Here is a 57,671-nt window from a genome sequence, read left to right as displayed (position 1 = left end):
GAGGGCGGCGCGGAGAGGTGGGAGGTCGCGTTCGGGTGTGAAGGCGGACCAGTCGGCTGTGGTCAGCGTCTGCAGCGCCGCGTCGGGGTCCTCGGTGAGGTTGCCGGTGAAGATCATGGCGCCGGACCCTAACGGAGATGTACGACAACCGATGGGGTTGGCAGGTGGTTGCCAATGATCACTGGTGTGGAGCGGGCCGGTCGCCGACGGAGAGGTGCGGCGGTTCTGCCGGACGGTCGCGGGGCGGGACGACGCCGGGGCGGTTAGGGCATAGGGGGAGTTAGGGGCGGCCGAAACGTATGGGCCGTGGCGGACGATCTTTGGGGTAGTGGAGCGAGTCGTGTCCGGATGCGGAAAGTTCAGTTATTCCGGTAAACCGACTTTGGTGGTAAGGCGTCTGGCGATCTGACAATTTCCGTTCATTTCGGTGAATCAGATGAAATATTCTGACATCCGGAAAGGCTTAGTGTGTCTGTGTGATTACGCACCGTTATCGTCTCGTCAATGTGACCAATCCGTAGCCGTTCGCGATGACGACAGGCACGATCAGTGCGGGCATCATGCCTATCGTGAGCGAGGGAAGCGTCGCCGACGCCAAAATTGGGGTAAGGCTCGCGTCGAGACTTCCGGCACGGACGGATGACTCCGACCTAAGAGAACTGACGAGCCTCGCCGTTGCGGGTGATCGCTCTGCGATCGAATCCCTGCTTGGCGAGTTGCGGCCGATGGTCGTGCGCTATTGCCGTGCCAGGCTGGGCCGGGTTTCCGGGCAATATCACATTGCCGATGATGTGGCTCAGGAGGTGTGCATCGCAGTCTTGTCGGCCCTGCCGAGGTATCGCGACATGGGTCGCCCATTCGCCTCGTTCGTCTTCGGGATCGCGTCGCACAAGGTGGCCGACGCACTGCGCAGTTCGGTGCGCTCCGCCGTACCCACGCAGGATCTCCCGGACGGACCCGACGACGGGCCCGGACCGGAGGAGACGGTCGTGCGGTACATCGAGGTCGAGCACGCGCGCCGGCTGCTCGCCCGGCTCCCGGCCAACCAGCGTGAGCTGCTGCTGCTCCGGGTGGTCTCGGGGCTGTCGGCCGAGGAGACCGGTAATGTACTCGGCATGTCACCAGGAGCGGTCCGCGTCGCCCAGCACCGGGCACTGGCCAGGTTGCGGCAGATGGCGGAGCTGGAGTCCGCTTGACGCCGGAGCCGCGACCAGCCTCCGGCGGCGCTCCTCCCGAGGGGAAACGGTCCGGCACCTCGCCGACCGGCCCCTCGGCGTGCGCGCACTCAGGCACGGCGGGCCCGGTGGAGATCGCCGGGCACCGGCTGTCGGAGGTCGCGATCCTGGGGACCGACGGGGCGCACGACACGGGTGTCGCGCCGGAGGACCGTACGGACGAGCTGCTCGACGCGCTCGCCAAGGGCGGGCGGCCGGAGACCGGCGACCGGGCCCTGGAACTACTGGCCGCGCTGCTCGACGACGTCGACGATCAGCGGCGTTCCTCGGTGTCCATGACCCCGTCCACGTAACCCCTGGCGTACTCCCAGGTCACGTAGTCCGTCGGGTCGGGACGGAAGGCCGGTTCGTGCACCTGCGGCTGGCCCTGGTCGATCATCTGGCGGAGGTTGCCGCGCAGCAGCTCCCAGTCGAAGAAGTGCTGCTCGCCGCACTCCGGGCAGTCGAGGACGAGGCCGAGCACGCCCTGGGGTTCGAGGAGGGTACGGAACACCTCCACGTCGGCCAGGTCCGTGATGGCCTCGTCGCGTTCGGCCGAGGTCAGCGGGGCGGGGTCGTCGTACTCGCCCATGGCCGACGACGGGTCGTTCGGGTCGTCGGCGAACGGGTCGCGTGGCGCGTCATCCAGCACCTTCCCACCATATGCCGCTCACCGCCCGCGCTCCCGCAGGCGTTCGGCCGAGTCGGTCATGACAGCCAGCCCCGGCGGGCCGCCTCGACGCCCGCGTGGAAGCGGGACTGGGTGCCGAGTTCCGCCATGGCGTCGGCGAAGCGGGCGCGGACCGTGCGCACCGACACGCCGAGCTGCCTGGCGATCGAGTCGTCGCACATGCCCTGCGCGGCGAGTCTGAGCACCTGGAGCATGCTGTCGCCCCTGCGTCCCCACGGCATCGGGAAGGAGCGGCTCCACAGCTCCTCGAACAGCGAGCCGAGCACCCCGGCGACGACCGGTGCCCGTACCAGATAGAAGTTGTAGGCGTGGTCAGGCAGGCCGCCGCCCCACTGGGCGGGCAGGCCGGCGGCGGCGGTGCCCACGGTCATGAACCAGCTCGGCACCCGGTCCAGGGTGCGGACCTGGCCACCGTCCTCGCTGAGGCGGGTCAGCCGCTCGCGGACGCCGGGCAGCGGCAGCGTGGAGACCGGTACGACGGTCCGCACGCGCATGAGGCCCCGGCGCTGGGCCTCGATCCACGGGTCGGCGAACTTGCCCACGAAGTCGGTCATCGTGCGCTCGTCGGGGATGGCGATCATGAGCTCCAGCGGCGGCGACTGCACCGCCATGCCGACCACGCTCTCGTACAGGACGTCGGCGCCGCTGACGAGCTCGACCGGGAACGGTCCGCTCTGGTAGTCGCGCCCGGCGTCGTAGTCGTGGATGAGGCCGCGGATCGAGCTGAGCGCCGAGTCGATGCGCCTGCTCTCCTCGGCGAGCCGGTCGAGGCGGTCGGCGATGAGGCGGCCGAGCGCGGCCGCCGGGTGCCTGGCGTGGTACTTGCCCGACCGCACGTCCACCACCCCCAGCTTGACGAGGTCCTTGAGCTGGTCGCCGACGGCGTCCTCCGGGCCGTTCATCGCCTCGGCCAGCTCGGCCAGGGTGGCCCGGTGGAGCCGGAGCACGGCGGTGTACAGCGAGGACTGGGCCGGGTCGAGGCCGAGCGTCTCAAGCGGGTCGAGGGCGGAAGTCGGGTCGTTGCGCATGTGTGGGGGCTCCGTAGGGGGACGGGCGTGCCGCGAGGATAGCCCCTAGATGCGCCCGTGTCCGGGGGTTGCGGTGACTGCTGGGGACTGGGTGCAACTTCGTGCAATTGCACGTTTTCACATTGCGGGTGTGCCGATGGGTGACGCAGGCTTGACCCAGCGTCGGCATCCGCGGCCCGGGTAGTGCTGCCATCAGGACGCGGAGGGGGGTCCGGTGGCGTGGAGCGCCCCGGTCCAGGATGCCGGTGGCTTGGGGAACCGGTCGGAACACCGACCGCCCGGTTCCCCAAGCGCTCGCGATGAAGCCGGGAGACGGCGGTCCGTGGGGGGCCGCCGCCTTCCCCCTTTTCCCGCAGAGCGAAGTGTTGAAACGGTACCCAAGCCTGCGCGTTTGGATGGAGGGCCTAGACTTGCCCCATCAGCGGATCGGCAGGAGGGGGCCGCAGCATGTCCAAGTTCACCGAGGTGGGGTTGACGTTCGACGACGTGCTCCTGGTGCCCGGATACTCCGATCTGCAACCGGGTGAGGCCGACACGACCTCCCGGCTCTCGCGCAACATCACGCTGTCGATCCCGCTGGCCTCCGCCGCGATGGACACCGTCACCGAGGCGCGCATGGCCGTCGCGATGGCCCGCCAGGGCGGCATCGGCATCCTGCACCGCAACCTGTCGGTCGAGGAGCAGGCCCAGCAGGTCGATCTGGTCAAGCGGTCAGAGGCCGGCATGGTCACCAACCCGGTCACCTGTACCCCCGGCCACACGCTGGCCGACGTCGAGCGCCTTTGCGCGACGTACCGGATCTCCGGTGTGCCCGTCACCGACGAGCGGGGCATTCTCGTCGGCATCGTGACCAACCGCGACATGCGCTTCGAGACCGACCAGTCCCGCCCGGTGCGCGAGGTCATGACCCCGATGCCCCTGGTCACCGCGCCGGTGGGGGTCTCGCGCGACGAGGCGTTCCGGCTGCTGGCCGAGAACAAGATCGAGAAGCTGCCGCTGATCGACCCCGACGGACGGCTGCGCGGCCTCATCACGGTCAAGGACTTCACCAAGAGCGAGCAGTACCCCCTGGCCACCAAGGACAGCGACGGCCGCCTGGTCGTCGGCGCCGCCGTGGGCGTCGGCCCGGACGCGGAGGTCCGCGCCAAGGCCCTCGTCGAGGCCGGGGTCGATGTGATCATCGTGGACGTCGCCCACGGCCACTCCAAGGGCCTGGCCGACATGATCGCCGTCGTCAAGGCGGGCAGCGGCGTCGACGTCATCGGCGGCAACATCGCCACCCGCGCCGGCGCCCAGATGCTGGTCGACGCGGGCGCCGACGCCGTCAAGGTGGGCGTCGGCCCCGGCTCCATCTGCACCACCCGGGTCGTGGCAGGGGTGGGCGCTCCCCAGGTCACCGCCATCCACCAGGCGGCGCTCGCCTGCGGCCCCGCCGGGGTCCCGGTCATCGGCGACGGCGGCCTGCAGTACTCCGGCGACATCGCCAAGGCCATCGCGGCGGGCGCCGACACCGTCATGCTCGGTTCGCTGCTCGCCGGGTGCGAGGAGTCCCCGGGAGAGCTGATCTTCATCAACGGCAAGCAGTTCAAGTCGTACCGGGGCATGGGCTCGCTCGGCGCGGTCCGCAACCGCGAGCGCGGCGGCACCTCCTTCAGCAAGGACAGGTACGCCCAGGCCGACGTCGGCGGCGAGGACAAGTACATCCCCGAGGGCATCGAGGGCCAGGTCCCCTACCGAGGCCCGGTCTCCGCCGTCGCCCACCAGCTCGTGGGCGGCCTGCGCCAGGGCATGTGGTATTCCGGCTGCCGCACGATCGCGCAGATGCACTCCGACTGCGAACTCATGCCGATCACGTCGGCGGGCCTCAAGGAGAGCCACCCGCACGACATCCAGATGACGGTTGAAGCTCCCAACTACCACAGAAGGTAAATCATGACTCAGGTGGAGATCGGCCGGGGCAAGACGGGCCGCCGGGCATACGCGCTCGACGAGATCGGCCTCGTGCCCTCCCGGCGTACTCGTGACCCGGAGGAGGTCTCGATCGCCTGGCAGATCGACGCTTACCGGTTCGAGCTGCCCGTCGTGGTCGCGCCCATGGACAGTGTCGTCTCGCCGGCCACGGCGATCGAGATCGGACGGCTCGGCGGGCTCGCGCCGCTCGACCTGGAGGGCCTGTGGACCCGCTACGAGGACCCGCTGCCGCTTCTTGAGGAGTGCGCCGCCCTCGACGCCGCTGCCGCCACCAAGCGCCTGCAGGAGATCTACGCGGCGCCGATCCAGGAAGAGCTGATCGGCCGCCGCATCGAGGAGATCAGGGCCGCGGGCGTGACGGCGGCGGTGCGGCTGTCGCCGCAGCGGACCGTCCAGTACCACAAGGCGGTCATCGACGCCGGAGTGGACATCTTCGTCATCCGGGGCACCACGGTCTCCGCCGAGCACGTCTCCGGCAAGGCCGAGCCGCTCAACCTCAAGCAGTTCATCTACGAACTCGACGTGCCGGTGATCGTCGGCGGGTGCGCGACGCACACGGCGGCGCTGCACCTGATGCGTACGGGGGCGGCGGGGGTGCTCGTGGGCTTCGGCGGCGGGGCCTCCCACACCACCCGCAACGTGCTGGGGGTGGCCGTCCCGATGGCCACCGCGATCTCCGACGTGGCGGCGGCGCGGCGCGACTACATGGACGAGTCCGGCGGGCGGTACGTCCACGTGATCGCCGACGGCGGCATGGGCACCTCGGGCGACATCGCCAAGGCCATCGCGTGCGGGGCCGACGCGGTCATGGTGGGCTCGCCGCTGGCACGGGCGATCGAGGCGCCGGGGCACGGGTTCCACTGGGGGTCGGAGGCGCACCACGCCGACCTGCCGCGTGGCCGCCGGGTCGAGTTCGGTCAGGTGGGGACTCTGGAGCAGATTCTGCACGGGCCGTCCAGCGTGGCCGACGGGTCGATGAACCTGATGGGCGCGCTCAAGCGCACGATGGCGTCCACGGGTTACTCCGACATCAAGGAGTTCCAGCGCGTCGAGGTCGTCGTCGCGCCGGTTCAGCGCTGACCTTCGCGAGAGCCGCCCGCCGTACCGGTGGGCGGCTCTTCGCGTCTCATTCATAGTACTCTGCTGGAAGTGGTATTAATGTAGTACTACGAATGGGGTTGCAGTGATGAGGACGAATCCGGAACGTCGCCGGGCGCTGGTCGACGCGGCCATCGAGGTCCTGGCGAGGGACGGGGCGAGGGGGCTGACCTTCCGCGCCGTCGATGTGGCTGCGAGCGTGCCCGTCGGCACGGCGTCCAACTACTTCAGCAACCGCGACGACCTGCTGACCCAGGCCGGAGGGCGCATCTACGAACGGCTGCTGCCCGACGACGCCACGATGGCGCAGAGCCGGTCGGGCACCCAGGACCGGGCCAAGTACGCCGAGCTGATGCATGAGCTGGTCGAACGCATCACCGCCTTCAACACCGGCTTCCTCGCCCTGCTCGAACTCCGGCTGGAGGCCACTCGCCGCCCGGCGCTGCGTTCCGTGCTCACCGAACGGGTGCGTCAGGACATGGAGGTCAACGTCGCCTACCACGCCGCCTCCGGCCTGCCGGGCGACGCCGACGCGGTGATCATGCTCTACATGGCGCTCAACTGGCTCATCGTCGACCGGTTGACCCTGCCCGACCTGCTCACCCCCGAGCGTTCGCGCGAACTGGTGAGCATTCTGGTCGAGCGGCTGGTGCCCGAGGGCTAGGACGGGCTAGGACAGGACGCTCAGCAGGTGGCCGACCTCGCGGGCGACGGCCTCGCGACCGGCCTTGACGTACTTGCGGCTGTCGACCACCTTCGGGTCGCCCGCCAGGTAGTCGCGGATCGCGCCCGTGAACGCCTTGTTCAGGTGGGTGGCGATGTTGATCTTCTTCATGCCGTGCGCGACGGCCGCGCGGAGCGTCTCGTCCGGCACCCCCGACGAGCCGTGCAGCACCAGCGGCACCGGCACCGCCGCCCGCAGTTCGGCGATGAGCTCCAGGTCGAGGACGGCGTCCTTGGTGGTCATCGCGTGCGAGGTGCCCACCGCCACGGCCAGCGCGTCCACGCCGGTACGGGCCACGTAGTCGACCGCCTCGTGCGGCTTGGTCCTGGCGCCCGGCGCGTGCACGCCGTCCTTGCCGCCGACCTCGCCCAGCTCGGCCTCCACCCAGACGCCGCGCGCGTGGCAGTAGGCGGCCACCTCGGCGGTGACGGCCACGTTCTCCTCGTCGGGCAGCGCGGAGGCGTCGAACATCACCGAGCCCAGGCCCAGCTCCACCGCCTCCTCGACCAGGCTCCGATCGGTGGCGTGGTCCAGGTGCACGGCCACGGGGACGGCGGCCTGCCGCGCCACCGCGAGCGAGGCGAGCGCGATGGGGGCGAGGGCGCCGTGGTAGCGGACGCAGTTCTCGCTGATCTGCAGGACCACCGGCAGGCCGAGCGCCTCGGCCCCGGCCACGATCGCGGTCGCGTGCTCCAACTGGATCACGTTGAACGCGCCGACACCGGCGGGTGCTCCGGCGACGATGTCACCGATTCCGGCGAGAGGCATGAGGAACTCCTGACGACACGAGTTACGGGTGGGTGGAGACGCTGATCTTGGGGTGGACGTCGGCGAACACGGCCCGGTCGAAGTCGCCCGCCACCGGGGCGGCCACCGCCGCGGCGCCCAGGGCCGCGGCGCGGCGCAGCCGTTCCGGCCACCCGTCCGCCTCGACCAGCCCCAGTGCCAGCCCGGCCACGAGCGCGTCGCCCGCACCGGTCGGGTTGCCCCGCACGGCGTACGGCATCCGCGCCTGGAAGTCGCCCTCCGGGGTGACGGCGAGCAGCCCGTCGGCCCCCATGGAGACGACCACGGCCCCTGCCCCCTCGGCCCGCAGCGCCTGCGCGCCCTCTGCCGGGGTGCCGCCGGGGACGGCGCGGGCCAGCTCCTCGTGGTTGGGCTTGACGATGGCAGGGCGACCGCCCGGCGCGTGGCGCAGCGGCTCGCCGTCGGCGTCGACCAGGGCGGGGACGCCGAGACGAGCGGCGATCCCGGCGAGGACGGCGTAATAGTCGGAGGGCACGCCGAGAGGCAGGCTCCCGGAGATCACGACCGCGGCGGCACCCTCCACCGCCTTCTCATAGCTTTTCGCGAAATTTCGTAGCTCGTCGGCGGTCACCGGCGGACCCGGCTCGTTGAACAGCGCCGTACGGTCACCGTCCGAGACCGCCAGCGTGGTGCGTGACTCGGCCGCGACGTCCGTGAACCCGTGCGCCAGCCCGGCCGCGTCGAGGTCGTCGCGGATCGCCCGGCCCGTGAGCCCGCCCGCGAGCCCGGTCGCGACCACGTCCTGGCCCAGCGCGGCCAGCACTCTGGCGACGTTGACGCCCTTGCCACCCGCGCGCCGGTGCACGTGCCGTACCCGGTTGACCCCGGCCCAGTCGACGTCAGGCGTGTCGTAGGTGACGTCGAGGGCGGCGTTGAGGGTGACAGTGACGATCATCAGGGCTCCGTGATCCAGGCGCCTCGGCGCATGACACCGGCGACGTTCAGTTCGTCGTCCAGGATGACCAGGTCGGCCAGCAGACCGGCGGCGACGGTGCCGAGCCGGTCGCCGAGGCCGAGCGCGCGGGCGGGGGTGGCCGAGGTGACCTGGACGGCCTCGGGCAGCGTCAGCCCGACCTCGCGCACGGCCCGGCGGAAGGCCACGTCCATCGTGAGGGTGCTGCCCGCGATGGAACCGCCCTCGATGAGCCGTACCTCGCCGTTCGCGACGTTGGCGGCCATGGTGCCGAGCATGTAGACGCCGTCGGGCAGGCCGGTGGCGACCATGGCGTCGGTGATCAGCGCCGTGCGGCCGGGGCCCGCGACCTCGTAGGCCAGCCGGATCATCGCGGGGTGCACGTGCACGCCGTCGTTGATGAGCTCGACGGTCACCCGCTCGTCCTCCAGCAGCGCGGCGATCGGGCCCGGCGCGCGGTGGCCGAGAGGGGGCAGCGCGTTGTACAGGTGGGTGGCGACGGAGGCGCCGGCGTCGATGCCCGCGAGCGTCTGCTCGAACGTGGCGTCACTGTGCCCGAGGGCCGCGATCACGCCGGAGGCGACGGCCTCGCGGATCGTGTCGAGCGCGCCGGGCAGTTCGGGGGCGATCGTGAGCATGCGCACGTGCCCGCGCCCGGCCTTCACCAGCCCGGCGAACTCGGCGGGCGAGGGGTCGCGCAGCGCCTGCGGGTCGTGGGCGCCGCACCGGTCCTTGGAGATGTAAGGGCCCTCGAAGTGGATGCCGGCCAGCAGGCCGTCCTCGCACAGCTCGGCGAGCGCGGCGGCGGCGCGGGACAGGTCGTCGATCGCTCCGCTGACCAGGCTGGCCATCATCGTGGTGGTGCCGTGGCGCTGGTGCAGGGCGATGGCGTCGCGCGCGGTCTCCGGCTCACCCTCGGGGAAGGAACCGCCCGCGCCGCCGTGGTTGTGGATGTCGACGAAGCCGGGCACGACGTACCGCCCGCCGAGACTGTGCCCGGCGCGCGGAGCGGCCCCCTGGCCGACGTGGGTGATGCGGCCGTCTTCGATGGTCAGCCACCCGTCGTGGACCCCGTCGGGGGTCACGATGCGGGCGTCGGACAGTGTGATGCTCATGGAGAAAGGATCACAGATCGCGTGAGGTGCAGGGGCTCGTCGGGGTCGAGCCCCCGCGCGAAGGCCCGCGCGACCGCGACGCGCTGTGCTCTGACCAGCTCGGCCATGGGGTCGAGGCCGGTGGAGAAGAAGGTGCCGCCGGTGGCCTCGACCTGCTCGCGCAGGCCCTCGGGGGCCTCGCCGAGCATCCAGGTGACGCGGCCGGGGCCGGCGATGCTGATCGGGCCGTGGCGGTACTCCATGGCGGGGTAGGCCTCGGTCCAGGAGCGGGAGGCCTCGCGCATCTTGAGCGCGGCCTCCTGGGCCAGGCCGACGGACCAGCCGGCGCCGAGGAAGCTGAACTGCTCGGCCTCGACGAGCGCGTCGGGCAGCGGCTCGGACAGGGCGCGCTCGGCGTCGGCGATCGCCTGGGTGAGGTCCTCGCCGAGGCTGGCGCGGAGCATCGCGAGCTGCGTGGTGGCGAAGCGGGTCTGCACGACGGACTTCTCGTCGGCGTAGTCGAGCACGATCACCTGGTCGGCGGCGGCCATGATCGGCGTGTTGGGGTCGGCGGTGATGGCCGTGGTCTTCGTGTCGCGGACCTTGCCGAGCAGTTCGAGGACCTCGGTGGTGGTGCCGGAGCGGGTCAGCGCGAGCACGCGGTCGTACCTGCGGCCGACGGGGGCCTCGGAGGCGGCGAAGGCGTCGGTCTCGCCGAGCCCGGCGCCCTCGCGCAGGGTGGCGTAGGCCATGGCGATGAACCAGGAGGTCCCGCACCCGATGACCGCGACCCGCTCGCCCGGTCGCGGCAGCGCGTCGGCGGGCACGTCGCGGACCGCACGGCGCCAGCAGTCGGGCTGAGAGGCGATCTCCGCCTCGGTGTGGGTGGTCACCACTTACCTCCGATAGTCTGATTGTTTCTGCTGTTTTTATATCAGAACAGTGCAGGAATGTGCACTGTTGGATCTCGGCTCCCAGCTTGTGCCACGCTTGCTCCTGACCGATCATCGAGGAGGCCCGTCGTGTCCAGATACGAGCGGTGGAACGCGATACTCGAGTTGCTCGCTCAGGAAGGCCGGCTCTCCGTCGAAGAGGCCGCTCAGGCGCTCGACGTGTCCACCGCCACGATCCGCCGCGACTTCGACCAACTGGCGCAGCAGCAGATGCTCATGCGCACGCGGGGCGGGGCGGTCGCGCAGAGCGTCAGCTACGACCTGCCTCTGCGGTACAAAACGGCCAGGCACGCCGACGAGAAGCACCGGATCGCGGCGGCGGCGGCCGAACTGGTGGCGCCGGGGGCGGTGGTCGGCATGAACGGGGGGACCACGACGTCCGAGCTGGCGCGCACGCTGGCGACCCGGTCGACGCTGGAGAGCGGGTTCACGATCGTGACGAACGCGCTGAACATCGCGTCGGAGCTGACGGTGCGGCAGCACGTCAAGATCGTGGTGACGGGCGGGGTGGCGCGGCAGCAGTCGTACGAGCTGATCGGACCGCTGGCGGGGGGCGTGCTGGAGCAGGTGACGCTGGACGTGGCGTTCCTGGGGGTGGACGCGCTGGACGTGGAGCTGGGGGCGTCGGCGCACCACGAGGGGGAGGCGAGCGTCAACCACCTGCTGATCAGCCGGGCGGATCAGGTGGTGGTCGTGGCGGACTCCTCGAAGATCGGCAAGCGGGCGTTCGCGCGGATCTGCCCGCTGTCGCAGATCGGCACACTGGTGACAGACGAACAGCTTTCCGACGCCCTCTACACCCGCCTCTCGGAGGCGGGCGTCAAGGTGATCCGCGCCTAGGTTCGCTGTCGCCGTAAAACTTCCTCTGTCACGGCTGCAGCCCACCTCCCCGCCACCCGCCGCACTCCGGCCGGCGGCCTCCAGGAACACGCTCCTCCCCGCCGCGCCGTCCCGCCGTGACGACTCCGCTCTTGCCCACGGCCGGGGCCCGCGTCGCCCGCCGTACCGGCGGCGCCGAACTCCACCACCCACCTTCTCGCCGCGCGGCGCCGGAAGACAACGCTGCGCGTGGCTTCGCGCCGCGCCGGAGCGGGTGACCCCTGCGAGACGCCGGCGGGCAGCCAGGCGGATGGCCGGTTGGCTTGGTGCCGTGCCGGAGGGCGGTCGGGCGGGGTGGGTCGGTGGGGTTCCGGGGTGTGCAGAGTGGGAAATTTGGTCATATGTGCATGGAACTCGCGAGAAATGAACTTGTTTTGAAAGTTTGTCGGCACGGCGGGCAAATTCCGCCTAAGGTGCCCGGTATGAAGTGGTGGGCGCCTGGGTGCGTTCGCCGGTGTTCGTCGTCGTACGCCGGGCGAGGTGGCGATGTGGGCCGAGGGACGGGTCCGGCAGACGGGGAATAGGGTCAGAGAACGGACTTAGGACACGGGGAGGGTTGATGGGCAAGGGCGCGCTTGGACCCGGCGAGCGGGTGGCGGCACTGGAGGCCATGACCGCGCAGGAGCTCGACCTGGTAGTCGTCGGAGGAGGCGTGGTGGGCGCCGGGGTGGCGCTCGACGCCGTCACCCGAGGTCTCGACGTCGGCCTGCTGGAGGCCCGCGACTTCGCCTCCGGCACCTCCTCCCGCTCCTCCAAACTCATCCACGGCGGCCTGCGCTACCTGGAGCAGCTCAACTTCGAGCTGGTGCGCGAGGCGCTCCAGGAGCGGGCGCTGCTGCTGCAGCGGATCGCGCCGCACCTGGTACGGCCGGTGCCGTTTCTGTTCCCGATGACGCACTTCGGGTGGGAGCGGCCGTACGTCGGCGCCGGCGTGGCGCTCTACGACACGCTCGGCTTCGCCTCCGGCCTCAACCGAGGCGTCCCCGGCCACCGGCACCTGTCGCGCAGCCGGGCGTTGCGCCTGGCGCCGGCGCTGAAGAAGAGCTCCTTCACCGGCGCCGTGCAGTACTGGGACGCCCAGGTCGACGACGCCCGCTACGTGATGACGATGCTGCGCACGGCCGCGGGCTACGGCGCGCACGTGGCGCAGCGGACCCAGGTGATCGACTTCCTGCGCGAGGGCGAGCGCGTCACCGGCGTGCGGGTGCGCGACCTGGAGTCCGGCGCCGAGTTCGACGTGCGGGCGCAGCAGGTGGTCAACGCCACCGGCGTGTGGACCGACGACATCCAGGAACTGGTCGGCGGGCGCGGGCAGATCCACGTGCGCTCCTCGAAGGGCATCCACCTGGTGGTGCCGCGCGACCGCATCCACTCCCGCACCGGGATCATCCTGCGCACCGAGAAGTCGGTGCTCTTCGTGATCCCCTGGGGACGCCACTGGATCATCGGCACCACCGACACCGAGTGGACGCTCGACAAGGCCCACCCGGCCGCCTCCCGCGTCGACATCGACTACCTGCTCGACCACGTCAACGCCGTCCTGTCGGTGCCGCTCAGCCGCGACGACGTCGAAGGCGTGTACGCCGGACTGCGTCCGCTGCTGTCCGGCGAGTCCGAGGAGACCTCCAAGCTGTCGCGCGAGCACGTGGTCGCCCACCCGGTGCCCGGCCTGGTCATGATCGCCGGTGGTAAGTACACGACCTACCGGGTCATGGCCAAGGACGCCGTCGACGCCGTCGCCCACGGGCTCGACCAGCGGGTCCCGCGCTCGTGCACCGACCGGGTCCCGCTCGTCGGCGCCGAGGGCTACCAGGCGCTGTGGAACTCCAGGCATCGCATCGCCCACGAGTCCGGGCTGCACGTGGCCAGGATCGAGCACCTGCTGCAACGCTACGGTTCCCTCATCGACGAGGTCCTCGCCCTCGTCGAACGCGACCCCACCCTGGGCCGTCCGCTCAACGGCGCCGACGACTACCTGCGCGCCGAGATCGTCTACGCCGCCACGCACGAGGGCGCCCGCCATCTCAACGACGTCCTCACCCGGCGTACCCACATCTCGATCGAGACCTTCCATCGCGGCCTCGCGGTCGCGCAGGAGGCCGCCGAACTGATGGCCGAGCCGCTCGGCTGGGACGGCGAGCACGTCAAACGCGAGGTCGAGTACTACAGCAAGCGCGTCGAGGCCGAACGGCTGTCGCAGGAACAGGACACCGACCAGGAGGCCGACGCCATCAGGCTCGGCGCGCCCGAGATCGTCCCCCTGCCGGACAGAACGTAGCCGAGGCCGAGCACTGCGCCTGAGATCGCCTCTGCTGGGCGGAACGTGGCCGACGCCCGGGGAGTAAGTATTCGTAATACGTAGGGCCTACGTATGGCGGTGGTCACTGGTCGTGATCGATGTTTCTGTTGATCCCGATCAGGAGGACCCTATGCGACGACGCATCCCGGTACTCGCCACCCTCATCGGCGCCCTGGCCTTATCCGGCACGGGCGTCGCGGCAGGCCAGCAGGTCAACGAGGCCGCTCCCGCCACGCCCGTGGTGCACGGTGACGATCACGGCAAGCCGGATATGGACAACAGACAGGGCGAGGTCAGCCCGCCCGCGACAGCCAGGCGGAGCAGCGCCCAGGACGTCCGTTGGAACGCTCTCGGCACCGCCTCGGTGGTGACGTCGGCGCAGCCGCTGGCCGAGGGCCTGCCCGCCGACCCCGAGCAGGCGGCCCGCGCCTACCTCGGAGCCAACCCCGACCTGTTCGGCGAGGCGCTCGACTCGCTGGAGAAGGTGGCCGTCAACCCGATCGGCGGCGGCCACGCCGTACTGCTGCGGCAGAAGTTCGGCGACCTGCCCGCGGGCGCCGACGGCATGGTCGCGGTCGGCGTCGTGGACGGCAAGGCGATCTACGCCACCTCCTCCCTGGCCAGGACGGCGGCGGCGCCCCCGGCGGCGGCCATCGACGAGCGGCGCGCGCTGGAGATCGCGGCGCAGGACGCCGAGATCGACCTGGCCACCGCCACGACCAAGCAGGCGAGCGCGGTCGCCGTACCCGCCGCGCAGGGCGTGCACCGCGCCTACCAGGTGACGATCATCGGCAAGGACGCCGGGTACACCACGCACGTGGACGCCGTCAGCGGCGCGATCCTGCTGCGGGAGAACCTGGTAGACCAGTTCGACCCGGAATGGTCGGTCTTCCCGGCCAACCCGCCCGCCGACTACTCCTCGCGTGACACCCGCCGGAAGTGGTGCACCGAGCCGGGGCCGGGCTGTGACCTGGTCGTCGGTGGCGACCCCGCGACCGGCAAGGCGTGGGACGTCGACCACGGCACCGACCAGTCCACCTCCAGCAGCCTCGGCAACGCGGCCAGGACGTTCGAGAACCGGGCCAGTCCGGACCCGTTCAGCGTCGGCACCCGAAGCAACGTGAGCACGCCGAGCCGCAAGTACTCCTACCCGTGGAAGAACGCCTGGTACGAGGCCAAGTGCGACCCGGCGGTCCTCGACCAGCCCGGTGAGGCGGACCTGGAGGCCGCGGTCTCGAACCTGGGCGCGATGCACAACCGGATGCACAACTGGTCGTACCGGCTCGGATTCACCGAGACCGCGTGGAACATGCAGGTCAGCAACGGCGACCGGGGCGGCCTCGGCGGCGACCCCGAGCAGGGCAACGCCCAGGCGGGCGCGCGGGTGCTGAGCGTGCGCGACAACGCCAACCAGATCACCGGCCCCGACGGGGTCGCGCCGATCACGAACATGTACATGTGGCAGCCGATCGCGGGCGCGTTCTACTCGCCCTGCGTGGACGGCGACTACGACATGTCGGTCATCGGGCACGAGTACACGCACGCCATCTCCAACCGCATGGTCGCCGGCCCGAACGCCGGTCTGAGCGGGCTGCAGGCCGGGGCGATGGGCGAGAGCATCTCCGACCTGTTCGCCATGGAGTACCTCTACGAGTACGGTTTCCGCCCGCGCGGCGAGACGCCGTTCGTGACGGGCGGCTACGCCACGGGCGACGACGAACGCGGCATCCGCAACTACGACATGTCGAAGGCCGACCTCAACTACAGCAACATCGCCTACGACCTGGTCGGCCAGCAGGTGCACGCGGACGGCGAGATCTGGTCCTCGACCCAGTACGACGTGCGCAAGGCGTTCGTCAAGAGGTACGGCGACGCCTCGGCCCGCGTGCAGCGTGACTGCGCCGACGGCCGCCGCGCGCTGGACAAGTGCCCGGGCAACCGCCGCTGGGTGCAACTGCACTTCGACGCCTTCCTGCTGACGGCGGCGGGCACGCTGAGCATGGTGGACATGCGCGACGCCATGCTGGCGGCCGACCGCATCCGCTTCGGCGGCGCCAACCAGGACATCATGTGGACCGCCTTCGCCGAGCACGGCCTGGGCGAGGGCGCCTCCAGCCGGGGCCAGAGCGACCCGGACCCGGTGCCGAGCTTCGCCACCTCCCACGCGAAGACCGCCAAGCTCACGCTGAAGCCGTACGGCGCGGCCAAGGACGCGGCCGTCCGCCTGTACGTCGGCGACTACGAGAGCCGCGTGGTGCCGATGGCCGACACCGACCCGGCCACCGCCACGGGCGACAGCTTCGAGATCGTGCCCGGTAAGTACGACTTCCTCGCGGTCGCGCCGGGCTTCGGCCACAAGCGCTTCTCGCTGTCGGTGCGTCCCGGCGAGACGACGCTGCCGTTGTCGCTGTCGCGCAACCACGCCTCGGCGGCGGCCGGCGCGACGGCCTCCGGCGACGGCGTCAACCACGCCAAGCTGATCGACGAGACCGAGGGCACCAACTGGGCCTCGCACACCGCGCCGGTCGCGGGCCGCAACGTGGTCGTGGACCTCGCGGGCACCGATCCGGTGAAGGTCGGGCGGGTGCAGGTGAGCGCGATGCTGCGGCCGAACATCGGTGACGCGGCCGACCCGGGCGGCCAGAATCGGTTCTCGGCGCTGCGCTCGTTCGAGATCCTCGCCTGTGACGCGAGCGCCGGCACCGACTGCTCGAACCCGGCGAACTTCCGCAAGATCTACACCAGCGACGAGGACGCCTTCGAGACGGCCCGGCCCCGTCCGCGCGGCGCCGACCTGCTGATCGACTCGTTCAACGTGCGTGACACCAAGGCCACCCACCTGGCGCTGCGCACGCTGTCGAGCCAGTGCACCGGCAACCCGGTGTACGCCGGCGAGCAGGACAACGACCCCAATTCCAACACCGACTGCGCGACGGCGAGTCCGGCGGCGGGCCAGATCCGCGCCGCCGAGTTGCAGGCGTTCAGTCACTGATCCGCGGTGGTCCTCCCCGGTCTTCGGGCCGGGGAGGACCGTCCCCTGTTGACACTAAGTACATGTACACGCAAGCATAAGCGTGGCAAATATTGCATGTACATAAATAGGGGCTGCCTCATGCGGGTCTTCGTCACAGGTGCCACGGGTTTCATCGGCGGATCGGTCGCCGAACGGCTGGTCCGGGAAGGACATCGGGTCAGCGGCCTGGCCAGGACACCGGAGAAAGCCGAGGTGCTGGCCGGATTCGGGGTGACCCCGGTGCTCGGCACCCTGGACGACGCGGACGTGCTGGCCGAGCAGGCCCGCGCCGCCGACGCCGTCGTCAACGCCGCCGACAGCGACCACAGGGGAGCGGTGGAGGCACTGGTCGAGGCCCTCGCGGGCACCGACAGGCCGTTCCTGCACACCAGCGGGTCGAGCATCGTGGGCACGGACTCCCGGGGCGAGCGATCGGAGGAGGTCTTCACCGAGGACATCCTCGCGCCGGGCGCACCGTGGCGCCCCGCCGAGGACAAACGGGCGCGGGTGGCGATCGACCGGTACGTCCTCGACGCGGCCGCGCGCGGCGTCCGCTCGGTGGTGCTGTGCAACACGCTCATCTACGGCCACGGCCGTGGGCCGGGGCGCGACAGCGTACAGATCCCGGCCCTGGTGCGCCAGGCGCGCGAGAACGGGGTCGTCCGCACGGTCGGCGCCGGTCGCAACATCTGGTCCACCGTCCATATCGACGACGTCGCCGACCTGTACGCGCGCGCCCTCGGCGCCGCGCCCGCCGGGACCTTCGCCTTCGTCGAGAACGGCGAGGCGTCCTTCGGCGACCTGGCCGCCGCCGTCGCCACGGCGCTCGGGCTGGGACCGGCCGAGCCGTGGGACGTGGAGTCCGCCGTCGCCTACTGGGGCCACGAGCCCGCCGTCTACGCGCTCGGCTCCAACAGCCGGGTCAGGGGCGAGCGCGCCCGCGCCGACCTCGGCTGGCGTCCGCGTCACACCTCGGCGGTCGACTGGGTGAGGGCCGGACTCGTGGAGTGAGAACCCGGATCGGTGAGCAGGCCGCCGAGGTCCTTCGGCAACTGCCGGCGCGAGGTCAGGCCGAGCTTGCGCAGCGCGTTGGCGACGTGCACCTCGACCGTGCGCGGCGACAGGAACAACGTCTCGGCGATCTCCCGGTTGGTCAGCCCCTCGGCCGCCAGCCTGATGACCTGCTCTTCCCTCGGTGAGACCGCGCCGCGCGGCTCGGCCGGGGCCTCGACCCGGTGGTGCAACCTGCGCCGGGTGGCCGGGGTGATCGACTCGTACACGGCCTGGCGGGCCAGCGGCTGGCGCAGGCCGTACGTGCGCCTGGGGTACTCGCGCAGCAGACCGCGCCGCAGGGCTTCGGCGAGCCCGCGTTCGGCCTGCTCGGGCGGCAGCCCCGCGACAGCGGCCAGCGACGGCTCGCCGGAGGGCTCGTCGAGTACGGCGGCCGCCTGCACGACCCGCCGCCCCGCCGCCGACAGTCCCTCCAACCGCACCAGTACGGCGTCGCGCACGGCGGGCGGGGTGGCGCCGGGCAGGCCGCCGTCGGCGAGCGCGCGGGCCAGTTCCTCGATCGCGAACGGCACGCCGAGCGTCGAGCGCCACAGATCGGGCGGCTCCGGATACCCGGCCAGCAGGTGCTTGCCGAGCAGCGCGGTCTCCTGCTCGTCGAGCGGGCCGAGGGTGAGCTGGGTGTGCGTGACGTCGGGCGAGAGCTGCGACCGCAGGGCGGCGAGCGGGAAGGCCAGGTCCTCCGGCCGGTAGGTGAGCACCAGCGCGGCCCGTTCCGGCAGGCGGCGCGACAGGAACGACAGCAGTTCGCGGCTGTCGTCGTCGATCCAGTGCACGTCCTCCACGACCAGCGTCACCGGCTGGAGCGCGTCGAGCAGCGCGAGCACGGCCCGGAACAGACGATGCCGCTCGACCTGCGCGTCCTGGACGGGCGGCGGGGCGAGCGGCAGTAGCGGGCCGAACTCGGGCAGCAGCGGGCGCAGCGCGCCGGTGACCGGGTTGAGGCCCGGCGGCGGGCTGGACCCGCTGAGCGCCTCCACGACCGGCCCGAATGGGAAGCGCATGGGATGGCAACGGCCGACCAGCAGGGGCCGGCCGAGTTCGCGCAGCAGGCTGGTCTTCCCGACGCCCGCCTCGCCGCCGAGCAGGACCACGGAGGGTGGGCGCGCGAGGAGCTCCGTCAGGCGACGGAGCTCGCGTTCCCGGCCCACGAAAGGCATCAGTCCCCCCAACATCACGTGTCAGGTGATTTTTCACTAATGGTTGGGGACTGTCCAGATCTGCCTATATCAGTGGGATCCACGATTGCTTGTCCAGCGAGTCCATGGCGTTGACCTGGAAGCCGGCGGCCGAGAGCGTCCACAGCGAGTCGCCGATCACCAGTGTGCGCTGGATGCCCGGCTGGTATGAGTGCTCCTGCTGCTTCTGCTTCGGGTGGGTGATCATGCCGAGTTCGGTGACGCCGTTCTGCTCGACCTTGAGGGCCATCGCGCCGGTCCGGGTGTTCTGCTCGTGGCCGACCAGCGGGATCACCGTGAGGCCCGTCTTCGGCCAGTACAGGAACGCGTGCGGGTCCCACTCGGCCTCCGAGCCCGCGTTCTTCCGGAAGAACTGCGACAGTCTGCGGGGGTTCGCCGGGTCCGAGACGTCGAACAGCGACAACTGCGTGCCGAGCGTCCTGCCCTTGTCGCTGGCCTCCTGGCCGAGGCCGATCAGCCGGCCCTCGCCCGCCGGGTGCAGGTAGGCGGAGTAACCGGTGATCTTCAGCTCGCCCGTCACCTTCGGGGCGGCCGGGTCGCGCAGGTCCAGCGTGTACAGGGGGTCCACCTGGCGGAAGGTGACCACGTAGCCGACCGGGCCGATGAACCGGACCGAGTAGATGCGCTCGTCCTTGCCGAGGCCGCCGACCTCGCCGACCTTCCGCATGTCGCCGGCGTTCAGGACGTACACGGCGCTCTCGCTGGTCTTCGGCGTCGTGGTGGTCGTGGCCACGCGCAGGTGGCCGTCGTGCTCCGACAGCGAGTACTGGTTCAGCAGCCGTCCGGGGACCTTGCCCGAGGCCGTGTACTTCGGCGCGCCCGGCTGGGTGAGGTCGAAGCGGTGGATCTCGGTCTCCTCCGGCGGGAGGGACGGGGCCGGCTCCGGCGACGCCTCCAGCGTGATCGTCGGCGGCGGAGCGGCGCTCTCGGTGATCGTGGTGACCGGCTCGTCAGGAGGAGCGGCCACACCCCCGGCGCCCGATGGGGTGCTTGATGGGGTACTGGTCTCGGGTGCCAGGTCGGTCACCGGCATCGGCTGGACGGGCGGCCACCACCACTGCGGGTTGCTGGCCACGTACAGGGTCTGGCCGGTGCCGTACACCGTCTCGCCGTCGGCGGCCAGGCTGATCGGCGAGGTGCCCGCCGCGCCGACTCCCTGGGCCAGGTCCACGGTGTGCACGGTCAGCATCGAGGTCCCGGTGTACTGCGCCGGGTGGCTCACCTGGTCGCACTTCACCGTCTCCGTCCTGCTCTTACCGGACTCGTCGGTGATCTCGATCTTGGGCAGCCACGCTTCGACCGGCGCCTGCCGTACCGTCTGCTGGTTGACCCGGCGGCGCTCCTCCTCCGTGACGTTCGGGGCCGAGGTCTGCGGGAAGACCACCTCGGGCGCGGTACGGGTCACCCAGCGCACCGTCGAGCCGACCATGCGGGCGTCCACGTGGGTGCCGTTCGGGCGGACGGTGCCGATCACCTTGGGCTCGCCCGACAGGTCCACCAGGATGTAGCTCGTCTCCATCTGCGGGGCGAAGCCCATCTTGGCGTCGGCGGCCGCCGGCATCCCCTGCATGATCACCAGGGCGCGGTCGCCGGAGACGAGCAGCTTGGCGTCGCCGTACCAGCCGCCCTGCTGCTGCTTCTCCACCAGCCGCAGTTCCTGCGTGACCTTCCTGGAGCCGGTGTCGATCACCTTCAGGACCCCGTTGGAGACCGTGAAGACGCGCCTGCCGTCGGTCTTGACCAGATCCGGCTCATCGACCCCGGCCTCGTGCACGTTGGTCGTCGAGTGCTCGGGCGCGGCCTCCGCCTTGGCCATGCGAGGGGAGGCGTCCGCCATCGCCAGGTCGCGGCCGCCGTACGTCTGGATCCCGCCGAAGCCCCACGGGCCCACGTTCTCCGCCGCCTTCGCGCGCAGCCCGCTCAGCAGGTCGTCGCAGCCGCTGTAGGCGACCAGGCGCACCTCGCCCTGCTTGAACGCCTTCAGCGGCGGGTCCTCCGCCGAGGACGAGGTGCAGGCGGCGGCGGTGGCCAGGGCGGCGACCGCCGCCGCCGTACGGATCAGCGTCTTCATGTCCTCATGACGGATGGCCGCGACCGGTGGTTCAGGAGCCCCGACTCGGCGAGAAGACGGGGGCGAAACGTACGTCGTCGGACACGTCGAGCAGCTTCCTGGTGAGTTTGCCGGAGAAGTCCACGACCTGGATCTCGTCGCGGACGCCGTCGTCCTGCTCCCAGCAGTACAGGTGGGTGTCGTCGTACCAGCCGAGGACCTGGTCGCAGGGGGACTCGAAGCGTTTGACCCGTTTGCCGGTGTCGCTGTCCCACAGGCAGTGGTCGCCGTCGTTGCCGCCGGGACAGTTCGTGACGAACCGGGTGCCGTTGGGGGAGAAGACGTTCTGGATGCCGGAGGGCAGTTCGCCGACCCTGGGGACGTCGCGGGTGCGCCGGCCGTCCGCGTCGAAGAAGCGCAGCCCCGCGTACTTGCCGTAGACGCTGATGACCCCCTTCTCCTCGGCGTCCCAGCCGAAGCTCTCCTCGCCGAGCTGGAAGTTGTCGACGCGGGTGGTCCTGGCCTTGCCGGTGGCCACGTCCACGATCGAGAAGCCCCGGTACTTCCACTCCCCGTCCGAGCCCTTGCTCTCGACGCTGAGCAGCAGCCGCTTGCTGTCGCTCGACCAGTCCAGGATCGGGCTGGCCTCCGGCCTGCTCACCGTCTTGACCGTGGAGCGGCCGCCGTCGGCGACGTCGACGATCACGATGTAGTCGAAGCCGTCGTCGGCGTAGTCGTCGCCACGGAAGGCCAGGAACCTGCCGTCGGGGGACAGCCTGGTCTCCATGTTCTTCGCATACCGCTGGAAGGCGCTGCGCGGGCGGTCCCTGGCGTAGTCGATCCACCGCTTCTGGTTCTCGTTGTAGAGCGAGTAACTGGTCAGGCTGATCGGGTCGGTCTCGCTCTCGTGCAGGTTGACGGCGGCGCCGGGCAGCTTCACCACCTCCACCGCGTCGGGGGAGCGCCGGGTGGGCGCGGGTGTGGCGGTCCGCTGGCGGCTCGCCGTCTCCGAGGGGGTGGCCGAGGGCGGCCTGTTCAGCTCGTCCCACGGGATGGCGAGGGCGACCGCGCCGACCAGGGCCAGGGCGACCGCGACGGAGGCGCCGATGAGCAGCGGCGCCCTCCTGCGGCGCCGGGGCGGCGGGAGGGTCGGGCTCCCGCCCGTCCACCCGGGCGGGCCGTGGTGCCCCCGGCCCGGGTGGCTCGTGCCCGGATTGCCCAGGCCCTGATTTCCGGGGCCCTGATTTCCCGGGCCCGGGTACGGCCCGCGGGCGGGCGGCCCGCCCCGCGCGTCGGCCATCCTGGCGCCCTCGGCCAGCATGACGCCGCCCGAGACCGGGTGCTGGAGCAGCGCCATCATCACCTGCTCCGCCGTCGGACGCAGTGCCGGATCCTTCTGCAGGCACGCCGCCGCCACCTCGCGCAGCGCCCCGTCGAGCGTGCCCAGGTCGGGTGGCGCGTTGAGCACCCGGTTGATCACGGCGGGCATGGTGTCGCTGCCGAACGGGGCCCGTCCCGTGGCCGCGTACACCATCGTGCCCGCCCACGCGAACAGGTCGGCGGCCGGTCCGACCGGCCGGCCCATGAACTGCTCCGGCGGCATGTACGACGGAGTCCCGACCGCCACCCCGGTCAACGTCGAGGTCGCGTCGAGCGCCCTGGCGATGCCGAAGTCGATCACCCGGGGCCCGTCGCCGCCCAGGATGACGTTGGCCGGCTTGAAGTCGCGGTGCACGATGCCCGCCTGGTGGATGGCGGCCAGGGCGGTGGCGGTGCCGATGGCCAGCCGGTGCAGCGAGGAGCCGGAGCGCGGCCCCTGCTCGTTGACGACCTGCTGCAGCGAGAAGCCCTCGATGTACTCGCTGACGATGTAAGGCCGTTCGCTCTCGACGCCCTTGGCCAGCACGGCGGCCGTGCAGAAGGGCGCCACCTGCTCGGCGGCCTGGACCTCGCGCATGAACCGTTCGACGCTGACCTGGTCGCCCGCGAGCTCCGAGCGCAGCCATTTGACCGCGACGTTGGCCCCCGAGGCGTCGGTCGCCAGATACACGACACCCTGGCCGCCTTCGCCGAGCCGACCCAGGATCCGGTACGAACCCAGACGTTCCGGGTCTCCATGTTTGAGAGGCGAGAAACGCGGCATGTTTAAAATTCTGGACCCATTTCTGTGTCCGAACCAAAACTACCCACGGGTAGCAATGCCGGAATATCATCGCTCCATGAACGTGACCAGGCAGATCACCGCTCCGTTCACCGGTGAGCCCATCGCCGAACTGGCCATCGCCGACGGCGACGCCGTACGGGCCGCCTATGAGAAGGCCAGGCGGGCGCAGCTCGCCTGGGCCCGGCTGCCGGTCGCCGAGCGGGCCCGGCCGTTCCTGCGCCTGCACGACGCGATCCTCGACCGGCGCGACGAGATCCTCGACGTGGTCCAGAACGAGACCGGCAAGGCCCGCAAGCACGCCTTCGAGGAGGTGCTGGACGTCGCCGGGTGCGCGCTCCACTACGCCCGCCGCGCCCCCGCGCTGCTCGCGCCGGCCGCCCGCAGGGGCATCTTCCCCGTGGTCACCCAGGTCACCGAGCTGCGTCAGCCCAAGGGCGTGGTCGCGCTGATCACCCCGTGGAACTACCCGCTGTCGCTGGGCGTCACCGACGCGATCCCGGCGCTGCTGGCGGGCAACGCGCTGGTGCACAAGCCCGACACCCAGACCGCCCTGTCCACGATCTGGACGGTCAACCTGCTCGTCGAACTGGGCATGCCGCGCGAGATCTGGCAGGTCGTCCTGGGTGAGCCCGCCGAGATCGGCGACGCGCTGCTCGACGGCGCCGACTACGTGGCCTTCACCGGCTCGACCAGGGGTGGCCGCAAGATCGCCGAGGAGGCCGCCAAGCGGCTCATCGGCTGCTCGCTCGAACTCGGCGGCAAGAACCCGATGCTGGTGCTCGACGACGCCGACCTCGACGTGACCGTCCACGGCGCCATCCGGGCGAGCTTCACCAACGCGGGGCAGCTGTGCCTGTCGACCGAGCGCCTGTACGTCCACGAGTCCCTCTTCGACGGGTTCGCCGCCCGCCTGGCCCAGCAGACCGGCAACCTGAAGCTCGGCGCCGGGCACGACTGGTCGGTGCAGATGGGCTCGCTGACCTCGCAGCGGCAGCTCGACACCGTCGCGGCGCACGTCGAGGACGCCGTCGCCAAGGGCGCCACGGTCCTCGCCGGCGGCCGGTCCAGACCCGACCTCGGCCCGTTCTTCTACGAGCCCACGGTCCTCACCGGCGTCACCGAGGACATGCGGCTGTGCCGCAACGAGACCTTCGGCCCGGTCGTCGCCCTCTACCCGTTCGCCACCGACGACGAGGCCGTCGAGCGCGCCAACGACACGATCTACGGCCTCAACGCCTCCGTGTGGACCCGCGACCGGGCGCGCGGCCGCGCCGTCGCGGCCCGCCTGCGCGCGGGCACGGTCAACATCAACGAGGGGTACGCCTCGGCGTACGCGTCCTACGATGCCCCCATGGGCGGCATGAAGGCGTCGGGACTCGGCCGCAGGCACGGCCAGGAGGGCCTTTACCGCTTCACCGAGTCGCAGACCGTCGCCGCGCAGAGCACCCTGCTGGGCTTCGAGGCACCGCTCGGGCTGGGCAACGACACCTGGGCCGAGGTGCTGTCCACGGCGCTGAAGACGATGCGCAGGCTGCGTCTGAAGTGAGCGGATCGGGGCCGAGGGGTCAGGACCCTGTGAGCGGGTGTGAGACCCAGACGTTGGGCTCCACGTAGACCGCGTAATCGTGTTCGACGTCGCAGTGGACCGGCACCAGCGCCCCCGGTACGGTCACCATGCCCGTCGTGTCGAAGGGCAGGCCGGTCCAGCCGCGCCACTCGGCGAGGGTGCCGGAGATCGTCATCGACCGGGGCGCGACCTTGACGATCCGCCCGCCGAGCCGCACGTGGACGCGCAGCCAGGCGTCGTGCGGCAGTCCGTCATCGCGGGTGCGGTAGGCGTACTCGGTCATGGGGGTGCCGGGTTCGAGGTGTTTCCGGTTGGGCCGGACGGGGGCGACCAGTTCGGCGAAGCCGCGTGCGGCGGCGGTGTCGCGCATGGCGCGGACCATGTGCTGCGAGACGCCGGTGCCGAGGCGGTCCTTCCTGATGGTGATCTCCAGGGCGGACACCAGGTCGGGCGAGGTGCCGGTCTCCCTGGCCAGCCAGCCTCGCCTGATCACCGCGTCCCAGCCGTCGTCGGGGAGTTCGCCCTTGCCGGTGAAGGGGATCATGCAACCGCGCGCGACCAGCCTGCCTGGTTCGGCCGAGTCATCGGCCACCAGGACGTAGTCGGCGAAGCGGGTATCCGCGACGGGATAGTAGAAGTCCGCGAGCGGGTCGTTGAACATGAACTCTTTCCAGGCATGGTCCATGTCCCACAGGTTCGCGGCGAATTCGGGGCGTTCGGCGAGCGTGGTGATGCGGAGCGACATGCCGACCATTCTTCACAGGTCGGGCGGTCGGTGCACGGCTGATTCGTGGCCGGGGAGTGTACGGTCCTCCCATGACCGATCTCCATCCCCGCATCCGCGCCGTCACCGACCTGACGGTGGCGGAGGCCCGCGAGATGGGCGGCCGGCACGAGTACGACGGCCGGATCCAGGACCTCTCTCCCGAGGGTGTGCGTGCCGGTCTGTCCCGGCTCGGTCACGGTGAGCCCCCGGCCGACGCCGCCCACCTGGTGATCTTCGAGACGGCCCTCCGGGTCCAGCTCGGCGAGATCGAGCTCCACCGCCGCAACCCCCTGCTCCACCTGTCCAACCTCGACCTGGCCTGCTACGACCGCGACTACGCCCCGGAGGCGGAGCGGCAGGCGGCCAGGGCGGCCCATCTGGCGCTGTGGCCGGAGGCGGTCCGCCACGCCATCGCCTCGCTCGACCAGGTCGCGGCGCCGGTGGCCAGGGCGCTGGCCGGGGCCGTGGAAGGGCTGTCGGCGGGCGTCGAGGACGGTGCGGCGCGCAGGGCGCACGCGCTCCTGGTCGCCCACGTGCAGCGGGCGGCCGCCGTCGGCAACCCGGACGCCGCCCTCGGCGGGCAGGCGCTGGCCCGGCTGATGGGCAGCGCCGAGGGTCTCGACGTCGATCTCGGCAGGCTGGCCGAGCGCGCCGACGCCGAGCGCGACCGCCTCCACGCCCTGCTCGCCGAGGCCTGCGCCCGGCTGGGTGCCGTGGGCAAGCCGCTGGAGGTGGCTCGCGAGCTGGTCAAACGACACCCCGGCCGCGACGGCGTGATCGAGGCGGCCCGGATCGGCACGGAGAAGGCCATCGCCTTCACCCGTGAGAAGAACCTGGTGCCCTACCACGACGGCGAGTGCCTGGTCGGCCTCGCGCCCGAGTCGCGCCGGTGGGCGATGGCGATGATGAGCTGGAACTCCCCGGGCGAGCGCGAGGGCCCGTCCTGGTACCACATCACCCCGCCGGACCCCTCCTGGCCGCAGCAGGAGCAGGAGGAGTGGCTGGAGGTCTTCAGCGAGACCACCCTGCCCGCCATCAACGTCCACGAGGTGGCGCCCGGTCACTTCTCCCACGGGCGCGCGCTGCGGCACGTGTCCACGGACGTACGGCGGCTGCTGCACTCGCTGTCGTTCGTCGAAGGATGGGCGCACTACGCGGAGGAGCTGTGCGTCGAGGAGGGCTTCGAGGCCGACGACCCGCGCTTCGAGATCGGCGTGTGGCTGGAGGCGCTGGTGCGGGTGACGCGGCTGGCGTGCGCGATCGGCGTCCACACGCGGCAGCTCTCGGTCGAGGAGGGTGCGCGCCGCTTCGAGGCCGACACCCACCTGTCGGGCCCTGCGGCGCGGTCGGAGGCGCTACGGGCCGCGTTCGACCCGACGTACGGGCGTTACACGTGGGGCAAACTGCTCATCATGGACCTGCGCGAGCAGGCCAGGAAGGAGTGGGGCGCCGCCTTCACCGTGCAGCGCTTCCACCGGGCGCTGCTGGAACTCGGCTCCCCGCCGCTGGCCCTCATCCGGACGATCCTCTGAAAGGCGGAGGGTCCGGCGAGCTCGCGGGTGACGGCCGATAGACTGGGCGTTATCCAATCATTCCTGCTGGGGGGCTCGTGTCTGAGTTTGACACTGTGCTGGTCGTCGATTTCGGTGCGCAGTACGCGCAGCTCATCGCCAGGCGAGTGCGCGAGTGCCACGTCTACTCCGAGATCGTCCCGTCGACGATGCCCGTCGAGGAGATGCTGGCCAAGAAGCCGAAGGCGATCATCCTGTCCGGCGGTCCCTCCTCCGTGTACGCCGAAGGCGCCCCTGCCGTCCCCGACGGCCTGTTTGAGACCGGGGTGCCCACGTTCGGCATCTGCTACGGCTTCCAGGCCATGGCTCGCGCGCTCGGCGGCGAGGTCGCCCGCACCGGTGTGGCCGAGTACGGCGGCACCGCCCTCGACGTCCTCCAGGAGGGCGTGCTGTTCGCCGGGCTGCCCGACAAGCAGAAGGTGTGGATGTCCCACGGCGACAGCGTCGCCGCCGCCCCGGTCGGCTTCGCGGTGACGGCCACCACCGACGTGACCCCGGTGGCCGCCTTCGAGGACCGCACCCGAGGGCTGTACGGCGTGCAGTTCCACCCGGAGGTGCTGCACTCCGAGCACGGCCAGGCGGTGCTCAAGCACTTCCTCGACGCGGCGGGCTGCCGGCCGACGTGGACGATGCTCAACATCGTCGAGGAGTCCGTCGAGGCCGTGCGCAGGAAGGTGGGCGAGGGCCGGGCGATCTGCGCCCTGTCCGGCGGCGTTGACTCCGCGGTCGCGGCCGCGATCGTGCAGCGGGCCATCGGCGACCGGCTGACCTGCGTCTTCGTCGATCACGGGCTGCTGCGCAAGGGCGAGGCCGAGCAGGTCGAGCGTGACTTCGTGGCGGCGACCGGCGTGAAGCTGCGCGTGGTCGACGCTTCCGAGCGCTTCCTGAAGGCGCTCGACGGCGTCACGGACCCGGAGGAGAAGCGCAAGATCATCGGCCGGGAGTTCATCCGCGTCTTCGAGGACGAGCAGCGCGCGATCCTCGCCGACGGCCCGGTCGACTTCCTGGTGCAGGGCACTCTCTACCCCGACGTGGTCGAGTCCGGCGGCGGCACCGGCACCGCCAACATCAAGTCGCACCACAACGTGGGCGGCCTGCCGGAGGACCTCCGCTTCGACCTGGTCGAGCCGCTGCGCACGCTGTTCAAGGACGAGGTGCGCCGCGCGGGCGAGGAACTCGGGCTGCCCGCCGCGATGGTGTGGCGCCAGCCGTTCCCCGGCCCGGGGCTCGGCATCCGGATCGTGGGCGCGGTCACGCGCGAGCGGCTCGACCTGCTGCGCGAGGCCGACGCCATCGCCCGCGAGGAACTCTCGCGCGCGGGCCTCGACCGTGACATCTGGCAGTGCCCGGTGGTGCTGCTGGCCGACGTGCGCTCGGTGGGCGTCCAGGGCGACGGCCGCACCTACGGTCACCCGGTGGTGCTGCGCCCGGTGACCTCCGAGGACGCGATGACCGCCGACTGGGCCCGGGTCCCCTACGACGTGCTGTCGCGCATCTCGACGCGCATCACCAACGAGGTGCGCGAGGTCAACCGGGTGGTGCTCGACGTGACGAGCAAGCCGCCGGGCACCATCGAGTGGGAGTAGTCACCTCCCGCGTCTGAACGAGACGACGAGCAGGGGCAGCAGCAGCATGCCGATGAGGATCGGCGAGGCCATGTACCTGAAGTCCTGCGCCGAGATGTTGGCCAGGATGGCGAGCTGCTGTCCCAGCACGATCGCGGCGATCCCGAGCACCCGCCATTCGCGCAGCGACCAGGCGGCGAGCGCGACGGCCGCGTACGACAGGTACGACCACAGGGCGCCGCGCCACAGCACCCAGTCGACGGCGCGGTTCCGGGTGAGTTCGAGCCAGGTGTCCGCGACGGCCCGCAGTTCGGTGCTGAGGGGCCGCGCGGAGAACAGGTGGCGCTCGGGGTAGTCGGTGACCCCTTCGGCGCCGACGTAGGTGTCGGCGTTCGGCCGTAGCGAGAACCGGTAGGTGTCGCCGCCGTCGGCCTCGCGGTCGTCGGCCCAGATCTTCCACGCGATGGCGCCTCTGCACAGCCGCGTGTCGACGACCAGGCCGGGATCGGTGAGGACGAGCCGCTGCCAGAGGGCGAGCAGTTCGCCGACGCCGGCGTCGGCCTTGGCCCAGTCGAAGTCGCCGCGCCAGATGAGCGGATTGATGGTGTGGCAGTTGCCGCCGCGCTCCCACCGTCTGAGCGGCGCGACGCTCGCCAGCAGCGCCCGGTCGCGGTTGTCGAACAGGTCGGGCCGGAACCGGTAGGCGACGGCGAGGTCGCCGAAGGCGGTGTGGTACACGTACGTCTTCGACGGCGCGAGGATCCCGGCCAAGGGGAAGACCAGGCTGTTGAGCAGCAGCGGGATCCCGGCCACCGCCGCGCCCAGCAGGAGCACGCGCACTCTGGCGGTCCTGACGACGAGCACGAGCGCCCCGACGGCGATGGCCACCACGAGGAAGCCGTTGGCCCGGAAGAGCCCGAGCCCGGCGAAGAGCGCGGCGAGCGCGGCCAGCCGGGCGGGGGTGACCCTGCGGTCGGCGGCGATCCGCGCGCACACCCCGGCGACGGCGACGGCGCAGATCGTGAACGGCACGTCCTTCCAGAACGTCACGGAGAACGCGCCGACGGGCGGCAGCAGCGGCATCACCATGGCGACGGCACGGGTGGTGCGCCGGGGTGCCCCGAGCGTGACCAGCGCGCCTGCGGTGAAGGTGAGCGTGGCCGCCATCGCCGTGGTCTGCAGCAGGCTGAGGGCGCCGATGTCGCCGGTCCAGGTGACGCTCAGCCACAGCAGTGAGTCGTAGAGGACCGAGTGGTCGCTGACCCAGGGCCCGGCCATGGTGTGGCTGAGGTACAGCACGGAGTCCCGGCTGAACAATCCTGGATAAAGGCCCACCCACCAGGCCAATAACACGAGCTGGATGGGGAGGAAGGTGGATCTGATAACCCGCATGGCTCCGTGAGGTCCTGATATATCGCCTCACACAACCTTATCTAAGCTCATGGATACTGGCGGCCCGGCCAAAGCTTCTCACTACCGTACAATTCGGGCACAGTGACGAGCCGGTAGCCGCGTTTCTTGAGTTCCCTGACGATACCGGGCATCGCCTCCACGGTCTGCGGGACCGTGTCGTGCAGAAGCAGGATGCCGTCGCGCTTGGCCAGCCGCAGCACCGCAGACCTGATCTTCGCGGCGTCCCGCAGGCTCCAGTCGATCGTGGTGCCCGTCCACAGGATCTCCGCCATGCCCTCCTGCCCGGCCAGCTCGCGCACCCGCTCGTCGGTGTGCCCGTACGGCGGCCGGAACATCCGGGTGCCGCCGGGAATGAGCCGCGAGGTGTCCCGCAGCTCGCTGACGATGTTCTCCCGCAGCAGGCTCGGCATCGACTGGTGGGAGTAGCCGTGGTTGCCGACTGCGTGGCCGTCCGCGAGGGTCTGCCTGAGCACCTTCGGCCGCCGCTCGGCGTACTTGCCGGTCACGAAGAAGGTGGCCTTCGCCTTCTCCCGCTTGAGTACCCGCAGCAGCTCCGGTGTCCTCGGCCCCGGCCCGTCGTCGAAGGTGAGCGCCAGGCACTTGACCCGCGCGCAGTCCACCCTCGGTGCCGCCTGTGCCGCCTGTGCCGCCTGTGCCGGTGAGGCGGTGAGCACGAGCCCTGTGACCAGCGCCAACGACAACCCGCGTGCGATCACCCCGGGTACCTCCTCCGCTCGTCAACCTGTCCCAGGTTTCTACCACGAACCTGCCCAAAGCCATCGCCGTCGCAATTGACACCGGCAAATCCCGGTGCGGCGGAAAATCTGCTGCCGGAAATAGCCGTCGTTCGCGGGAAACGACGACACCCGGCGCCTTGGCCGAGCGCTGACGCGCCTCCCACCGGCGGTCAAGTCTCGGTCACGTCCTGCATAAGGAGTAACCTCATGTAATTGCGCCTGTGCGAAGCGCGGCAATGCTTGCAGCCATGACGACGAGCGTCGTGGCTCCACCCCGACTGAAGTCCATCTCGCCCCTCGCCCACCCTTCCTACCGAGGCCCGCTGCTGGCCGTACCCGTATGGCTGGCGACCACAGCCGCCGGCTTCGCGCTGGTCGGGTACGCCGACCCCGACCCGTTCACCGTGCGCGGCGCGGTGCTGTCGCTGGCGGTGTTCGGGCTGCTCGCGATGGTGGCACTCCCGGTCGGCCTGCGCCTGCGCGGCAACTGCGCGGTCGTGTGCGGGCTGTTCGCGGGGTGGCTGGCGACGGCCCTGCGGGCGGCCCTCAACGGCACGCCGTACGGCTTCGCCGGTCTGTACGGCGACATGGGCCGCATCGCGGCGGCGGCGACCAGATACACGGCCACCCCGTGGAGCGCCGACGCCTTCGTCGAGGAGGTGCCCGCCGAGTACCCGATGCTCTACCCGTGGCTCATCGGCCGGGCGTCGGTGCTCAGCGGCGTGCCCGCGTGGCGGCTGGTCGCCGAGGCCGAGATCCTCACGGTGTCCGGCGCCGTCGTGGCCGCGTTCCTGCTGTGGACCCGGCTCGTCCGGGCGCCGATCGCCCTCGGCATCGTCGTCGCCGGAGTGGTCGCCTTCGGCGATCCGCGCAAGGCGTTCGGCGTGCTCACGGTGCTCATGCTCACCCCCTGGGTGCTGCTCGCGTTCGGCACCCCGCCGCGCGGGCGCCTGCAGTGGTGGGCCGCCGGGCTGATCGGCGGCCTCATGGTCATGACGTACCAGGGCTACCTGATGTACGGCGCCCCCGGCATCCTCGCCGTGGCCGCGCTGGCCTGGTGGCGCAGCGGCTCGCGCCGGGCGTACGTGCTGCACGTGCTCGGGGTGCTCGCCGTCGCCTTCGCCGTGTCGGCCTGCTACGTCGTCCCGTACGCGTGGGCGTACGTCACGGCGGGCGGCCAGCAGGTCGCCGACCTGTACATCGCCCCCGACCTGGCGGCCAGCCCGTTCCCCTTCCTGCAGCCGACCCCCCTCGGCCTGCTGCAGTTCGCGGGCCTCGCCGGAACCGTGTTCTACCGCCGCTCCACGTGGTGGGCCGCGCCGCTGCTCTGCCTGATCGCCGGAGCCTACGTCTACCGCGTGCTGATGATGACGAGGTTCGTCATCGACGGCCACACCGGCTTCTACCACTACACCTCCCGGCTGCTCGGCCCGCTGCTGGCGGCCGCAGGGGTGCTCGCCGTGGCCACGATGCTCCGCCGCAAGGGCTGGAGCAGGTACGCCGCCGCCGCCCTCAGCGTGCTCGTGCTGTGGGCGGGCGTGTCCTACTGGCGGATCTCCCTGCCGGAGGACACCTCGCCCTGGCGGGAGGTGTGGCCGTCGCGGGAGCACTACCGCACCGCGCAGGCCCACCGGGAGCCGGTGCCCGGCGAGAAGGGGGCGCTGCCGGTCGCCCGCATCGAACGCGCGGTGGAGCGGGCGATGGGACCGGGCGCGCGGCCGAGGGTACTGGCCTTCGACGAGCGCCTGTACGCGTTCCTGCCGTGGCGCGGCTACCTCGCCGTGGACCGTACCTCGGCCAACACGCTCAGCTTCTGGGACGACCGGCGGGCCGAACTCGCCCGGCTGGCCGAGGTCACCGACCCTGCGGGGTTCACCAGGGCCAGCGCCGCGACCGCGTTCGGCCCGATCGACGTGTTCGTGCTCAAGTCCTGGCGCTGGCGTGACATCAGGTTCCGGCCTGCGCAGTTCTCCCACGGGTTCGAGGTCGTGGACGACCTGCCCGACCACACCGTTCTGCTGATTCGCGAATAGCTTTGGAGGATCATCTGTGGCTCGCGTGAGCATCATCGTGCCTGTTTACGACGTTGAGCCCTATCTGGCCGCCAGTCTTGAGTCGCTGGCCGCGCAGACGTGGAAAGATCTTGAGGTCATCGTCGTGGACGACGGCTCGCCGGACGGCAGCGCGCAGATCGCCGAGCGGTACGCCGCCCGCGACCGGCGCTTCCAGCTCGTCAGGCAGGCCAACGCCGGGCTCGGCGCCTCGCGCAACGCGGGCGTCCGCCGGGCGCGCGGCGAGTTCCTCGCCTTCCTCGACAGCGACGACCTGCTGCCGCTCGACGCCGTCGAGACCATGGTCAGGACACTCGACGAGACCGGCTCAGACCTGGTGACGGGCAACGTGGTGCGGTTCACCAGCAGCTCGACGTACTCCTCGCCGATGCACCGGGCCATCTTCGCCGAGCCCGCCGTCGGCACCCATGTGACCAGGCAGGAGATCCTGCTGAAGGACCGGCTGGTCACCAACAAGCTGTGGCGCCGCGAATTCTGGGACGACAACGACCTGGCCTTCCCCGAAGGCGTGCTGTACGAGGACACCGCCGTCGCGCTGCGCGGCCACTTCCTGGCCCGCGCCGTCGACGTCCTCGCCGCCCCCGTCTACCTGTGGCGCGAGCGCGAGGGCGGCAAGCTGTCCATCACGCAGGATCGCACCCAGGTGAAGGGCATCGAGGACCGGATCGCCTCCGTGGACACCGTCCGCGCCTTCCTGGAGGACAGCGGCCGGGCCGAGCACCTGCGCGCCTGGGACCGCAGGGTCCTGGAGAGCGACCTGACCGCGTTCTTCCCCGCCGTCGAGGCCGGGGACGAGGCGTTCAACCGGCGCTTCGCCGAACTCGGCACCGCCTATCTCGACCGCGCCGGGCCGGAGGCCCTCGCCGGGGTCTCGGTGCTGCGCAGGCTCAAGTGGCATCTGCTGCGCAGCGCCGACTTCGACGGCCTGGTCAAGGTCGCGGAGTGGGAGCGTGAGGCCAGGCTGCGCGGCGTCCGCCAGGGCACCAGGTTCGTGCTGACCGGCTGCCCTGCCGACGCGCCCGCCGAGGTGCTACGGCTCAGCACCGACGACCTCGGCCTCCAGCAGCGCGTCGACGCGATCGCGTGGGAGGACGGCAAGCTGTGCGTCGACGCCCGCGCCACCCTCCGCTACCTGCAGCCGGACCACCGGCTGCACCAACTCGTCTTCGCCCGCCTGGTCCACCAGGAGACCGGGCGGCGGGTGCACGTGCCGGTCAAGAAGGTGCTCGCGGAGCCGTTCGTGAAGAGCAAGCACCTGACGTGGGGCGGCCTGCGGATGACGATCGACCCGGCCCGGCTGCTCGGCGAGGAGCCTGGCACGTGGGATCTCGAACTGACCGTCATCCACCGGGGCATGGTCCGCAAGGAACGGCTGTCGGGGGCGACGGAGAAGCTCGTCGCCGAGGCCGGGCCGGTACTGCCCGCCCCCGGGGTGCGGGTCACGCCGCGGAAGTCCCCCGGGGGGCGGCTCTCGCTCAGCGTCGAGCGGGAACCGGCCGTGATCACCGGGTGGGCGGCGGCCGACGGGGTCCTCACCGTCACGGGGGTCGTGGACGGGGGCCGGGCCGTACGGGTGCGGGCCGTCCAGGGGGTGCGGGAGGTTGCGGCGCGGGTCCGTGCGGACGGCGACACCTTCCACGCGGAGATCACCCTGGCCGACCTCGCCCGCCGGCCGCTGCGCGGGCTGGAGATCACCGGCATCGAGGCGCGGGTGCTCGACGCCCCCGTGGTCTGGCCCATCACGGTCAACGACGCCCACGTGCACGTCGCCGAGGACGGCCCGCAGGTCAGGCACCTGGTGGGAGAGCGCGAGGTCGTCGTCGGCCCGGCCGCCGACGGCAGGCTGGTGATCCGCGAGCTGGCGCCCGTCGCCGTCGTGGCGCGGGCGTCCTGGCAGGACGGCGAACTGCTGTTGCGCGGCAGCCTGCCCCGCCCGGTCGACGGCCCGGCGGAGCTGGCCGTCTGGTCGAAGAGCAGAGGCGGCGAGCACACCTTCCCGGTACGGATCGACGACGGCGCCTTCGAGGCACGGCTGACCCCGCTCGGCGTCAGGACGCTGGGGGGCACACTGCCGATGCGGTCGGGCGGCTACCGGCTGACGCTGCGTGCCCCCGGTACCGAGCTGCGCGTGGAGTACTCCGGCGCCCCGCTCGTGGACGAGAGCGGCGAACGCACCCTCACCCTGCAGCGCGGGGCCGGCCACGAGGCGCGGCTGTCCGTGGGCACCGACCTGGCGAGGGACGAGCGCGGCGCCGCCAAGCAGACCAGGCTCCAGGAGGTCTTCTATCCCGGCTGCCGCGAGATCCCGCTGGAGGAGGCCGTCTTCTTCGACTCCTACTCCGGCAAGCAGTACTCGGACAGCCCCAAGGCGATCTGCGAGGAACTGCGGCGCCGGGGGGCCGACCTGGAACTGCGGTGGAACGTCCGCGACGGTCAGGTCGAGCTGCCCGACGGGCTGTGCGAGATCCGCACCAACAGCCGTGAGTACTACCGGTCGCTGGCCACCTGCCGCTACATCGTCACCAACGCCCACCTGCCGGTCTGGTTCCGGCGCAGGGAGGGACAGGTCGTCGTGCAGACCTGGCACGGCTCCACGCTCAAGCGCATCGGCTACGACATCGCCAACGTCCAGTTCGCCCGCACCGACTACCACGAACGGCTGGACGCCGAGGTGCCCCAGTGGGACTACCTGGTCTCGCCGAGCCCCTGGTGCTCGCCGGTCCTCACCTCGGCCTTCCGGTTCGGCGGGCGGCTGCTGGAGGTCGGTTACCCGCGCAACGACGTGCTCGCGGAGCCGGGCCTCGGCGCCGAGGTTCGGCGCCGCCTCGGCGTGCCGGAGGGCAGACGGGTGATCCTGTACGCGCCCACGTGGCGCGACGACCTGTTCCACGGCAACGGCAGGTACGTCTTCGAGCAGGCGCTCGACCTGGACCTGCTGCGGGCCGCGCTGGGGGAGGAGTACGTGCTGCTGGTGCGCAGGCATCCCAACATCAGCGACGTGGTCCGCGACCCGTCGGGGTGGGCACGAGACGTCACGGCCTATCCCGACATCCAGGAGCTGTACCTGGCGAGCGACGTGCTCGTCACCGACTACTCCTCGGCGATGTTCGACTTCGCCGTGACCGGAAAACCCATGCTGTTCTTCACCTACGACCTGGAGCACTACCGGGACGTCCTGCGCGGCTTCTACTTCGACTTCGAGGCGGAGGCGCCGGGGCCGCTGCTGCGTACGTCCGAGGAGCTGCTGGCGGCCCTCCAGGGCCTTCCCGAGGTCGAGCGGAAGTATGAGGCGCTCTACCGGGACTTCAGGCGGCGCTTCTGCCCATTGGACGATGGGCGCGCAGCGGGCCGGGTTGTCGACCAGGTGTTCCCCCAATGGTCAAGAAGCGGCATGGACATCGCCCAGTAGTTCCAGAGAGTAATCGCTTAACGACTCACCGTCGCCATGCTGGGATCCATGAGGACCTATTCGCTCGATGACGTCTACGCGACACGCAAGCGGAGAGACTCCTGGTGGACCGTGTACCTCGTTGATCCGGTCGCCTGCCGGGTCGCCCTGGTCGTGGCCAACCACACGCGCATCACTCCCAACGCGCTGACCGTCTCCTCATTGGTTCTCGGCATGGTGTCGGCCGTCTGCTTCGCGCTGAACGAACTGGCCGCGGGGGCGGCCATGTTCTACCTGAGCTTCATGATCGACTGCGTCGACGGAAAGATCGCGCGGTTGAAGGGCACGGGGACGCCGTTCGGACTGTGGCTCGACTACGTGGGCGACCGCGTGCGGGTGGTGTTCTGCGCCGTGGGCCTGGCCTACGGCCAGTACGTCCTCACGGGCAACGTCGAGTTCATCGTCCTGGGCGCGGTGCTCGCCGTACTCGACCTGTTCAGGTACGTGAACGCGCCGCAGATGAAGCGGGTGAAGGAGACCATCAGGGAAGGTCTCCCGCCCAAGCCCGACCCAGCCGAGTTCCCCGTCGACCGCCCTCGACCGGGCCGACGCAACCGCACCTTCGGGCGCAGGCTCAACCGGGCCCTGGCCCGCAGGCGGGTGCGCTCGCACCTGATCAGCGGAATCGAATTCCACGCCGCCGTGTTCGTGGTCGCGCCCCTGATCGGCGCGGTGGCACTCATCCCGATCTCGGCTGCGGCGAGTGTTCTTCTGCTCGTCAACGAGATCTTCCTGGTGTACCGGATGTGGCTCTTCGCGCGCAAGCACGGCGCGCCCTCCCAGGAGAGCCGAGAGCACGTTCTCGTCTAAGAGTTTTTCGGGGGTACGAACAATGTCAGATCGGCCGGTATTCGTCGTTGGGTGTCCGCGATCCGGGACCACGATGCTGCAGCTCATGCTGCACTCCCACCCGAGGATCGCGGTCCCGCCGGAGACCCGCTTCCTGGTCCCCGCCTACTTCCGGCGCCGCATCTACGGCGACCTGCGGTCCGCCTCGGCCCGCACGGCGCTGGCGCAGTGGATCGCCACCGACCGCAACAGCAAGTTCCGCGAACTGAAGATCGACAAGGACGACTTCGTCCGCCAGGCGACCGAGGGCCCCGGCTCGCTGGGGTCGGTCATCGGCACCGCCTTCCGCATGTACGCCGACCGCTTCGGCAAGGTTCGCTGGGGCGACAAGCGGCCCAGCTACGTCAAGCAGGTGGACATGCTGCTCCGCCTGTTCCCCGACGCCCAGTTCGTCCACCTGATCAGGGACGGCCGCGACTGCGTGGCCTCGCTGAAGGAGATGCCCTGGTACACGCTCAACTCCTTCCACGCGGTCTCCACGTGGGCCGAGGCGATCGACGCCGGCCGCAAGCTGCGCCGGACGATGGCCAAGGACAACTACTACGAGCTGCGCTACGAGGAGCTCACCGACGACCCCTCGACCGAGCTGAAGAAGCTGTGCGAGTTCCTTGAGGAGGACTTCGACCCGGCCATGGTCTCGCCCCGCGAGGCGGCCGAGATCGCGGTGCCCGTCCACAAGGTCTGGCACAGCAACACCCACGGCGACGTCACCAGGTCGCGGGTCGGCAGCTGGGCCAACCGGCTGGAGGACTGGGAGATCGCCCTGTGCGAGCAGGCGCTGGGCGAGCGGCTGAAGTCGCACGGCTACGAGCTGTCCGGCGGCGACCGGGCCGCCAAGGAGCACATGCTGGCCTGGCAGAAGACCATGCAGAAGCGCCGGGCCTCCCGCATGCGCAAGCAGATGCGCGACCGCATCAACCGGCTGCGCGAGCCCGCCCCGGTGGCCGCGCTGCTGACCAGCGGCCAGCGCGCGCTCGCCGGGATCCCGCAGCAGCGTGCCGAGGCACCGGTCACCGAACGCGTCTGACGGCCCCGTGCCCGGGACTCACCGGGCCATGTGGGCGAACATCGCCTCCCAGCGGTCGAGGACTCCGTCCAGGCGGAAGCCCTCGGCCCGGCGGCGGGCGATGGCGCCCAGCCGGCGCCGCTCGCCGGGGGAGCCCATCAGCTCCCCGAGCGCGGCGGCGAAGCGCCGCACGTCGCCGGGCGGGACCAGTTCCGGTCCCGCCGAGCGCACCCCGCCGGACACGTCGAAGGCCACGGACGGCACCCCGTGCGCGGCCGCCTCCAGCAGCACCAGCGGCAGCCCCTCGTGCTCACTGGTGAGCGCGAGCAGCGCGGCCCGCCGGTACTCCGCGGCCATGTCGGCGGCGGCGACCCGGCCCCGGAAGACGACCCGGTCGGACACCCCCTCACGGGCCGCGTGCGCCCGCAGCCTCTCCCGCTCGGCCCCGTCGCCGAGCAGGTGCAGTTCCCACGGCGGTGTGGAGGCCAGCGCGAAGGCGCTGATCAGCCGGTCGAACCGCTTGACCCCTTCGAGCCTGCCGACGCCCAGCACCCTCGGCGTCGTGAGCGGCGAGACCCGTTCGGGCCAGCGGGCCAGCGGGTTCGGCAACACCCAGGTGTTGGGCAGCAGCGCGTGCTCGGAGAACAGCAGGGCGTCGTCCTCGCTGAGGAACACCGCCTGGTCCAGGCGCGGGTAGTGCCGCCTGATCGAGCCGAGGTGCCACGAGCCTCTGGCGTGCTGGTACGACCCGTGGTACTGCCCGATCGGGCGCACCCCGCCGGGCAGCAGCCGCAGCAGCCTCGGCACCACGGCGGGCGAGGTGAGCACGGCGTACCCCGGCGCCAGCCCCCGCAGCACGGCCGCGAGCCTGCGATCGGCCAGGCGGCGGGCGATCGCGCCCTCGCCGCCGATCGGCCCCCGCCCGACCACGTGCCTGCGGTAGCGGGGCCTCTCGACGTACCCGAACGGCTCGGCGGCACGGTGCAGCCCGACGACGTGCACCTCGTGCCCGCGTTCCGCGAGGCCCTGGGCGAGGGTGTGGGTGACCTGCTGGATGCCGCCGAGCGTGTCGGCGTCCATGCACACGAAGGCGATGTTCACGGAGGCGATGTTCACAGAGGCGGTGCTCACGGAGGCGGTGCTCACGGCGTCCCCCAAAGCAGCGGGCGGGCCGCCTTCGCGGCCGCGGGTGGCGCGAAGAACTCCTCGACGACCCGCCGCGCCGCGTCGCCGCGCTCCTCCGCGCACCACGTCTCGCGAAAGGCCGCGTACCGGTCGGCGAAGGCGGTGTGGACGGCGGGCAGCGCCTTCAGGCAGGTGATGAGTTCCGCGGTGGTGGTGACGCACGGGCCGGGGGCGATCGACGGCAGGTCGTCGTAGACGCCGCGCTCGCTGAGCCGGTAGTCGTCCCAGTCGTCGACGTAGAAGACCATCGGCTTGCCGGTCACGGCGTAGTCGCACATGACGGAGGAGTAGTCGGTCAGCAGCGCGTCCGAGACCAGGATCAGGTCGTTGATCTCCGGGTAGGACCCGGCCGGCCTGACGAAGTGCCGTACGGGCTCGGGCACCCGGTACTCCTCGACCGGATGGGTGCGCAGGACCAGCACCCACTCGTCGGCGAGTTCCTCGGCCAGGGCCGCCAGGTCGACGCGGACCGAGGCGCCGCTGTTCTTGGCGCTGTCGCGGTAGGTCGGCGCGTACAGCAGCACCTTGCGGTCGTCGGACAACTCCAGCCGCTTCCTGACATGGGGGCCGACCTCGCCGCGTACCAGGACGTCGCAGCGCGGGGTCCCGCAGCGCAGGACCCGGCCCGTGTAGCCGTTGGAGGGCACGAACCGCCGGGAGAACTCCTCGCTGGGCGAGACGAGCGCGTCCCAGCGGTCGACGGCCCGGCGCCACTGCTCGCGCGGGGCGGCGAAGTCGGCGCGCAGGTCGGGCGCGTCGAAGCCGATCGACTTGATGCCCTGGCCGTGCCAGGTCTGCAGGTAGCGGGTGCCGGGCGGCTTGGGGTAGTCGAGGGGGAAGCCGTGACTGTCCACCCAGATGCCCGCGCGGGCCATCGTCCAGACGTAGCGCCAGCTCAGCCGGCGTACCAGGCGGGCGTCCAGGGGGAAGTCGCGGCGGTTGCGGGCGACCGACCACACCACCTCGACGGGCAGCCCGAGCCTGCGCAACTCGTCGTAGACGGCCCTCGGGCTGCCGGTGCAGCCCTTGCCGCAGTCGGACTCGAACAGTGCCAGGTCCTTGCGCCGGGGCACCACCCTGATCAGCGCCTTGTACACCCGCAGCTTCGCCCTCGGCGTGCTGAGGCGGCGGAACAGCTCGGCCCGCAGCCGGCGGACGACCCGGCGGGCGATCGAGTGCCGGTCGCGGGAGAAGACCACCCGCAGCAGCGCGGCGTGGCCGGAGGGGCGCACGCTGAAGCCGTTCACCTCGACGGGCGCCGCGCCCGGGTTCACGAGCAGCCGGTCGGTGGTCGTCAGCCCGTCACGGGAGCGGGTGAAGCCGATGCGCGGGTCGCCGCGCTCCACCGGCCGGAAGACGATCTCGCTGACCAGCCCGTCGCCCGACGGGCGGGGATGGATCGGCAGCCGCTGCCCGCCGTAGGCGAAGAAGGCCGTCCAGTCGGACGGCAGCGCGCCGAACGGGTCGTAGGTGTGCACGGTCAGCGCCACGTGGTCGCCGTCGAGCGACAGCTCGCTCACCTCGTGGCGCAGCCGGGCGGCCGTGAACGGCAGTTCGGCCAGGTGCAGCGTGGTGATGTCCATCTCGGGGGAGAGCGTGGTGCCCCAGTAGGTGCGGCCCCGGTCGCGGACCGCCGTACGCGGCGGCGCCCCCGCCCCGGTGAGCGAGCGGGCGGCCACCCGCAGTTCCTCCACCCGGTCCGCGAGGATCAGCGCGCAGCACACCCGGGTCAGCGGCTCCACCCGCGCGACGACCTCGGGCGGCAGCGTCGCCAGGTACGGCCGCACCACCGAGGCGAACTCCTTGGCCCACACCAGGTCGCGGGCGGGCAGCGGGTTCAGATACACGCGCAGGTCCTGGCGCAGGAACCGGTACTGGCGCTCGGGCACCAGTTCGGGGCGCCCGCAGTCGCGCAGGACCTTGTCGCTGCGGAAGGCGGCCTCGACGCGGTGCCGTACGTTGTCCATGTCCTTGACGCTCTGCGAGATCGAGGTCGGCCGGGCCGCGCGGCGCCAGTGGTAGATCACCCACGGCACCACGGCGAAGCGCCTGGCCAGCGTGTACACCTCGGTGGCGAAGACGTGGTCTTCGTAGTGGATGTCCTCGGGGAAGCGCAGCACGTGGCGGCGCAGGAAGGCCAGGTCGTAGAGCTTGTTGGTGCTGAAGGAGTCCAGGAACAGCTCGGGCTCGGCCGCGATGCCCTCGACGACGCGGCGCTCGCGGAACAGCGCCGGATAGTACGGCTGGATGCGCCCGCTGGGCTCGTACAGGCGGGCGATCTGGCCGGAGACGAAGTCGGTGCCGGTGCGCTCGATCTCGGTCAGCAGGCTCTTGCACGCGTGCCTGGGCAGTTCGTCGTCGCTGTCGAGGAACATCAGGTACGGCGCCGCCGCCGCGTCCATCCCGTCGTTGCGGGGGGCGCCGCAGCCGCCGCTGTTGCGTCCGCGCCGCAGGTAGCGCACGCGTGGGTCGAGGCGTTCGAGCTCGGCGGCGACCCGGGGGGTGTCGTCGGTGCTCGCGTCGTCCACGACGATCACTTCGAGGTCGTGCAGGCTCTGCCCGAGCACGGAGCGGACGGCCCTGGGCAGCCGGTCCGCATCGTTGTAGGTGATGACGACAACGGTGCAGTCCGGCATGCCTGTCTCCCCCGAGAAGTCGCGGTCTCGACTTCGGGCATTCCCTAGTGCTCGGGTGAAGTGTCCAGACTTGATGGTGTTTTTACCGGAAAAGTCGCCTGATCAACCAGGCGATGAACGCCACCAGTGCTACGGCCCCCAAAGCCGGGGCCACCCGCTTGAGCAGCGGCGCGCCCGCCACCTCCAGCAGGTCGAGCGCCTCCTCGTCGGCCGTGCGCGAGGTCCGCATGGTGCCGGCCGGCCGCTCGGACGCCAGGTCGCCCACGGGGCCCGGCTGCAGTTCCTCGGCCGCACCCGGCGCCTGCGGCTCTGCCGGCGACTCCGCCAGCAACTCGGCCAGGTTGGCCGCGAACCGGTCGATCAGCTTCGCGCCGACGTCGGCCATCACGCCCCTGCCGAACTGCGCGGGCCTGCCGGTGACGTTGAACGACGTCTCGACGCTCACCTCCGTGGCGCCCTCGCGCGGCCGCAGCCGCGCCGTCACCGTCGCGCTCGCCGTGCCCGCCCCCCGCGACTCCTTGCCCGAGGCCCGCAGCGTCAGCGTGTGGGCGTCCTTGTCGACGTCCTCGAAGGCCGCCGTGCCCGCGTAGGTCACGGTGATCGGGCCCACCTTGACCTTCATCCGGCCCGTGAACTCATCGCCCTCGACGCTGTCCAGGCTCGCCCCCGGCAGGCAGGGCGCGACCCGCTCGACGTCGAGCAGCACCGCCCAGGCCTGCTCGACGGGAACCGGGACCGTGAACTCGTGCTCGAACCGCATCGCCATCGACGCCTCCCGCCTTCGACAGTACGTCCGCGAGGGGGCCCCCGGAAGGGGCACCCCCTCGCGGGCGCAGTCAGGGCGCGCCCACCGCCGCGAGCACCGCGCGACGGGTCAGCACCCTGGCCAGATGGCGCCGGTAGTCGGGCTGCCCGTGCAGGTCGGCGGGCGGAGAGGTGCCCTCCGCCGCCTCCTCGCAGGCCCTGCGCAGCCCGTCGCCCACCTCGACGCCGCGCAGCGCGGCCTCGGCCGTACGGGCCCGCACCGGCGTCGGGCCCATGTTGGTCAGGCCGATCCTGGCCTCCTGGACCACCCCGTCGGACCTGCGGACCGCCGCCGCCACCCCGACGATCGCCCACGCCTGCGCCGTACGGTGGAACTTCTCGTAATGGAAGCCCCAGCCCGCGCCCAGCTTCGGCAGCCGCACCCCGACCAGGATCTCGCCGGGCTCCAGCGTGGACTCCAGGTAGTCGGCGAAGAACTCCGCCGCCGGGATCTCCCGCTCACCCTCCGCCGAGCGGGCGACCAGCACCCCGTCCAGCGCCAGCACCACGGCGGGCAGGTCGCCCGCCGGGTCGGCGTGGGCCAGGGAACCGCCGAGCGTGCCGCGATGCCGTACGGCGGGGTCGGCCACCGTCGCCGCCGCCATCGCCAGCAGCGGGCAGGACTCCCGCACCAGCGGCGCCCGCATCACCTCGTCGTGCGTGGTCAGGGCGCCCACGAACAGGTGCTCGCCCCGGTCGTGCACGCCCGACAGGCCCGGCAGCCTGCCGATGTCCACGAGCGTCGTCGGATAGGCCAGGCGCAGGCGCAGCAGCGGCAGCAGCGACTGCCCGCCCGCCAGCACCTTGGCGTCCTCGTCGGCGGCGACGGCCGCGCACGCCTCCTCCAGCGTGCCGGGCCGCGTGTAGTCGAACCGCGCCGGGATCATGAGCCCGCTCCTTCCAGCGCCCGCCACACCCGCTCCGGCGTGCACGGCATCCGGATGTCGTGCACACCCCTCGGCCGCAGCGCGTCCACGACGGCGTTGACCACCGCCGGGGTCGAGGCGATCGTGCCCGCCTCGCCCACACCCTTGACGCCGAGCGGGTTGGACGTCGCGGGCGTCTCCGTCCGATCGGTCACGAACGTCGGCAGATCGGCCGCGGACGGCACCAGATAATCGGCCATCGTCGTGGTCAGCAGGTTGCCGTCGGCGTCGTAGACGGCCTCCTCGAACAGCGCCTGCGCGACCCCCTGGGCGATGCCGCCGTGCACCTGCCCCTCGACGATCAGCGGGTTCACCACCCGGCCCACGTCGTCCACCGCCACGTACGAGCGGATCTTCGTCATGCCGGTCTCGGTGTCCACCTCCACCGCGCACAGGTGGGTGCCGTGCGGGTAGGAGAAGTTCTCCGGGTCGATCGTCGCGTCGGAGTCCAGCCTCGGCTCGATCCCGTCCGGCAGGTCGTGGGCGGCGAACGTGGCCAGCGACAGCTCCTGGATCGTCCGGCCGGCGTCCGTGCCCCGCACCCTGAACACGCCGTCGGCGAACTCCACGTCGTCGGGCGCGCACTCCAGCACGTGCGCGGCCACCTTCCTGGCCTTCTCCTTCACCTTCTCGCACGCCGACAACACGGCCGTACCGCCGACCACCAGCGAACGCGAGCCGTAGGTGTCCATGCCCTTGTGGGAGATCGCGGTGTCGCCGTGCATGACCGAGATGTCGTCGAACGGCACCCCGAGCGAGTCGGCCACGATCTGGCTCCACGCGGTCTCGTGGCCCTGCCCGTGCGCCGACGAGCCCGTCACGACCTCGACCTTGCCCGTCGGCAGCATCCGCACCGACGCGTGCTCCCAGCCGCCCGCGCCGTACCGGAGCGAGCCCAGCACGCGGCTCGGCGCGAGGCCGCACATCTCCGTGTACGTCGAGACCCCGATGCCGAGCTGCACGGGATCGCCCCTGTCGCGCCGGTCGGCCTGTTCGGCGCGCAGCTCCTCGTAGCCGAACAACGTCAGCGCCCGGTCCGTCGCCGCCTCGTAGTTGCCCGAGTCGTAGGTGAGGGTGGCGATCGTCGTGTACGGGAACTCCTCATGCCTGATCCAGTTGCGCCGCCGCACCTCAAGGGGGTCCAGCCCGAGCTCGGCCGCCAGTTCGTCCATCACCCGCTCGATCGCGTACGTCGCCTCCGGACGGCCCGCGCCCCGGTAGGCGTCCGTCGGCATCTTCGTCGTGAACACGCCCGTGCAGCCGAACTCGTAGGCGTCCATCTTGTAGATGCCGTTGAACATGAACGCGCCCAGCAGCGGCACCCCCGGCGTCACCAGCATCAGGTAGGCGCCCATGTCGGCCAGCAGGTTCACCCGCAGGCCCCGGATCCGGCCGTCGGCCTCCGCGGCCAGCGTGATGTGCTGGATCTGGTCGCGGCCGTGGTGCACGGTCAGGTTGCCCTCCGAGCGCGACTCGGTCCACTTGACCGGCTTGCCCAGCTTGCGGGTGATCAGCAGGCACAGCACCTCCTCCGCCGTCACCTGGAGCTTCGAGCCGAACCCGCCGCCCACGTCAGGCGCGATCACCCGCAGCTTGTGCTCGGGGATCCCGGTCGTCATCGCCAGCATCACCCGCAACACGTGCGGGATCTGCGTCGCGCTCCACAGCGTGAAGCCGTCGCCGTCGGTGGTCGCCACCACCGCGCGCGGCTCCATCGCGCTCGGGATCAGGCGCTGCTGCACATAGGTGCGCTCGATCACCACGGGGGCGCCGTCCAGGGCCGCCGCCATGTCGCCCTGCGGGAACTTCCAGGTGAAAGCCCGGTTTCCGGACGGGTGGACCGCCGGGCTGCCCTCCTTGAGCGCCTCCCTCATGTCCAGCACCGGCTCCAGCGGCTCGTAGTCGACCTCGATCGCCTCCAGGGCGTCGGCCGCCTTGTACCTGTCCGTCGCGACCACGCAGGCCACGGCCTCGCCGACGTACCTGACCTCGGAGATCGCCATCGGCGGGTGCTCGGGGATCACCACGTCGTCGCTGACCGGCCACGCGCACGGCAGGCTGCCCTGCTCGCCGGCGAAGTCCTCGCCGCTGAAGGCGGCCAGCACCCCCGGCAGCGTCCGGGCGCCGGAGACGTCCACGCGGGTGATCCGCGCGTGCGCCATCGGGCTGCGCAGGAACGCCACGTAGGCCATGCCGGGAAGCTGCAGGTTGTCGGTCCACTGGGTGCGGCCGGTGAGCAGGCGCCGGTCCTCCTTGCGCCGCCTGGGCCTGCCGAGCTCGCTCATGACGGCCTCACCGCCATGTCCTCGGCGCCGCGCCGTACCGCCCTGACGATGTTGCAGTAGCCCGTGCACCGGCACAGGTTGCCCTCAAGGCCCTCCCTGACGGCCTCCTCGGACGGGTGCGGGTCCTCGCGCACCAGGTCGATGGCGGCCATGACCATGCCGGGCGTGCAGTAGCCGCACTGCAGGGCGTGCTCCTCGTGGAAGGCGCGCTGCATGGGGTGCATCTCGCCGTTCGCCGCCAGGCCCTCGATGGTGGTGATCTCGCCGCCGTCTGCCTGGACGGCGAGCACCGAGCAGCTCTTGGCGGTCCTGCCGTCGAGCATCACGGTGCAGGCGCCGCAGTTGCTCGTGTCGCAGCCGACGGGGGTGCCGGTCTTGCCTAGCCGATCTCTCAGCAGATGGACGAGGAGGAGCCTCGGCTCGACGTCCTCCTCGTAGCCGACTCCGTCGACGGTGACGGTGATGCGGGGCATACGTCCTCCCTCATAAGGGGGGATTGGCTGGATAAGGCCAAGCTACGCCCGTGTTATCCAGGGTCAAGGGTTACTTACCCCGCGTGATCCTGGCGACCACCGCCACCAGCCCCGAGAAGCCCAGCCCCAGCACCACCAGGGCGGCGAGGACCGCCGGGTCGGTGATCGAGTCCGTCAGCAGCAGAATGCCCAGCACCAGGAACAACAGGCCGCTCAGGAGGGCCATCCAGTCCGTCTTGTGCAACTGGCGGGGCTTGTCCAGGTCACGCGCCACGGCGCACCTCCACGTCGCCGAAGCCGCCGCGCAGGTTCAGCACGATCGTCGGGGGCTCGCCGGACGGCTTCGTCTCCGGCTGGAGCACCCGGTTGAACACGACGTCCACCCCGCCGCGCGTCGAGTGGTCGATGCGGATGTCGCCGACCTTCGCCGTCGCGTACACCTCCACCCGGGCCGACGGCGGCACCACCACCTTCAGCGCGCCCACCGACACCGTCGCGTTGAACGTCGTCCTGGCGCCCGGGGTGAGCTTCAGCTCGGTCAGGTCCAGGCGGCCGTCGCCGACGCCCACCGCGTACGTCTTGCCCGCCTCCGACACCGACATCGGCGTCCAGTTGAGCTTGGTCCTGTTGGTCGGCAGGCCGTCCAGCATGAGGCCGGCGGCCAGTGTCAGCGCCACCACCGTGCCCAGCGCCACCAGTCCGGCGCCACGGCCCCACCAGGCGGCGACCAGGAGTCCGGCGCCGATCGTCACCAGGATCGCGGCGCCGATCACGGCGAAGTTCGGGCCTCCTGCCGTACGGGCTTGGACGACCATGAGGATCCCTCCAACGATCATGGCCACGAAGAACGTGAGAAGGCCGATGTATGACCTCGCGCGCCTGGGCTTCTGCGCGGGAGGGGGGGCGGGCCGGCTGTACAGGGCCGGGTCGTAGGGGGAGCGGGCGTCGGGCCTGAGCGGGTCGAGCGGCCGGTACGGCCCGTGCGGCGCGAACGGCGCGCCGCCGGGGAGCTCCTGTGCGGGCCGCTGCGGCGCCGGCGGCCGGGCGGGCAGTGGGCGGGTGCCCTCGGCCTCCGGACGGCCGCTGCCGGGCTCGTGGCGGCGCAGCTTGGCCTCCATGCGGGCGATGGCCTCCTCACGAGTGCGGGGCGGCTCCACCTCGGTGCGCGGCTCCACCCCGGTGGGCGGCCGCCTCTCGTGGGCGCGCTCCTGGGCGGGGGCCTCCGGGCCCGCCGCGCCGTCGCCGCGCCCGGGTTCCCCCGCGTCCGCTCCGCGATGCGGCGCTTCCCCGCTTTCCGCTCGATCGGTGCCTGTGTCGTGGTTCGGGCCCTCTCCGTGGTTCGGGCCTTCCGCTCGGACAGGGGCCTGTCCCTGGGACGGGCCTTCCGCTCGGTCGGGGGCCTCTGCTCGGGACGGGGCCTCTCCTTGGGACGGGGCCGCCGTCCAGTCGGGGGCCTCCGCTCGGGACGGGCCCTCTGTTCGGTAGGGGCCCGCCTCGCGTCCGGGCGGGTACGGCGGCGCGCCCTCCGGGAGCCGTACGTGGGTCGCGGTCCTGCCACCCTGACCGGCGTACCCGAACGTGGCCCCGCTCCGGGGCGCGACCGGCGGCGCGTCCTCCGGCATGGCGGCCAGCCGGCGGCCCAGCCGTTCCGGCATGGTCCTGGCCAGCATCAGCAGATCGACCCCGTGCGCGTGCGCGGCCAGCAGCGCCAGCACCAGGATCAGGCCGACCACCAGTGTGCCCGTGCCCATCCCGACCGTCGCCACGTTGATCGCCAGCCCGAACGACAGCAGTCCGGCCAGCAGTCCCAGCACCGCGTCGGCGTCGAGGTCGCGCCGGGTCCACTGCTCGATCAGGCCAGGGCCGCCCCTGGGATCCTTCATGAGCAGGAACGCGGCGACGTACATGAGGATCCCGATCCCCGAGCCGAACAGCAGCACCGCGAACACGACGCGGAACACCACCGGGTCCAGGCCGGTGCCCCGGCCGAGGCCGGCGCAGACGCCGCCGAGGATGCGGCCCTGGCCACTGCGCTGGAGAGCCCGGACATCCCTTGGCGGTGCTTCACTCATGCCCACTATGGTGGCCGTACCCGTTCCGTACTCGCATCCGGGACACCCCTGAGCCGACCCGGGGGTTGTTCCCTGATGACCGAATTCGCTCTGACATGTGACGATGTCGGTGTTATGGCTGACCAGAAGACTCTCGCCGAACCAGGCCCCGCCGAGGTGCCGTTCCGCCGGATGCGGCGCCCGAAGGAGGGCCGCCTCGTCGGCGGGGTCGCCCAGGCCCTGGCCTCGCAACTGAAGCTGGACCCCGTCGTGGTCCGGCTCGCCTTCGTGCTGCTCCTCGTCGCCTCCGGGGTCGGCGCGGTGGCCTACGCCGTGTTCTGGATGGTCACCCCGCGCGAGGAGCACGAGGGCCCACCACCCCCGCGCGACTGGAGCCAGCTCGCGGCCTTCAGCGCCATCGCGGTGGCGCTGTCGGCCTTCAGCTGGCTGTCCGGCGCCTCCCAGGGCGGCATCGGCATGATCCCGTTCGCGGTCGGCGGCATCGGCGCGCTCATCCTGTGGCAGCAGGCCGACCCGAGCCGCCGCAGAGGCTGGGTGGAGGGCGCGACCACCTCCATCCGCAGCAACCGGGTCCGTACCGTGCTCGGCGTCCTGCTGGTGGTCGCGGGTGGCATCGGCTTCCTCGCCGCCGAGGGCGAGCTGAGCGACCTGCAGTCCAACCTGGTGGCCATCGCCGTGATCGTCGTCGGCCTCGTGGTGATCGCCACGCCGCTGCTCGCCGGGCTCTGGAAGGAGCTCCAGCTTGAGCGCCGCGAGCGCATCAGGCAGGAGGAGCGGGCCGAGATGGCCGCCATGGTGCACGACTCGGTGCTGCACACGCTCACGCTCATCCAGCGGGTGGCCCACGACCCCCGCGAGGTCAGCAGACTGGCCCGAGCGCAGGAACGCGACCTGCGCAACTGGCTCTACCAGCCGAAGCAGGACGCCGACGCTACGCTGGCCGCCGCCGTACGGCGGATCGCCGCCGAGGAGGAGGACGCGCACGGCGTCGCCATCGAGATCGTGTGCGTCGGCGACATCGACCTCGACGCGGGCGGCAGGCTCGCGGCGCTGCTGGCGGCCTCCAGGCAGGCGATGGTCAACGCGGCCAAATACTCTGGGAGCCCGACCGTCTCCGTTTACGCGGAGGTCGAGGGCCAGGAGGTCACCGTGTTCGTCAAGGACAGGGGCAAGGGCTTCGACCTCGACGCGATCCCGCTCGACCGGATGGGCATCAGGGAGTCCATCATCGGCAGAATGGAACGGCACGGCGGGAGCGCGCGCGTGCGCACCGAGCCTGGCGAGGGCACTGAAGTGATGTTGACCATGAAGATGGAGAAGCCATGATTCGCGTCCTGATCGTCGACGATCACCGGCTGTTCCGTTCGGGCGTCCGGGCGGAGCTGGGCGAGACGATCCAGGTGATCGGCGAGGCGGAGGACGTCGAGTCCGCCGTCGCCGCCATCGCGGAGACGCGGCCGGACGTGGTCCTGCTCGACGTCCACATGCCCGGCGGCGGCGGCCAGGAGGTGCTGCGGCGGGTGCTCGGCGCCGGCTCGCAGGTCCGCTTCCTCGCCCTGTCGGTCTCCGACGCGGCCGAGGACGTGATCGGCGTCATCAGAGGCGGCGCGCGCGGCTACGTCACCAAGAACATCAGCGGCAAGGAGCTGACCGACGCGATCAGGCGGGTGTCGGAGGGCGACGCGGTCTTCTCCCCGAGGCTCGCGGGCTTCGTGCTGGACGCCTTCGCCTCCTCCGAGGCGCCGCCGATCGACCCGGAGCTCGACTCGCTGACCCAGCGCGAGCGCGAGGTGCTGCGGCTGATCGCCCGAGGCTACGCCTACAAAGAGATCGCCAAGGAACTGTTCATCTCGGTCAAGACGGTCGAGACCCACGTCTCCTCGGTGCTTCGCAAGCTTCAGCTGTCCAACCGTCACGAGCTGTCCCGCTGGGCCACCGCGCGCCGTCTGGTGTGATCAGGCGGGGTCGGTGGCGGTGACCGGCCACCGGCATGCGACATTCCTGGTATGGGCAGGGACGTACCCGCCGTCGCCTTCAGCAGGGACGATCGCCGCAACTACCGGGAGAAGGTGCGGCAGTGCCTCGACGTCCTCGCCCAGATGCTGCGTGAGGCCCGGTTCGACTTCGACCGCCCGCGCGCCGGGCTGGAGATCGAGCTGAACCTCGTCGACGCCCGAGGCGCGCCCGCCATGCGCAACGCCGAGGTCCTGGCCGCCATCTCCGAGCCCGACTGGGCGACCGAGCTGGGCCAGTTCAACGTCGAGATCAACGTCGAGCCGCAGACCCTGGGCGGCGAGGGCGCGCTGCTGCTGGAGAACGACGTGCGCGCCCGGCTCAACCACGCCGAGTCGCGCGCCCGGGGCGTCGGCGCCCACCTGGTGCTCATCGGCATCCTGCCCACGCTGCGCGAACAGGACATCGGCGAGGGCACCCTGTCGGCCAACCCCCGTTACCGGCTGCTCAACGAGCAGATCTTCGCCGCCAGGGGCGAGGACATGCACATCCGCATCGAGGGCGTCGAACGCCTGGAGACCCACGCCGACAGCATCACGCCGGAGGCCGCGTGCACCAGCGTCCAGCTCCACATGCAGGTCAGCCCGGCCACGTTCGCCGCCCACTGGAACGCGGCGCAGGCCATCGCGGGCGCCCAGGTCGCCGTGGCGGCCAACTCGCCGTACCTGTTCGGCAGGGAACTCCACCGCGAGACCAGGATCGCCCTGTTCGAGCAGGCCACGGACACCCGCCCGGACGAGCTGAAGGCCCAGGGCGTCCGCCCGCGAGTGTGGTTCGGTGAGCGGTGGATCACCAGCGTCTTCGACCTGTTCGAGGAGAACGTCCGCTACTTCCCCGCGCTGCTGCCGCTGTGCGAGGACGAGGACCCGCGAGAAGAGCTCGCGAGCGGCCGCATCCCGCGCCTGTCCGAGCTCACCCTGCACAACGGCACCGTCTACCGCTGGAACCGGCCCGTGTACGCGGTCGCCGACGGCACCCCGCACCTGCGCGTCGAGAACCGGGTGCTGCCCGGCGGGCCGACGGTCCTGGACGTCGCCGCCAACGCCGCCTTCTACTACGGCCTGATGCGGGTGCTGCCGCACGCGGAGCGGCCGGTCTGGAGCCGGATGTCGTTCACCGCCGCCGAGGACAACCTGCGCGCCGCCGCCCGGCACGGCCTCGACGCCCGCCTGTACTGGCCGGGTGTGGGGGAGGTGCCCGCCGCCGAACTGGTCCTGCGGCGGCTGCTGCCGCTTGCCCACGAGGGGCTGGCGTTGTGGGGCGTGGACGCGGCGGTGGCCGACAGGCTGCTCGGGGTGGTCGAGGGGCGCTGCCTGACCGGGCGTACCGGCGCGACGTGGCAGGTGGAGAAGGTGCGCGCGGTCGGCGGCGAGCGGCACGAGGCGCTGCGCGCGATGACGCTCGCCTACATCGAACTGATGCACACCAACGAGCCCGTCCACACGTGGCCGGTCTCATCTTCATAAACCCGTCATAACCTGGGCCTTTGCGTTCTGGTCGAAAAGGGGTGACCAAGGACTGGTGCGTGGGCGAGGCTGGGCGGTATGTTCCGGGTTCTCGGCTCGCTCGAGATCACGGCCGGCGACCGGCTGGCCAGGGTGCCTGGGCCGCGTCAACGCGAGCTGCTCGCACTCCTGCTGCTGCGGGCCAACCGCGTCGTCACCGTGAGCACCATGATCGAGCTGGCCTGGGGCGAGCGTCCGCCGCCTACAGCCAGGCGGCAGGCGCAGAACTGCGTCGGCCGGGTGCGCAGGCTCATCACCGAGCTGGGCCTGCCCCCGGAGACGATCGTCACGACCCCGGGCGGCTACCTGCTCGCGATCGGCGCCGACCGGCTGGACATGCTCGCCTTCCGGGCCCGCGTGCACGAGGGGCGCGCCCTCGCGGGGGCAGGGCACGTGTGGAAGGCGAGCAGGGTCTACAGAGGGGGACTGTCGCTGTGGCGCGGGCCCGCCTTCGCGGACGTGGACCTCGGGCCGTTCGACGCGGAGGCCCGCCTGCTGGACGAGCTGCGGCTGACCGCGCACGAGGAGTGCCTGGCCCTGGAGATGGAGTTCGGCAGGCACGGCCGCCTGGTTCCCGAACTGGCGGCGCTCGTGGCGGAGCACCCGTTGCGCGAGCGGCTGTGGGGGCAACTGATGCTGGCGTTGTACCGGGCCGGGCGCAGGGCCGAGGCGCTGGCCGTCTACCAGCGGGCCCGCGAGCGGATCCGCCGCGAACTCGGCACCGAGCCGGGTCGGCGGCTGCGGGCGCTGCGGGCCGCGATCGCCCGCGACGAGCCGCTCGGCCCCTTCCCGTGGGTGGAGTGAATCCCGCCTCACCTGGGCAGGTTCACCGTGTGAAGCGCCCCCTCGCGGTGATCGCCGCCCTGGCACTCGCCGCCGGATGCGGCGTGGCCGCGCCCTCGGCGACTCCGGCGTCCGACGACTTCGAGGAGGACGTCGAGACCGCCAGGGTGCTCACCGAGGGGTTCTGGGCGCGGCGGCTGGGCGGCTCCTACCGGCCGGTGACCGACTTCGTCGCCTACTCGGGCGACAACGGTCCCGCGTGCGGCGGCGGGGTGGCCGCGCCGGACAACGCCTTCTACTGCCCGGACGGGCACTTCATCGCCTACGACGAGACCTGGCTGCGGTCGCTGTGGAAGGAACTGGGCGACGGGTCGGTCTACGTGATCGTGCTGCACGAGTTCGGCCACGCCGTCCAGGCGCAGTTGCAGACCTCCTTCGAGTTCAACATCCAGCAGGAACTCCAGGCCGACTGCTACGCGGGCGGCACGCTCTCGGCCCTCGTGGCCGGTGGCGAGCTGCGGGCCGACCCCGGCGACGAGGAGGAACTCCTTACCAACCTGGCCGCCGCGGGCGACCCCGAGGAGGACTGGTTCGACCCGGCCGCCCACGGCACCGCGGAGCAGCGGCAGAGATCCTTTCTCACCGGCTACCGCTCGGGTGTCGAAGGTTGCCGGTAGTCCTGCGGCGGCGGGGGTGTTGGCTCTAGCGTGGTGGCATGACGCCCGCAGAGCTCGGCTGGCTGCGCAGGGGAGCCTGCCGTACCAGCGACGCTGAGCTGTTCTTCCCGCTCTCGCCCACGCCCGGCCAGGAGGCACGGGCCAAGGCCGTGTGCTCCGGGTGCGACGTGCTGGCCGACTGCCGCGAGTACGCGATGCGCGCGGGCGAGACCGAGGGCATCTGGGGAGGTATGACGCCGGACGAGCGCCGCCGGGCCAGATGGGCGGTTAGCCTGCAATAGTGCTGCTTCGCTCCCTTGCCGTCCTGGCCGCCGCCAACGTGCTCAACAACCGCGTCGCCCGCAGGCTCGGCCCCCTCACCTCCGCCGCCGCCACCGCCGCGCTCGTCGCGACGGCCCGTAGGTCCGGGCTGAGCTGGGAGGAGATCGGCTTCGAGAAGGGCCGCAAGGGCGCCCTGGCCGGAGGGGCGCTGGCCCTGGGCGTCGCCGCCGTCTACACCGTCGGCATCTCCCACCCCCGCACCAGGCGGTTCTTCCGCGACGAGCGCGCGCTGTCGCTCAGCCGCGCCCGCGTCCTCGAAGAGGCCCTCGTGCAGGTGCCGTTCGGCACCGTCCTGCTGGAGGAGGTCGGCATCAGAGGCGCCCTGTACGGCATGCTGCGCCGCCGCCACGGCACCGCCGCCGCCACAGCGGTGTCCTCCACGGTGTTCGGCCTCTGGCACATCCTGCCCGCCATGGACATGGCGAAGGCCAACCCCGCCCTCGGCGCGCTCACGGCGGGGGAGCGGCCCGACCACGTGCCGACCGCCCGCGTCGTCGCCGGCAGCGTCGTGGCGACGGCGGCGGCCGGCGTGCTCTTCTGCGAGCTGCGGCGCCGCAACGGGCTGGCCGCCCCCGTGCTGCTGCACCTTTCGACCAACTCGCTCGGCTACCTGTTCGCCAGGCTCGCCTGATCAGGCCGTCTCGACCACCTGGAACGCCTCGGCGTACCTGTCCTCGCCGAGCCCGGCCGACAGCGCCGTGTCACGCCACCGCGTGCGCAGCCGCTCCTCCAGGCCCTCGACGTGCGCGACCTGGCTGACGTGCGCCCAGAGCGCGGCCAGCTTGCGGTCGATCACGTCCGTGATGTCCACCCAGTGGTCGGGTGTCATGCCGCCGTTGAGCCACACCTCGCGCACCGTCCACGCGTCGAGGCCCTCCTCGACCAGCAGTTCGGGGAAGGCGTACGGGTTGCGGGCGTCGGGGTAGACCGCGTCCAGCGTCGCGCCGCCGACCGCGCGGTGGTCGGGGTGGCTGGGGGCGGTGAAACGGTAGTTCCTGTCGGGGTGGTGGGTGACGACGAGGTCGGGGCGCACCTGGCGGATCACCCGCGCGATGTCGCGCCGCAGCTCCAGCGACGGCACCACGGTGCCGTCGGCGTAGCCGAGGAAGCGCAGGTCCGTGACGCCGACCGCCTTGGCCGCCGCCGTCTGCTCGGCCCGCCGTAGCTCCGCCATGCCCGAGTTGTCCAGCGTACGGTCGTCGCCGCCGCCCGCGTCCCCGTCGGTGACCAGCAGGTAGGTGACGCTCACGCCCCGCTCCACCATCAGCGCCACGGCGCCCGCCGCGCCGAAATCGGCGTCGTCCGGGTGGGCCGTCACGACCAGAACCCGCTTGACCTCGTTGTCCGGCAGCATCTTCGTTCCTTCCCTGGGTTCGGGTCCACGATTGTCGGTGGGCGGCCATACTCTAGGGCTGTGCCGACCCACGTCTCTCTCGACCACCCACTGCTCGACGGTCTCAACCCGCAACAGCGCGAGGCCGTGATCCACCATGGCAGCCCCCTGCTCATCGTCGCAGGGGCGGGGTCCGGGAAGACGCGGGTGCTCACCCACCGCATCGCCTACCTGCTGTCCGAACGGCAGGTCCATCCGGGCGAGATCCTCGCGATCACCTTCACCAACAAGGCCGCCCGCGAGATGAAGGAGCGCATCGACCGGCTCATCGGGCCGCGCTCCAAGGCCATGTGGGTGATGACCTTCCACAGCGCCTGCATGCGCATCCTGCGCAGAGAGGCCAAACGGCTCGGCTTCCCCTCCAGCTTCTCCATCTACGACCAGGCCGACTCCCAGCGCCTCATGGCGATGGTCTGCCGCGAGATGGAGCTCGACCCCAAGCGCTACCCGCCGCGCGGCTTCTCCGCCCAGGTCAGCAACTTCAAGAACGAGCTGATCGACTACGAGAGCGCCGTCGACAGGGCGGGCAGCCATCTGGAGAAGACCCTCGCCCAGGCGTACAAGGCCTACCAGCAGAAGCTGACCGAGGCCGGGGCGATGGACTTCGACGACATCATCATGAACACGGTGACGCTCTTCCAGCTCTTCCCCGACGTCGCAGAGCACTACCGGATGCGCTTCCGCCACGTGATGGTCGACGAGTACCAGGACACCAACCACGCCCAGTACATCCTCATCAGAGAGCTCGTCGGCCACCCCGAGCTCAGGACGGCCGACGGCGAACTGGTCCGCACCGGCTCCGACATGTCGGAGCTCTGCGTCGTCGGCGACGCCGACCAGTCCATCTACGCCTTCCGCGGCGCCACCATCCGCAACATCCTGGAGTTCGAGCGCGACTACCCCGACGCGCGCACCATCCTCCTGGAGCAGAACTACCGCTCCACCCAGAACATCCTCGCCGCCGCCAACGCCGTCATCTCCCGCAACGAGGGCCGCAAGCCCAAGAACCTCTGGTCCGACCAGGGCGACGGCCCCAAGATCGTCGGGTACGTCGCGGACAACGAGCACGACGAGGCCATGTTCGTCGCCCAGGAGGTCGACCGCCTCGCCGACGAAGACGGCGTCAAGCCCGGCGACGTGGCCGTCTTCTACCGCACCAACGCGGCCAGCCGCGTGTTCGAGGAGATCTTCATCCGCACCGGCCTGCCGTACAAGGTGGTCGGCGGCGTGCGCTTCTACGAGCGCAAAGAGGTCAAGGATCTGCTCGCTTACCTCCGCGTGCTGGCCAACCCCGCCGACGTGGTCTCCCTGCGCCGCATCCTCAACGTGCCCAAGCGCGGCATCGGCGACCGTGCCGAGGCCATGCTGGAAGCTCTGTCCTCCCGCGAGAACATCCCCTTCTGGGACGCACTGCGCCGCGCCGAAGAGGCGTACGGCATGGCCACCCGCTCCCTCAACGCGGTCCGCGACTTCGTCGCCCTCGTCGAGGAGCTCATCGCCAAGGGCGAGGGCATGCCGCCGTCCGCGCTGGCCGAGGAGATCCTCGTCGCCACCGGTTACCGCGCCGAGCTGGAAGCCTCCGAGGACCCTCAGGACGAGTCCCGCCTGGAGAACCTCAATGAGCTGATCTCAGTCGCCCAGGAGTTCGAGGAGGCCAACCCCGAGGGCACCCTGGTCGAGTTCCTCGAACAGGTCTCCCTCGTCGCCGACGCCGACCAGATCCCCGAGGCCGACGGCGGCCAGGGCGTGGTCACGCTCATGACCCTCCACACCGCCAAGGGCCTGGAGTTCCCCGTCGTCTTCCTGACCGCCATGGAGGACGGGGTCTTCCCCCACGTCCGCTCGCTCGGCGAGCCCCGGGAGCTGGAGGAGGAGCGGCGGCTGGCCTATGTGGGCATCACCCGGGCGCAGCAGCGGCTGTACATCACGCGGGCGGCCGTACGCAGTTCGTGGGGGGCTCCGTCGTTCAACCCGGCCTCGCGCTTCGTCAACGAGGTGCCCGCTGGGCTGCTCGACTGGCGTACCGATCCGGAGAAGTCCGCCCGCACGGCCGCCGTCCGGCGCGAGCCCGCGCCGTCCGCCGCCAAGAAGAGCAGCCGGGTGATGCCGTCCCTCACGCCGGGCGACCGCGTCACCCACGACGCCTTCGGCCTCGGCACCGTGGTCTCCGTGGACGGCGTCGCCGAGAAGACCAAGGTGAAAATCGACTTCGGCAGCGGCGGCGAGAAGACCCTGCTACTGGCATACGCGCCACTGGAAAAGCTCTAAGGACCTAAGGGCCTTAAGGGCAAGGCGCTCCGCACGTGTCTCCGGTCGGGCCGCAGGCCCGACCCCTTTCGGCCTTCGCTTCGCTCAGCCGTCCTTATCTCCCACCCCTTGCCCATCTGAGTGAGTGTTTGAGATCGACGATCTTGCTTAGTCGCAGACGATTTTGGCTTG

46 protein-coding genes (1 of these 46 running past the window's edge) are annotated in these 57,671 nt (G+C 71.2%); 24 read left to right on the top strand and 22 right to left on the bottom strand.

Going from position 1 to position 57,671, the window contains the following annotated elements:
• Positions 1–117: the 5' end (the start) of a hypothetical protein gene (locus tag ABD120_RS14375; protein ID WP_343950353.1), read on the bottom strand. Its footprint begins 1,653 nt before the window's first position; the window shows 117 of its 1,770 coding nt (coding positions 1–117); the start codon lies at positions 115–117; its stop codon lies beyond the left edge, outside the window.
• A 443-nt stretch (positions 118–560) separates the two neighbouring features.
• Here ABD120_RS14375 and ABD120_RS14370 point away from each other — a divergent pair, with 443 nt between their 5' ends.
• On the top strand, positions 561–1,196 hold the full coding sequence (locus tag ABD120_RS14370; RefSeq protein ID WP_343950418.1) for a sigma-70 family RNA polymerase sigma factor: 636 nt from the start codon (positions 561–563) through the stop codon (positions 1,194–1,196).
• Positions 1,193–1,528, top strand: coding sequence for a hypothetical protein (locus tag ABD120_RS14365; protein WP_343950352.1), 336 nt, complete (start codon positions 1,193–1,195; stop codon positions 1,526–1,528). Before ABD120_RS14370 ends, ABD120_RS14365 begins: the two co-directional genes overlap by 4 nt.
• Here ABD120_RS14365 and ABD120_RS14360 read toward each other — a convergent pair.
• Together ABD120_RS14360 and ABD120_RS14355 are read right to left on the bottom strand one after the other, a co-directional pair.
• Positions 1,489–1,866, bottom strand: coding sequence for a DUF5319 domain-containing protein (locus ABD120_RS14360; RefSeq protein ID WP_343950351.1), 378 nt, complete (start codon positions 1,864–1,866; stop codon positions 1,489–1,491). The two genes, ABD120_RS14365 and ABD120_RS14360, sit on opposite strands and share 40 nt — an antisense overlap.
• Positions 1,867–1,922: 56 nt before the next feature.
• The gene (locus ABD120_RS14355) at positions 1,923–2,933 is read right to left on the bottom strand and encodes a helix-turn-helix transcriptional regulator (RefSeq protein WP_343950350.1); all 1,011 of its coding nucleotides are present in this window, start codon (positions 2,931–2,933) and stop codon (positions 1,923–1,925) included.
• A 447-nt stretch (positions 2,934–3,380) separates the two neighbouring features.
• Between ABD120_RS14355 and guaB the strand changes: the two genes are divergently transcribed.
• The 3 genes from guaB (at position 3,381) to ABD120_RS14340 (ending at position 6,666) form a co-directional block, all read left to right on the top strand.
• Complete coding sequence (gene guaB / locus ABD120_RS14350; RefSeq protein ID WP_343950349.1) at positions 3,381–4,862, top strand: IMP dehydrogenase; 1,482 nt, start codon at positions 3,381–3,383, stop codon at positions 4,860–4,862.
• Between the two features lie 3 nt (positions 4,863–4,865).
• A complete protein-coding gene (locus ABD120_RS14345; protein WP_343950348.1) occupies positions 4,866–5,984 on the top strand; it encodes a GuaB3 family IMP dehydrogenase-related protein in 1,119 nt (372 codons plus the stop codon).
• Between the two features lie 106 nt (positions 5,985–6,090).
• Positions 6,091–6,666 carry a TetR/AcrR family transcriptional regulator gene (locus ABD120_RS14340; protein WP_343950347.1) on the top strand — a complete coding sequence of 192 codons (576 nt, stop codon included), beginning with the start codon at positions 6,091–6,093 and terminating at the stop codon, positions 6,664–6,666.
• Between the two features lie 6 nt (positions 6,667–6,672).
• Here the strand turns inward: ABD120_RS14340 and ABD120_RS14335 are convergent, their stop codons facing one another.
• From ABD120_RS14335 to ABD120_RS14320, 4 genes are read right to left on the bottom strand one after another with little or no spacing between them, the layout of a single operon-like run.
• The gene (locus ABD120_RS14335; RefSeq protein ID WP_343950346.1) at positions 6,673–7,494 is read right to left on the bottom strand and encodes a class II fructose-bisphosphate aldolase; all 822 of its coding nucleotides are present in this window, start codon (positions 7,492–7,494) and stop codon (positions 6,673–6,675) included.
• A gap of 22 nt (positions 7,495–7,516) precedes the next feature.
• A complete protein-coding gene (locus tag ABD120_RS14330) occupies positions 7,517–8,428 on the bottom strand; it encodes a 1-phosphofructokinase family hexose kinase (protein ID WP_343950345.1) in 912 nt (303 codons plus the stop codon).
• Positions 8,428–9,561 (bottom strand): N-acetylglucosamine-6-phosphate deacetylase, encoded by a 1,134-nt coding sequence (gene nagA / locus ABD120_RS14325; RefSeq protein ID WP_343950344.1) that lies wholly within the window; start codon positions 9,559–9,561, stop codon positions 8,428–8,430. Before nagA ends, ABD120_RS14330 begins: the two co-directional genes overlap by 1 nt.
• Complete coding sequence (locus tag ABD120_RS14320; RefSeq protein ID WP_343950343.1) at positions 9,558–10,433, bottom strand: SIS domain-containing protein; 876 nt, start codon at positions 10,431–10,433, stop codon at positions 9,558–9,560. Before ABD120_RS14320 ends, nagA begins: the two co-directional genes overlap by 4 nt.
• Before the next feature lie 129 nt (positions 10,434–10,562).
• On the opposite strand from ABD120_RS14320, the gene ABD120_RS14315 reads away from it, so the two are divergent.
• The 4 genes from ABD120_RS14315 (at position 10,563) to ABD120_RS14300 (ending at position 17,695) form a co-directional block, all read left to right on the top strand.
• Positions 10,563–11,333 (top strand): DeoR/GlpR family DNA-binding transcription regulator, encoded by a 771-nt coding sequence (locus tag ABD120_RS14315; protein ID WP_343950342.1) that lies wholly within the window; start codon positions 10,563–10,565, stop codon positions 11,331–11,333.
• A 598-nt stretch (positions 11,334–11,931) separates the two neighbouring features.
• Positions 11,932–13,650 carry a glycerol-3-phosphate dehydrogenase/oxidase gene (locus ABD120_RS14310; RefSeq protein WP_343950341.1) on the top strand — a complete coding sequence of 573 codons (1,719 nt, stop codon included), beginning with the start codon at positions 11,932–11,934 and terminating at the stop codon, positions 13,648–13,650.
• A gap of 151 nt (positions 13,651–13,801) precedes the next feature.
• Entirely contained in the window at positions 13,802–16,663 is a 2,862-nt protein-coding gene (locus ABD120_RS14305) for a M36 family metallopeptidase (protein ID WP_343950340.1), read from the top strand.
• A gap of 120 nt (positions 16,664–16,783) precedes the next feature.
• Complete coding sequence (locus ABD120_RS14300) at positions 16,784–17,695, top strand: NAD-dependent epimerase/dehydratase family protein (protein WP_343950339.1); 912 nt, start codon at positions 16,784–16,786, stop codon at positions 17,693–17,695.
• On the opposite strand, the gene ABD120_RS14295 is transcribed toward ABD120_RS14300, so the two are convergent.
• The 3 genes from ABD120_RS14295 to ABD120_RS14285 all read right to left on the bottom strand — a co-directional run bounded on the left by ABD120_RS14295 (position 17,650) and on the right by ABD120_RS14285 (position 23,144).
• Positions 17,650–18,912 (bottom strand): helix-turn-helix transcriptional regulator, encoded by a 1,263-nt coding sequence (locus tag ABD120_RS14295; protein WP_343950338.1) that lies wholly within the window; start codon positions 18,910–18,912, stop codon positions 17,650–17,652. The two genes, ABD120_RS14300 and ABD120_RS14295, sit on opposite strands and share 46 nt — an antisense overlap.
• 64 nt (positions 18,913–18,976) lie before the next feature.
• The gene (locus tag ABD120_RS14290; protein ID WP_343950337.1) at positions 18,977–21,022 is read right to left on the bottom strand and encodes a beta-propeller domain-containing protein; all 2,046 of its coding nucleotides are present in this window, start codon (positions 21,020–21,022) and stop codon (positions 18,977–18,979) included.
• 31 nt (positions 21,023–21,053) lie between these two features.
• The gene (locus ABD120_RS14285) at positions 21,054–23,144 is read right to left on the bottom strand and encodes a protein kinase domain-containing protein (protein WP_343950336.1); all 2,091 of its coding nucleotides are present in this window, start codon (positions 23,142–23,144) and stop codon (positions 21,054–21,056) included.
• Between the two features lie 76 nt (positions 23,145–23,220).
• On the opposite strand from ABD120_RS14285, the gene ABD120_RS14280 reads away from it, so the two are divergent.
• Complete coding sequence (locus tag ABD120_RS14280; RefSeq protein WP_343950335.1) at positions 23,221–24,711, top strand: succinic semialdehyde dehydrogenase; 1,491 nt, start codon at positions 23,221–23,223, stop codon at positions 24,709–24,711.
• 19 nt (positions 24,712–24,730) lie between these two features.
• On the opposite strand, the gene ABD120_RS14275 is transcribed toward ABD120_RS14280, so the two are convergent.
• Complete coding sequence (locus tag ABD120_RS14275) at positions 24,731–25,477, bottom strand: N-acetyltransferase (protein WP_343950334.1); 747 nt, start codon at positions 25,475–25,477, stop codon at positions 24,731–24,733.
• 71 nt (positions 25,478–25,548) lie between these two features.
• Between ABD120_RS14275 and ABD120_RS14270 the strand changes: the two genes are divergently transcribed.
• Positions 25,549–27,030: a DUF885 family protein gene (locus ABD120_RS14270; protein ID WP_343950333.1), complete on the top strand. Its 1,482-nt coding sequence runs from the start codon at positions 25,549–25,551 to the stop codon at positions 27,028–27,030.
• 56 nt (positions 27,031–27,086) lie between these two features.
• Positions 27,087–28,655 carry a glutamine-hydrolyzing GMP synthase gene (guaA, locus tag ABD120_RS14265; protein WP_486348446.1) on the top strand — a complete coding sequence of 523 codons (1,569 nt, stop codon included), beginning with the start codon at positions 27,087–27,089 and terminating at the stop codon, positions 28,653–28,655.
• On the opposite strand, the gene ABD120_RS14260 is transcribed toward guaA, so the two are convergent.
• Positions 28,656–30,026 carry a hypothetical protein gene (locus ABD120_RS14260; RefSeq protein WP_343950331.1) on the bottom strand — a complete coding sequence of 457 codons (1,371 nt, stop codon included), beginning with the start codon at positions 30,024–30,026 and terminating at the stop codon, positions 28,656–28,658. It abuts the gene before it with no gap.
• Between the two features lie 47 nt (positions 30,027–30,073).
• Positions 30,074–30,763 (bottom strand): polysaccharide deacetylase family protein, encoded by a 690-nt coding sequence (locus ABD120_RS14255; protein WP_343950330.1) that lies wholly within the window; start codon positions 30,761–30,763, stop codon positions 30,074–30,076.
• A 269-nt stretch (positions 30,764–31,032) separates the two neighbouring features.
• Here ABD120_RS14255 and ABD120_RS14250 point away from each other — a divergent pair, with 269 nt between their 5' ends.
• From ABD120_RS14250 to ABD120_RS14235, 4 genes are read left to right on the top strand one after another with little or no spacing between them, the layout of a single operon-like run.
• The gene (locus ABD120_RS14250; protein WP_343950329.1) at positions 31,033–32,817 is read left to right on the top strand and encodes an arabinofuranosyltransferase; all 1,785 of its coding nucleotides are present in this window, start codon (positions 31,033–31,035) and stop codon (positions 32,815–32,817) included.
• Between the two features lie 25 nt (positions 32,818–32,842).
• Complete coding sequence (locus tag ABD120_RS14245; RefSeq protein WP_343950328.1) at positions 32,843–36,265, top strand: bifunctional glycosyltransferase/CDP-glycerol:glycerophosphate glycerophosphotransferase; 3,423 nt, start codon at positions 32,843–32,845, stop codon at positions 36,263–36,265.
• A gap of 48 nt (positions 36,266–36,313) precedes the next feature.
• A complete protein-coding gene (locus ABD120_RS14240; protein ID WP_343950327.1) occupies positions 36,314–37,114 on the top strand; it encodes a CDP-alcohol phosphatidyltransferase family protein in 801 nt (266 codons plus the stop codon).
• Between the two features lie 22 nt (positions 37,115–37,136).
• Complete coding sequence (locus ABD120_RS14235) at positions 37,137–38,180, top strand: sulfotransferase family protein (RefSeq protein WP_343950326.1); 1,044 nt, start codon at positions 37,137–37,139, stop codon at positions 38,178–38,180.
• An 18-nt stretch (positions 38,181–38,198) separates the two neighbouring features.
• On the opposite strand, the gene ABD120_RS14230 is transcribed toward ABD120_RS14235, so the two are convergent.
• From ABD120_RS14230 to ABD120_RS14195, 8 genes are all read right to left on the bottom strand, one after another.
• On the bottom strand, positions 38,199–39,305 hold the full coding sequence (locus ABD120_RS14230) for a glycosyltransferase (RefSeq protein ID WP_343950324.1): 1,107 nt from the start codon (positions 39,303–39,305) through the stop codon (positions 38,199–38,201).
• The gene (locus ABD120_RS14225) at positions 39,302–41,980 is read right to left on the bottom strand and encodes a bifunctional glycosyltransferase/CDP-glycerol:glycerophosphate glycerophosphotransferase (RefSeq protein ID WP_343950323.1); all 2,679 of its coding nucleotides are present in this window, start codon (positions 41,978–41,980) and stop codon (positions 39,302–39,304) included. The genes ABD120_RS14230 and ABD120_RS14225 overlap by 4 nt, the downstream gene beginning before the upstream one ends.
• An 82-nt stretch (positions 41,981–42,062) precedes the next feature.
• Positions 42,063–42,746, bottom strand: a complete 684-nt coding sequence (locus tag ABD120_RS14220) for an SRPBCC family protein (RefSeq protein WP_343950322.1) — start codon at positions 42,744–42,746, stop codon at positions 42,063–42,065.
• A 70-nt stretch (positions 42,747–42,816) separates the two neighbouring features.
• On the bottom strand, positions 42,817–43,671 hold the full coding sequence (locus tag ABD120_RS14215; protein WP_343950321.1) for an FAD binding domain-containing protein: 855 nt from the start codon (positions 43,669–43,671) through the stop codon (positions 42,817–42,819).
• Positions 43,668–45,995 (bottom strand): xanthine dehydrogenase family protein molybdopterin-binding subunit, encoded by a 2,328-nt coding sequence (locus tag ABD120_RS14210; RefSeq protein WP_343950320.1) that lies wholly within the window; start codon positions 45,993–45,995, stop codon positions 43,668–43,670. Before ABD120_RS14210 ends, ABD120_RS14215 begins: the two co-directional genes overlap by 4 nt.
• Positions 45,992–46,468, bottom strand: coding sequence for a (2Fe-2S)-binding protein (locus ABD120_RS14205; protein ID WP_343950319.1), 477 nt, complete (start codon positions 46,466–46,468; stop codon positions 45,992–45,994). The genes ABD120_RS14210 and ABD120_RS14205 overlap by 4 nt, the downstream gene beginning before the upstream one ends.
• A gap of 70 nt (positions 46,469–46,538) precedes the next feature.
• Positions 46,539–46,742 (bottom strand): hypothetical protein, encoded by a 204-nt coding sequence (locus ABD120_RS14200; protein ID WP_343950318.1) that lies wholly within the window; start codon positions 46,740–46,742, stop codon positions 46,539–46,541.
• Complete coding sequence (locus tag ABD120_RS14195) at positions 46,732–48,540, bottom strand: PspC domain-containing protein (RefSeq protein WP_343950317.1); 1,809 nt, start codon at positions 48,538–48,540, stop codon at positions 46,732–46,734. Before ABD120_RS14195 ends, ABD120_RS14200 begins: the two co-directional genes overlap by 11 nt.
• Before the next feature lie 114 nt (positions 48,541–48,654).
• Between ABD120_RS14195 and ABD120_RS14190 the strand changes: the two genes are divergently transcribed.
• The 7 genes from ABD120_RS14190 (at position 48,655) to ABD120_RS14160 (ending at position 54,470) form a co-directional block, all read left to right on the top strand.
• Positions 48,655–49,866 (top strand): ATP-binding protein, encoded by a 1,212-nt coding sequence (locus tag ABD120_RS14190; RefSeq protein WP_343950316.1) that lies wholly within the window; start codon positions 48,655–48,657, stop codon positions 49,864–49,866.
• Positions 49,863–50,495 (top strand): response regulator, encoded by a 633-nt coding sequence (locus ABD120_RS14185; RefSeq protein ID WP_343950315.1) that lies wholly within the window; start codon positions 49,863–49,865, stop codon positions 50,493–50,495. The genes ABD120_RS14190 and ABD120_RS14185 overlap by 4 nt, the downstream gene beginning before the upstream one ends.
• A 51-nt stretch (positions 50,496–50,546) precedes the next feature.
• Entirely contained in the window at positions 50,547–52,019 is a 1,473-nt protein-coding gene (locus ABD120_RS14180) for a glutamate-cysteine ligase family protein (protein WP_343950314.1), read from the top strand.
• A 78-nt stretch (positions 52,020–52,097) separates the two neighbouring features.
• Positions 52,098–52,862, top strand: a complete 765-nt coding sequence (locus ABD120_RS14175) for an AfsR/SARP family transcriptional regulator (RefSeq protein ID WP_343950313.1) — start codon at positions 52,098–52,100, stop codon at positions 52,860–52,862.
• Positions 52,863–52,891: 29 nt separating this feature from the next.
• Positions 52,892–53,518: a neutral zinc metallopeptidase gene (locus tag ABD120_RS14170; protein ID WP_343950312.1), complete on the top strand. Its 627-nt coding sequence runs from the start codon at positions 52,892–52,894 to the stop codon at positions 53,516–53,518.
• A gap of 38 nt (positions 53,519–53,556) precedes the next feature.
• Entirely contained in the window at positions 53,557–53,799 is a 243-nt protein-coding gene (locus ABD120_RS14165; RefSeq protein WP_343950311.1) for a WhiB family transcriptional regulator, read from the top strand.
• Complete coding sequence (locus ABD120_RS14160) at positions 53,799–54,470, top strand: CPBP family intramembrane glutamic endopeptidase (RefSeq protein WP_343950310.1); 672 nt, start codon at positions 53,799–53,801, stop codon at positions 54,468–54,470. Before ABD120_RS14165 ends, ABD120_RS14160 begins: the two co-directional genes overlap by 1 nt.
• On the opposite strand, the gene ABD120_RS14155 is transcribed toward ABD120_RS14160, so the two are convergent.
• Positions 54,471–55,193 (bottom strand): PIG-L deacetylase family protein, encoded by a 723-nt coding sequence (locus ABD120_RS14155; RefSeq protein WP_343950309.1) that lies wholly within the window; start codon positions 55,191–55,193, stop codon positions 54,471–54,473.
• A 90-nt stretch (positions 55,194–55,283) separates the two neighbouring features.
• Here ABD120_RS14155 and pcrA point away from each other — a divergent pair, with 90 nt between their 5' ends.
• Positions 55,284–57,500, top strand: a complete 2,217-nt coding sequence (gene pcrA / locus ABD120_RS14150) for a DNA helicase PcrA (RefSeq protein ID WP_343950417.1) — start codon at positions 55,284–55,286, stop codon at positions 57,498–57,500.
• Positions 57,501–57,671 lie beyond the last annotated feature (171 nt).

It is taken from the genome of Nonomuraea longicatena (assembly GCF_039525605.1).
Taxonomy (GTDB): Bacteria; Actinomycetota; Actinomycetes; order Streptosporangiales; family Streptosporangiaceae; genus Nonomuraea; species Nonomuraea longicatena.
The sequence above is the reverse complement of the archived record's forward strand: the minus strand, read 5'-3'. Positions and strand labels throughout refer to the sequence as shown.

Excerpts from the sequence above, each read along its gene's own strand:
- ABD120_RS14370 (WP_343950418.1), top strand. The coding sequence starts at position 561 with ATGCCTATCGTGAGCGAGGGAAGCGTCGCCGACGCCAAAATTGGGGTA.
- ABD120_RS14355 (WP_343950350.1), bottom strand. The coding sequence starts at position 2,933 with ATGCGCAACGACCCGACTTCCGCCCTCGACCCGCTTGAGACGCTCGGC.
- guaB (WP_343950349.1), top strand. The coding sequence starts at position 3,381 with ATGTCCAAGTTCACCGAGGTGGGGTTGACGTTCGACGACGTGCTCCTG.
- ABD120_RS14345 (WP_343950348.1), top strand. The coding sequence starts at position 4,866 with ATGACTCAGGTGGAGATCGGCCGGGGCAAGACGGGCCGCCGGGCATAC.
- ABD120_RS14340 (WP_343950347.1), top strand. The coding sequence starts at position 6,091 with ATGAGGACGAATCCGGAACGTCGCCGGGCGCTGGTCGACGCGGCCATC.
- ABD120_RS14335 (WP_343950346.1), bottom strand. The coding sequence starts at position 7,494 with ATGCCTCTCGCCGGAATCGGTGACATCGTCGCCGGAGCACCCGCCGGT.
- ABD120_RS14330 (WP_343950345.1), bottom strand. The coding sequence starts at position 8,428 with ATGATCGTCACTGTCACCCTCAACGCCGCCCTCGACGTCACCTACGAC.
- nagA (WP_343950344.1), bottom strand. The coding sequence starts at position 9,561 with ATGAGCATCACACTGTCCGACGCCCGCATCGTGACCCCCGACGGGGTC.
- ABD120_RS14310 (WP_343950341.1), top strand. The coding sequence starts at position 11,932 with ATGGGCAAGGGCGCGCTTGGACCCGGCGAGCGGGTGGCGGCACTGGAG.
- ABD120_RS14305 (WP_343950340.1), top strand. The coding sequence starts at position 13,802 with ATGCGACGACGCATCCCGGTACTCGCCACCCTCATCGGCGCCCTGGCC.
- ABD120_RS14300 (WP_343950339.1), top strand. The coding sequence starts at position 16,784 with ATGCGGGTCTTCGTCACAGGTGCCACGGGTTTCATCGGCGGATCGGTC.
- ABD120_RS14295 (WP_343950338.1), bottom strand. The coding sequence starts at position 18,912 with ATGCCTTTCGTGGGCCGGGAACGCGAGCTCCGTCGCCTGACGGAGCTC.
- ABD120_RS14290 (WP_343950337.1), bottom strand. The coding sequence starts at position 21,022 with ATGAAGACGCTGATCCGTACGGCGGCGGCGGTCGCCGCCCTGGCCACC.
- ABD120_RS14285 (WP_343950336.1), bottom strand. The coding sequence starts at position 23,144 with ATGCCGCGTTTCTCGCCTCTCAAACATGGAGACCCGGAACGTCTGGGT.
- ABD120_RS14280 (WP_343950335.1), top strand. The coding sequence starts at position 23,221 with ATGAACGTGACCAGGCAGATCACCGCTCCGTTCACCGGTGAGCCCATC.
- ABD120_RS14275 (WP_343950334.1), bottom strand. The coding sequence starts at position 25,477 with ATGTCGCTCCGCATCACCACGCTCGCCGAACGCCCCGAATTCGCCGCG.
- ABD120_RS14270 (WP_343950333.1), top strand. The coding sequence starts at position 25,549 with ATGACCGATCTCCATCCCCGCATCCGCGCCGTCACCGACCTGACGGTG.
- ABD120_RS14260 (WP_343950331.1), bottom strand. The coding sequence starts at position 30,026 with ATGCGGGTTATCAGATCCACCTTCCTCCCCATCCAGCTCGTGTTATTG.
- ABD120_RS14250 (WP_343950329.1), top strand. The coding sequence starts at position 31,033 with ATGACGACGAGCGTCGTGGCTCCACCCCGACTGAAGTCCATCTCGCCC.
- ABD120_RS14240 (WP_343950327.1), top strand. The coding sequence starts at position 36,314 with ATGAGGACCTATTCGCTCGATGACGTCTACGCGACACGCAAGCGGAGA.
- ABD120_RS14235 (WP_343950326.1), top strand. The coding sequence starts at position 37,137 with ATGTCAGATCGGCCGGTATTCGTCGTTGGGTGTCCGCGATCCGGGACC.
- ABD120_RS14225 (WP_343950323.1), bottom strand. The coding sequence starts at position 41,980 with ATGCCGGACTGCACCGTTGTCGTCATCACCTACAACGATGCGGACCGG.
- ABD120_RS14220 (WP_343950322.1), bottom strand. The coding sequence starts at position 42,746 with ATGGCGATGCGGTTCGAGCACGAGTTCACGGTCCCGGTTCCCGTCGAG.
- ABD120_RS14215 (WP_343950321.1), bottom strand. The coding sequence starts at position 43,671 with ATGATCCCGGCGCGGTTCGACTACACGCGGCCCGGCACGCTGGAGGAG.
- ABD120_RS14210 (WP_343950320.1), bottom strand. The coding sequence starts at position 45,995 with ATGAGCGAGCTCGGCAGGCCCAGGCGGCGCAAGGAGGACCGGCGCCTG.
- ABD120_RS14205 (WP_343950319.1), bottom strand. The coding sequence starts at position 46,468 with ATGCCCCGCATCACCGTCACCGTCGACGGAGTCGGCTACGAGGAGGAC.
- ABD120_RS14195 (WP_343950317.1), bottom strand. The coding sequence starts at position 48,540 with ATGAGTGAAGCACCGCCAAGGGATGTCCGGGCTCTCCAGCGCAGTGGC.
- ABD120_RS14190 (WP_343950316.1), top strand. The coding sequence starts at position 48,655 with ATGGCTGACCAGAAGACTCTCGCCGAACCAGGCCCCGCCGAGGTGCCG.
- ABD120_RS14185 (WP_343950315.1), top strand. The coding sequence starts at position 49,863 with ATGATTCGCGTCCTGATCGTCGACGATCACCGGCTGTTCCGTTCGGGC.
- ABD120_RS14180 (WP_343950314.1), top strand. The coding sequence starts at position 50,547 with ATGGGCAGGGACGTACCCGCCGTCGCCTTCAGCAGGGACGATCGCCGC.
- ABD120_RS14175 (WP_343950313.1), top strand. The coding sequence starts at position 52,098 with ATGTTCCGGGTTCTCGGCTCGCTCGAGATCACGGCCGGCGACCGGCTG.
- ABD120_RS14165 (WP_343950311.1), top strand. The coding sequence starts at position 53,557 with ATGACGCCCGCAGAGCTCGGCTGGCTGCGCAGGGGAGCCTGCCGTACC.
- ABD120_RS14155 (WP_343950309.1), bottom strand. The coding sequence starts at position 55,193 with ATGCTGCCGGACAACGAGGTCAAGCGGGTTCTGGTCGTGACGGCCCAC.